Annotated in this window: 44 protein-coding genes and 1 pseudogene (2 of these 45 cut by a window edge); 27 read left to right on the forward strand and 18 right to left on the reverse strand. The window is 68.7% G+C overall.

All coding sequences use genetic code 11. The features are described 5' to 3' along the window. Positions 1–88 carry the start of a tautomerase family protein gene (locus AB0C62_RS09680; RefSeq protein ID WP_164369844.1) on the reverse strand. The gene continues 119 nt to the left of window position 1, outside the view, so the window shows 88 of its 207 coding nt (coding positions 1–88); its start codon is at positions 86–88; its stop codon lies beyond the left edge, outside the window. A gap of 268 nt (positions 89–356) precedes the next feature. Between AB0C62_RS09680 and AB0C62_RS09685 the strand changes: the two genes are divergently transcribed. Both AB0C62_RS09685 and AB0C62_RS09690 read left to right on the forward strand, forming a co-directional pair. Next, positions 357–1,070 (forward strand): TetR/AcrR family transcriptional regulator, encoded by a 714-nt coding sequence (locus tag AB0C62_RS09685; RefSeq protein WP_352202769.1) that lies wholly within the window; start codon positions 357–359, stop codon positions 1,068–1,070. A 179-nt stretch (positions 1,071–1,249) separates the two neighbouring features. Further along, positions 1,250–2,806, forward strand: coding sequence for an FAD-dependent monooxygenase (locus tag AB0C62_RS09690; protein WP_362971276.1), 1,557 nt, complete (start codon positions 1,250–1,252; stop codon positions 2,804–2,806). 78 nt (positions 2,807–2,884) lie between these two features. Here AB0C62_RS09690 and AB0C62_RS09695 read toward each other — a convergent pair whose 3' ends face one another. Then, positions 2,885–3,094 (reverse strand): hypothetical protein, encoded by a 210-nt coding sequence (locus AB0C62_RS09695; RefSeq protein ID WP_164369660.1) that lies wholly within the window; start codon positions 3,092–3,094, stop codon positions 2,885–2,887. Between the two features lie 1,130 nt (positions 3,095–4,224). On the opposite strand from AB0C62_RS09695, the gene AB0C62_RS09700 reads away from it, so the two are divergent. The 7 genes and pseudogenes from AB0C62_RS09700 (at position 4,225) to AB0C62_RS09730 (ending at position 15,586) form a co-directional block, all read left to right on the forward strand. After that, the gene (locus AB0C62_RS09700) at positions 4,225–5,523 is read left to right on the forward strand and encodes a hypothetical protein (RefSeq protein WP_362971278.1); all 1,299 of its coding nucleotides are present in this window, start codon (positions 4,225–4,227) and stop codon (positions 5,521–5,523) included. A gap of 92 nt (positions 5,524–5,615) precedes the next feature. After that, a complete protein-coding gene (locus tag AB0C62_RS09705; protein WP_362971280.1) occupies positions 5,616–7,025 on the forward strand; it encodes a hypothetical protein in 1,410 nt (469 codons plus the stop codon). A 43-nt stretch (positions 7,026–7,068) separates the two neighbouring features. Next, positions 7,069–9,675 (forward strand): hypothetical protein, encoded by a 2,607-nt coding sequence (locus tag AB0C62_RS09710; protein WP_362971282.1) that lies wholly within the window; start codon positions 7,069–7,071, stop codon positions 9,673–9,675. 108 nt (positions 9,676–9,783) lie between these two features. Continuing rightward, entirely contained in the window at positions 9,784–11,379 is a 1,596-nt protein-coding gene (locus AB0C62_RS09715; protein WP_362971284.1) for a VWA domain-containing protein, read from the forward strand. A gap of 110 nt (positions 11,380–11,489) precedes the next feature. Further along, positions 11,490–13,451: a protein kinase gene (locus AB0C62_RS09720; protein ID WP_362971286.1), complete on the forward strand. Its 1,962-nt coding sequence runs from the start codon at positions 11,490–11,492 to the stop codon at positions 13,449–13,451. Between the two features lie 452 nt (positions 13,452–13,903). Beyond that, a pseudogene (locus AB0C62_RS09725) lies at positions 13,904–14,125 on the forward strand (hypothetical protein); the annotation flags it as partial. Positions 14,126–14,383: 258 nt separating this feature from the next. Further along, entirely contained in the window at positions 14,384–15,586 is a 1,203-nt protein-coding gene (locus AB0C62_RS09730; RefSeq protein ID WP_362971288.1) for a helix-turn-helix domain-containing protein, read from the forward strand. Positions 15,587–15,812: 226 nt separating this feature from the next. Here AB0C62_RS09730 and AB0C62_RS09735 read toward each other — a convergent pair whose 3' ends face one another. Genes AB0C62_RS09735 through AB0C62_RS09745 form a run of 3 tightly spaced genes read right to left on the reverse strand, consistent with a single transcriptional unit; the run spans position 15,813 to position 18,987 of the window. Continuing rightward, positions 15,813–16,721, reverse strand: a complete 909-nt coding sequence (locus AB0C62_RS09735) for a carbohydrate ABC transporter permease (protein ID WP_362971290.1) — start codon at positions 16,719–16,721, stop codon at positions 15,813–15,815. Further along, positions 16,718–17,731, reverse strand: coding sequence for a sugar ABC transporter permease (locus tag AB0C62_RS09740; RefSeq protein ID WP_362971292.1), 1,014 nt, complete (start codon positions 17,729–17,731; stop codon positions 16,718–16,720). Before AB0C62_RS09740 ends, AB0C62_RS09735 begins: the two co-directional genes overlap by 4 nt. Continuing rightward, complete coding sequence (locus tag AB0C62_RS09745; protein ID WP_362971513.1) at positions 17,728–18,987, reverse strand: ABC transporter substrate-binding protein; 1,260 nt, start codon at positions 18,985–18,987, stop codon at positions 17,728–17,730. The genes AB0C62_RS09740 and AB0C62_RS09745 overlap by 4 nt, the downstream gene beginning before the upstream one ends. 580 nt (positions 18,988–19,567) lie before the next feature. On the opposite strand from AB0C62_RS09745, the gene AB0C62_RS09750 reads away from it, so the two are divergent. The 6 genes from AB0C62_RS09750 (at position 19,568) to AB0C62_RS09775 (ending at position 31,415) form a co-directional block, all read left to right on the forward strand. After that, positions 19,568–19,789 (forward strand): hypothetical protein, encoded by a 222-nt coding sequence (locus tag AB0C62_RS09750; protein WP_362971294.1) that lies wholly within the window; start codon positions 19,568–19,570, stop codon positions 19,787–19,789. A 157-nt stretch (positions 19,790–19,946) separates the two neighbouring features. Then, entirely contained in the window at positions 19,947–20,069 is a 123-nt protein-coding gene (locus AB0C62_RS09755; protein ID WP_362971296.1) for a hypothetical protein, read from the forward strand. Between the two features lie 702 nt (positions 20,070–20,771). Continuing rightward, positions 20,772–23,978 carry a glycoside hydrolase family 3 C-terminal domain-containing protein gene (locus AB0C62_RS09760; RefSeq protein ID WP_362971298.1) on the forward strand — a complete coding sequence of 1,069 codons (3,207 nt, stop codon included), beginning with the start codon at positions 20,772–20,774 and terminating at the stop codon, positions 23,976–23,978. 146 nt (positions 23,979–24,124) lie between these two features. Further along, the gene (locus AB0C62_RS09765) at positions 24,125–25,876 is read left to right on the forward strand and encodes an RICIN domain-containing protein (RefSeq protein ID WP_362971300.1); all 1,752 of its coding nucleotides are present in this window, start codon (positions 24,125–24,127) and stop codon (positions 25,874–25,876) included. Between the two features lie 267 nt (positions 25,877–26,143). Beyond that, positions 26,144–28,264, forward strand: coding sequence for a glycoside hydrolase family 2 TIM barrel-domain containing protein (locus AB0C62_RS09770; RefSeq protein ID WP_362971302.1), 2,121 nt, complete (start codon positions 26,144–26,146; stop codon positions 28,262–28,264). Positions 28,265–28,379: 115 nt separating this feature from the next. Further along, the gene (locus tag AB0C62_RS09775) at positions 28,380–31,415 is read left to right on the forward strand and encodes a TIM-barrel domain-containing protein (protein ID WP_362971304.1); all 3,036 of its coding nucleotides are present in this window, start codon (positions 28,380–28,382) and stop codon (positions 31,413–31,415) included. A 138-nt stretch (positions 31,416–31,553) separates the two neighbouring features. Here AB0C62_RS09775 and AB0C62_RS09780 read toward each other — a convergent pair whose 3' ends face one another. Continuing rightward, on the reverse strand, positions 31,554–32,549 hold the full coding sequence (locus tag AB0C62_RS09780) for an amidohydrolase family protein (protein ID WP_362971306.1): 996 nt from the start codon (positions 32,547–32,549) through the stop codon (positions 31,554–31,556). 6 nt (positions 32,550–32,555) lie between these two features. Next, positions 32,556–33,155 (reverse strand): nuclear transport factor 2 family protein, encoded by a 600-nt coding sequence (locus tag AB0C62_RS09785; RefSeq protein ID WP_362971308.1) that lies wholly within the window; start codon positions 33,153–33,155, stop codon positions 32,556–32,558. A gap of 83 nt (positions 33,156–33,238) precedes the next feature. Here AB0C62_RS09785 and AB0C62_RS09790 point away from each other — a divergent pair, with 83 nt between their 5' ends. Further along, a complete protein-coding gene (locus AB0C62_RS09790) occupies positions 33,239–34,129 on the forward strand; it encodes a LysR substrate-binding domain-containing protein (protein WP_362971310.1) in 891 nt (296 codons plus the stop codon). On the opposite strand, the gene AB0C62_RS09795 is transcribed toward AB0C62_RS09790, so the two are convergent. Beyond that, on the reverse strand, positions 34,116–35,858 hold the full coding sequence (locus AB0C62_RS09795; protein WP_362971312.1) for a CocE/NonD family hydrolase: 1,743 nt from the start codon (positions 35,856–35,858) through the stop codon (positions 34,116–34,118). The two genes, AB0C62_RS09790 and AB0C62_RS09795, sit on opposite strands and share 14 nt — an antisense overlap. A gap of 116 nt (positions 35,859–35,974) precedes the next feature. On the opposite strand from AB0C62_RS09795, the gene AB0C62_RS09800 reads away from it, so the two are divergent. From AB0C62_RS09800 to AB0C62_RS09830, 7 genes are all read left to right on the forward strand, one after another. Further along, complete coding sequence (locus AB0C62_RS09800) at positions 35,975–36,595, forward strand: TetR family transcriptional regulator (RefSeq protein ID WP_362971314.1); 621 nt, start codon at positions 35,975–35,977, stop codon at positions 36,593–36,595. Between the two features lie 125 nt (positions 36,596–36,720). After that, positions 36,721–37,104, forward strand: coding sequence for a CorA family divalent cation transporter (locus AB0C62_RS09805; protein ID WP_362971316.1), 384 nt, complete (start codon positions 36,721–36,723; stop codon positions 37,102–37,104). Between the two features lie 148 nt (positions 37,105–37,252). Further along, positions 37,253–38,386 (forward strand): GDSL-type esterase/lipase family protein, encoded by a 1,134-nt coding sequence (locus AB0C62_RS09810; protein ID WP_362971318.1) that lies wholly within the window; start codon positions 37,253–37,255, stop codon positions 38,384–38,386. Between the two features lie 53 nt (positions 38,387–38,439). Beyond that, positions 38,440–38,754, forward strand: coding sequence for an antibiotic biosynthesis monooxygenase (locus AB0C62_RS09815; RefSeq protein ID WP_362971320.1), 315 nt, complete (start codon positions 38,440–38,442; stop codon positions 38,752–38,754). 159 nt (positions 38,755–38,913) lie between these two features. Continuing rightward, complete coding sequence (locus AB0C62_RS09820) at positions 38,914–39,738, forward strand: SAM-dependent methyltransferase (protein WP_362971322.1); 825 nt, start codon at positions 38,914–38,916, stop codon at positions 39,736–39,738. Positions 39,739–39,818: 80 nt separating this feature from the next. Beyond that, positions 39,819–40,277 carry a MarR family transcriptional regulator gene (locus tag AB0C62_RS09825; protein WP_362971324.1) on the forward strand — a complete coding sequence of 153 codons (459 nt, stop codon included), beginning with the start codon at positions 39,819–39,821 and terminating at the stop codon, positions 40,275–40,277. A 90-nt stretch (positions 40,278–40,367) separates the two neighbouring features. Beyond that, a complete protein-coding gene (locus AB0C62_RS09830) occupies positions 40,368–41,123 on the forward strand; it encodes an SDR family oxidoreductase (protein ID WP_362971326.1) in 756 nt (251 codons plus the stop codon). A 230-nt stretch (positions 41,124–41,353) separates the two neighbouring features. On the opposite strand, the gene AB0C62_RS09835 is transcribed toward AB0C62_RS09830, so the two are convergent. Next, positions 41,354–42,004, reverse strand: a complete 651-nt coding sequence (locus tag AB0C62_RS09835; protein WP_362971328.1) for a TetR/AcrR family transcriptional regulator — start codon at positions 42,002–42,004, stop codon at positions 41,354–41,356. Between the two features lie 116 nt (positions 42,005–42,120). Between AB0C62_RS09835 and AB0C62_RS09840 the strand changes: the two genes are divergently transcribed. The 3 genes from AB0C62_RS09840 (at position 42,121) to acs (ending at position 46,218) form a co-directional block, all read left to right on the forward strand. Further along, the gene (locus AB0C62_RS09840; protein ID WP_362971330.1) at positions 42,121–42,819 is read left to right on the forward strand and encodes a hypothetical protein; all 699 of its coding nucleotides are present in this window, start codon (positions 42,121–42,123) and stop codon (positions 42,817–42,819) included. Positions 42,820–42,991: 172 nt separating this feature from the next. Next, positions 42,992–44,029, forward strand: a complete 1,038-nt coding sequence (locus AB0C62_RS09845) for a hypothetical protein (RefSeq protein WP_362971332.1) — start codon at positions 42,992–42,994, stop codon at positions 44,027–44,029. A 200-nt stretch (positions 44,030–44,229) separates the two neighbouring features. Continuing rightward, positions 44,230–46,218: an acetate--CoA ligase gene (gene acs / locus AB0C62_RS09850; protein WP_362971334.1), complete on the forward strand. Its 1,989-nt coding sequence runs from the start codon at positions 44,230–44,232 to the stop codon at positions 46,216–46,218. A 121-nt stretch (positions 46,219–46,339) separates the two neighbouring features. On the opposite strand, the gene AB0C62_RS09855 is transcribed toward acs, so the two are convergent. The 9 genes from AB0C62_RS09855 to AB0C62_RS09895 all read right to left on the reverse strand — a co-directional run bounded on the left by AB0C62_RS09855 (position 46,340) and on the right by AB0C62_RS09895 (position 56,733). Next, the gene (locus AB0C62_RS09855; RefSeq protein WP_355882262.1) at positions 46,340–47,092 is read right to left on the reverse strand and encodes a GntR family transcriptional regulator; all 753 of its coding nucleotides are present in this window, start codon (positions 47,090–47,092) and stop codon (positions 46,340–46,342) included. Between the two features lie 309 nt (positions 47,093–47,401). Continuing rightward, positions 47,402–48,316: a fumarylacetoacetate hydrolase family protein gene (locus tag AB0C62_RS09860; protein WP_362971336.1), complete on the reverse strand. Its 915-nt coding sequence runs from the start codon at positions 48,314–48,316 to the stop codon at positions 47,402–47,404. An 89-nt stretch (positions 48,317–48,405) separates the two neighbouring features. Further along, entirely contained in the window at positions 48,406–49,563 is a 1,158-nt protein-coding gene (locus AB0C62_RS09865; RefSeq protein WP_362971338.1) for a DUF3500 domain-containing protein, read from the reverse strand. Beyond that, complete coding sequence (locus AB0C62_RS09870) at positions 49,538–50,884, reverse strand: MFS transporter (RefSeq protein ID WP_362971340.1); 1,347 nt, start codon at positions 50,882–50,884, stop codon at positions 49,538–49,540. The genes AB0C62_RS09865 and AB0C62_RS09870 overlap by 26 nt, the downstream gene beginning before the upstream one ends. Positions 50,885–50,958: 74 nt before the next feature. Beyond that, positions 50,959–52,563, reverse strand: coding sequence for a bifunctional 3-(3-hydroxy-phenyl)propionate/3-hydroxycinnamic acid hydroxylase (locus tag AB0C62_RS09875; RefSeq protein ID WP_362971342.1), 1,605 nt, complete (start codon positions 52,561–52,563; stop codon positions 50,959–50,961). A gap of 37 nt (positions 52,564–52,600) precedes the next feature. Continuing rightward, positions 52,601–53,680, reverse strand: a complete 1,080-nt coding sequence (locus AB0C62_RS09880) for a zinc-binding alcohol dehydrogenase family protein (protein ID WP_362971344.1) — start codon at positions 53,678–53,680, stop codon at positions 52,601–52,603. A gap of 90 nt (positions 53,681–53,770) precedes the next feature. Beyond that, a complete protein-coding gene (locus AB0C62_RS09885) occupies positions 53,771–55,042 on the reverse strand; it encodes an acyl-CoA dehydrogenase family protein (protein ID WP_362971346.1) in 1,272 nt (423 codons plus the stop codon). 69 nt (positions 55,043–55,111) lie between these two features. Then, complete coding sequence (locus tag AB0C62_RS09890) at positions 55,112–56,359, reverse strand: CoA transferase (protein ID WP_362971348.1); 1,248 nt, start codon at positions 56,357–56,359, stop codon at positions 55,112–55,114. Beyond that, the gene (locus tag AB0C62_RS09895; RefSeq protein WP_362971350.1) at positions 56,356–56,733 is read right to left on the reverse strand and encodes a cupin domain-containing protein; all 378 of its coding nucleotides are present in this window, start codon (positions 56,731–56,733) and stop codon (positions 56,356–56,358) included. The genes AB0C62_RS09890 and AB0C62_RS09895 overlap by 4 nt, the downstream gene beginning before the upstream one ends. A 705-nt stretch (positions 56,734–57,438) precedes the next feature. Between AB0C62_RS09895 and AB0C62_RS09900 the strand changes: the two genes are divergently transcribed. Further along, positions 57,439–57,671: the start of a nuclear transport factor 2 family protein gene (locus tag AB0C62_RS09900; protein WP_362971352.1), read on the forward strand. It continues 289 nt past the right edge of the window; 233 of the gene's 522 nt are visible here — the first part of the coding sequence; it begins with the start codon at positions 57,439–57,441; the stop codon falls past the right edge of the window.

A 57,671-nucleotide genomic window follows, 5' to 3' on the forward strand; every position in this document is an offset into this window, starting at 1 on the left:
CGTAGGCGGCGGTGACCGCGTCGATGAGCTTCTTCTTCGACTCCGGGGTCAGGGTGTGGGCGGGCACCTTCAGGTTGGCGAACGGCATGACAACTCCTGCTTTCTGCTTGGCGTTTGGGTGACGTGGACTCTTGGGGCCGGCTTGGATCCCGTCGGCTGTGGAGGTCGGCGCGGGCGGTGCGGTCGACTCCACCTCGTTGGTGGTGAGACCGACGCCGCCGCAACCGGCGCGCAGACGCGGCACCCTCCCTTCCCCAGTCCGTGCGTATCGAAGATTCTGTATATTGAAATCGGCGATACGGCGACGCTACCACGCAGTGCGTAACGTCGTTACTCATCACACGTATCCTTGATTCATGGATACGGACGCGACGATCCGCGCGGCGATGATCGAAGCCGCCCTGCGGCAACTGGCGGGCTCCTCGGACCATGACGTGGCGACTCGTGCCGTCTGCGAGGCCGTCGGCGTGACGCAGCCGGTGCTCTACCGGCTGTTCGGTGACAAGCGCGGGCTGCTCGACGCGGTGGCGGATCACGGCTACGAGCGATACACCGCGCTGAAAACAGCCAAAGAACGGACCGAGGAGCCGGTAGCCGACCTGCTGGCCGGCTGGGACGGGCACATGGCGTTCGCCGAGGAGAATCCGGCGCTCTACCGGCTGATGTTCGCCCCCCGGCCGGGGTCGCACTCCACCGCGCGGAAGCAGGTGTTCGACCTGCTCGTCGCGGAACTCGTGCGCTGTGCGGCGGTGGGCGCGCTCAAGGTCGATCCCCACATCGCGGCCGAGTTGATCCTGTCGGCGAACGTCGGCCTCGCGCTCAACCAGATCGCGACACCGTCATTGTTCGACGATCCGACGGTCTCCCACCTGATGAGGGACGCGGTCTTCGCCAGGGTGCTCGGCCGGTCGAGCACCGCGCACGAGGGTGACGGCCTGCGTTCCGTCGCCCTCCGCCTCCGGGCTCAACTGGACCTGAACGGAACCGAAGCCCTCGAACCCGTGGAGACCGCCCTGCTGGTTCGCTGGCTCGACCGCATCGCGGCGCCAGGCCGTGACGACACGACCTGAGCGGAACCGTCGATGTGAGATCCCGGCCCCTTCGTCAAGCGGTGCTGGAGGCCCGCTGTTCGGAGTTGGCCGGAACAGGCCCCTGCGGAGCCCTGAGAAAACAACCAGGCGACCGGTATATTTTTGTGCGTCCGGTGACGAAGACGTCGGTGTTGTGTGACCGCTGGGGGGCGACGTTGATGGAGTGTGTCCGAACGGATGTCGTGATCGTGGGCGGTGGCCCCGTGGGGCTGCTGCTCGCGACCGAACTGGCCGGCTACGGGGTGCGGACGGTCGTGCTGGAGGAGAGGGCCCAGGTGTCCGGCCGTCCCAGGGCGACCACCCTGCACGCTCGTACGGCCCAGGTCCTGGCGCGCCGGGGGTATCTGCCCGCCCCCGCGCTCCCGTTGACCGAGGGGCCGGTGTCCGCTCTCTTCCACTTCGCGGGCCTCTGGGGTCTGGAGCTGACCGCCCCGGCCGGTGAACCGGAGCCGCTGCTGAAGCGACCCCAGGCCGTCCTTGAGCGGGACTTCGAGGAGCGCGCCCGCGCCGCGGGAGCCGTGGTGCTGCGTGGGTACCGCGTGGTCGGCCTCGAACACGGCGAGCGATCGGTCGTGGTGACGGCCGAACACCCCGGGGGAAGCAGCGAGTTCGAGGCCGCGTACGTCGTCGGGGCCGATGGTGCCCGGAGCACCGTAAGGGCCCTCGGCGGGATCCCCGTCGACGAGTCCGCCCCGACCGTGGCCGCGATGGTGGGGGTCGTGCGGTGCGCGGGGGAGGGAGTCCCCGAGCCGGGATGGCATCGCACCCCGCGCGGCTGGGCCGTCGCCAAGGAGACGAAGGACGGCCGGTGGCATCTGCGGGTCGTCGACTGCCTGACGCCTGCTGCGGATCACAGGCTCCCGTTGGGACTTGAGGAGTTCCAGCGTGAGACGTCGAAGGTCATGGGCCGGAACATCGACATGGACGAACCGCGCTCGCTGAGCCGCTTCAGTGACTTCTCCCGCCTCGCCCGGTCCTACCGCTCGGGCCGGCTCCTGCTGGTCGGGGACGCCGCGCACGTTCATTTCCCCATCGGGGCACAGGGGTTGAGCACAGGCCTGCTCGACGCCCTGAACCTCGGATGGAAGCTCGCGTTCACCGTGCGGGGGGTGGCCGCCGAAGGGCTGCTGGACTCGTATGACGCGGAGCGCAGGCCGGCCGCGGCCCGTCTGCTGGAGCAGGTACGGAAACAGGTGGACCTGATGCGACCGGTCAACACGCCCGCGTCCCTCGCGGAGCTGACCGCAGCCACGGGAACCGCGGCGGACGTCGCCACCGAGGCGGTGCGGCTGGCCCTGATGGTCAGCGGACAGGACACGGTGCTGCCGGCACGATCGAGGTACCCGTCCCTCTGGGAGGGACGGTTCCTCTACAACCTCGAACTGGCCACGGACGACGGGCCCGTCGACGCCATCAGGCTCCTGGCGGACGGGTGTATGGCCTTGGTGCGCTTCGGGGCCACGGCCTCGAACTGGGCTCCGCCGCCGAGGCTGCGCGGTGCGTTGCGCGTGGTGCGGTCGGCACCCGTTCCCGGGCTCCCGTGTGCCGCCCTGCTGCTGCGCCCGGACGGTTACATCGCCTGGGCGGCGGACACGGCCGGGGACCTCGTCGACATCGACGAGGCGGTCGCCGCCTGGCTGACTCCAAGGAGCGGGGCCGCGACGATGGAATCCGCCACTCCGGTCTTGACCGGGAGGGTCTCGGCGGGGGTCTAGGCCGAGAGCGGGCACGGCTTCCCTGATGCGGCTGGATTCAGGGAGACCGGTGTCCGTGGACGAGGTATTCGCAGGCGATCAAGAGGCCGGAGGTGCGGCCTCGCTCCGGGCGCGGCGGGCCAGGAACTCGACCAACTTGGTCTCGCTCCGCCCGACCCGTTCCCGCTCGTCCTCGGGCAGCGAGGCCAGCGCGTCCACGAGGACACGCTTCCTCGGAACGTGCACCATCGAGCCGGAGTAGATCCGGCAGCCCGAACACCAGGCGAGCCCGACGCATCGTTCGAACATCGCGGAGTCGGACGGGTAGGAGCGGTACTGGTACGAGTGGACAGGTGTCCCGCACGCCGCACAGATCCGCTGATCCCCGTCGAAGGTCGTGTCCCACGTCCCGACCTTCGACCAGCCTCGCCGGACGTGGTGCGCTCTTCAAGTGGTCATGCCGAACATTGTCCCCCCCCGCGTCCCTCTGTGGGTCCCGATGCAGGCAACCGACAGTCGACGCCGGTCCTGGGTCGTAAAGGCCGGAGAATTAGAGCGTGTTCGACTGATTAGGAATTCTGTTCGCTTCGAATTCGGGGTATGGAATCGAGCTGGCCGAATGTCGTCGAGATGCTGCCGAAAATGCTGCGATGGCCCTCGCGTGACTATTAGTGTGACGCGTAAGCGGAGTGGGGACTCCGGGGGTTGTGTGATCAGACTCGCGTGCTCTCGGTCAGGGCGCAGTCACGTCCTGACCGCGGTGAACAACGCCTATTCGTAGGGCAGTTGACGCACCGGTGATTGCAGCGGGACGGGGGGAATTCGTGCGGGCGGAATCCGGGAGAGACGACGAGAGCGGGAACCTCCGTGCCGCGTTGCGTGTCGCCGACGTACTGGACGCGGCACGCGTGATGACCGGCTCGCCTCCGCGGGCGCCTGAACAGGGCTTTGTGACAGATCTGTTGGCGGATTCGACACCAGGGCCCCAGGCATGGCGGCGCGCGTGGCACGACGTGCAGGATGCGGAACGGGCTCGCGTCACACGGTCGGGGCTCGGCTGGATTCTCACGTCCCTGGCATCCGGGCGTTGTCCGTCGCTGCGCATTGTGGAGGTCGGCTGCGAGCGGCTCCGCACGACACGTGTCTCCTATGACGACGATCGCTCCGGGCTGGATATCCGGCAACTCGCTGAAACGGATTGGCCCAATGCCCTGTCCGCAGAGGAAGGACTTCCTCCTGCACGGCTCCTCCGCCTCTTCCTTCTCGCCGGGGGAACCGCCGCAGCAGACACGGGACTTCCCACCATGGACGACCGGGCGGCCTCTGCGCACGGCAGGGCGAACCCCGGACCCGGCGCCGAGTCCGTTGACATCGTCGCTTCACTGGGAAGCCGCCTGTGTGCCTTCGCCCGCCGGTCTCCACCTTCGGCCGGGCCTCTCGTGCTCGTCGTACGAGCCGCCGGCTGGCCACTCGTCGAGCAGGCTGCCGAGGTGCTGCGGGCCGCCGAGGAGTCGGTACTGCGTGTGCGCTTGCCCGTCCACTGGCCCGAGACACCGGACGACCTCTTCGCGGGGCTGCCGCTGCGGCACTCCGTCTGGCTCGCGGGCGCCCACGTCGACGGCGCCTCCGGCACGGTCGGGCTGGTGCGACGCATGCTGTTCCCGGCGGGCAGCAGGCCGAGCGATCCCACGGACAGCGACGGCGGCCCCGACGTCAGGGTGTCCGTGGCGGCCCCACCGGGCGGCGCCACCGTCGGCCAGAGCGTCGCCGCGGTCGTCTCGGCCGGACCCGAGGACCCGCCGTCGCGCTGGACTTCCCTCCGGGCCGACCGCCTCGAACTGCCGCCGGGCGCACGGGCCGTCCTCCGCTACCGGCTCACCGCACCGGACCGCGTGGAGCTCCGGTACGACGGTCCCCACGAGCCCGAGACGTCGCCATGGGCCGCACTCGCGCTCCACACTCCGCGCAGGCTGTCCCGGCCCCGCCCCGTCGACCTGGTGCTCGCCGTCGAGATCGCGGGGCCCCAGGCCGACGGAGGTGTGGCCGTGGAGGAGCGGCTCCAGGAAGCGGCGGCCGTCGTCGCGGCCGTACGGGACGCCGTGGGGGACGAGGACACACTCCGCATCGGACTGATCGGGTACCGCGACCACGCTCCCCTCGACCGGCCCCACCACAGCGATCCCCTCGTCCACCGGGTGGCCCTGTCGGATCCGCAGGCCGCCGAACAGGCACTCGGCGGCTGGCACCGAAGCGCGCTGCGGCACGACTTCGCCACCGGCCTCGAACACGTACCGCACGAACTGTCCTACTGGCGCGACGCGTGGCGCCCGGACAGTCACCGGGTCCTCCTCGTCGTAGGTTCCCGGCCTCCGCATCCACGGAACCGGCCACCGCGAGTGCTCCGGCGCGGCGCGGCGGTACGCATCTGCCCGGACCGGCTGGAGTGGGAGGCCGCGCTGCGGTCGGTGCGGCACTACGACGGCGTCGCCTGTGTCGCGGTCGTCGACGAGCCGACGTGGATGGACCGGCTGGCGGGCGAGCCGCATCTCGCGCAGTGGGCGGACCGCGCCTGGGACCTGTTCGGCGCCGAGGGGCGTTTCGCGGCGGGGCACGATCCCCGTTCCATCGCCTCCGCCGTCGCGGCACCCGCCCTCGGCCTGCCCGAGGACGGCACACCGATCCGGTTGGTCGTGTCCGACGGAGCAGGGGGCGACTGGCTGCCGGCGGCGGCCGGCTGACGACTCCACGACGTAGGCGCGCACCGGGGGGTGCGCGGCACAGCAACCGCGCGGCGGGACCGTACCGCCGCCGACACCTGGGGGAGACCACCATGGTCATGAAGGACGAGCGCGCCGAGGGCAACGGCGACGACGGGCCGGAGCGGAAGAGACGCGACAGGGCGGGTGAGGGACCGTTCGCCGTCTTCGACCCCTCCACCCTGGTGGGTGGCCGGGTCGCGCTGCCACCGGCACCCGCACAGGCGCCGGTCGGCGCCCCCCGGAGCGCCCCCGGCTCCGCGCCGGTGAACGGGGGCTCTCCCGCCCCGCCCGTACCCGCGCCCACCTCGCCGTACGACGACAAGGCCAGGGCTCCGGGCCCGCCCACCACCGACCCCGGGCACAGGGCCGAGGCCCCGCCGCCCGTCTTCATGGAGAAGCTGGAGGAGGCCTCCCCGAGCGAGAAACGGGCCAAGTCCGGCGGGAAGACGGCCTCGGAGAAGGCCTCCCGGAAAGAGGCCGCCCAGCAGGGTGCGGAGGACGCCTCCGCACCCGAATCGACGATCACCCTCTGGGGTGGCATGGGAAGCGGCAAATCGACGCTCCTCGCCGCGCTGTCCCGAGCCGTACAGGACCCCATGTACGGAGAGTGGAACATGTGGCCGGAGGACCACGCCTCCCAGAAATTCCTGAGCGACCTGGCACACACCCTCTACCGCGACCGGACGTTCCCGCCCGCCACCCTGACCGAGCAGCGGCCGGTCCGCTTCACACTGGCCGGAAACCTCGGCGGAACACGGTTCGCGCGCGGCGGTGGCAAGCGCTGGCGGCGCGGTGCCGATCGCCGCGACCTGACGGAGTTCAAGGTGACGCTCCGGGACCTGCCGGGCGAAGCGTTCGACCTTCGGTCGCAGACCGGTGCGGCACTGGGGGGCAAGCTCATCAAGGACCTGGGGACGGCCCGGGCCATGGTGTACGTGGTGGACCCCGTCCGCGAGTGGCAGGTCAACGGCGACGAGGGACCCGTGGCCGACGACGCCCGCCAGAACGCGGACTTCTTCACCGACGTCCTCGGGGGAGTGGCCACCGAGATCAACATGCGCGGCGAACGCCACGGCAACAAGCTGCCGCACAGCATCGCCGTCTGCCTGGCCAAGTTCGACGACGACCGGGTGTTCCGCTTCGCCTGCGAGCAGGGCAACGTCCGCCTCAACCCCCGCACCGGACAGCCCGAAGTGATGGACGCCAAGCGCCTGTTCGACGGACTGTGCCACGCGTTCCCGCACGGCAGCCTGCGCGAGATCCAGCAACAGATCGAGCAGTACTTCGCCCCCGAGCGGGTCGGGTACTTCGTGTGCTCGGCCGTCGGGTTCTGGATCGATCCCGAGCGCGGCTTCGACTTCGAGAACCCGTCTCTGGTGAATCCCGTGGAGGACGACGTACGGCTCGTCGCGCCGCCCCGGCCCGTGAACATCCTCGAACCCTTCCTCTTCCTGCGGGGCGTCGGCCCCCAGCAGTCCTGACCCCCCGGCACCGCACCACCGCCACGAGAGGAGACCACACGCCATGCCACCGGGACTGACGGCCCACTGGGCCCTGTGGGGCAAGGAGCCCCGGACCAACAGCGGCTACAAGGTGTTGGCGGCCTATCCGCCCGACCGGAGCGCCGACTACAACGCCTCGATCCTCCACTGGTCGCCGGGCACGCCGGCGCGCGGCGACCAACTCCCCTGGATCACCATCGGACCCGGGCGGACTCCGGACGGGACCGACACCCTCGGCATCTACGTGCTGGACAGCACCGAAAACGTGGACCGGACGAACCGGACGATCCACCGGATCCACCACTTCGCCGTCCCCACCGACCGGATCGGAGAACTCTCCCTCGGCTGGTGCGACATGGCCAGAGCCGCGGTCGAAGCCGTCCCGTTCGTGCCCGCGTCCGGCGTCGCGCCCGTCCACCTGCCCGTCGGAGACGGCGGCGGGCTCCTCGCCCATGTGGGCAGCGCCATCAGCGACCGGGTGACCGCGGGCAGCCACTGGCTCGCGGCAGCCGCGGCCTGCCTCCTCGACGGCCCCGTCGTGGTGACGGGCGCCCGCGACTACAAGCCCCTCGACCTGCTCCAGGTACTGGACTGCGTCGCCGCGATGCTCCCCTTCGGCGTGCGCGCCTCGCTGTCCGCAGCGACCGGCAGCTCCTCGGGATCCCAGGTGCCCATGCGTCTGTACTGGGGCGTCGCCGACGAGTCGCCGGGCGTCACGGGCCTGGTCTGGGACGGCGGCCTCCCCGACCTCGACCGGCTGTCCCCGGGCGCGCGCTCCTACTTCGACCTCCTCATCGAGGCATGGCACACCCACGGAGGCGAGACCGTCGTCGCCCATCTCGCCCGCTCCCGCGAACCCCTCGACCTCGACTCGGCACACGTGCACGCCGACGCCCTGCACATTCTGTCCGGGCTCAACCCGGGGCTGGCTCTCGCGCAGGAGGTGCGCCACGGACGGACGGTGGACGACCAGTTGATCGACGACGCCCTGCGCCACGACGTCTTCGACGCCCAGTCCGTCGCCGTGCTCTCCGCGGCCAAACTGGCCGGGCGGTCCACCGACCTGAGCGCCATGGCCCGCCATCTCCCGCAGGCGGAGGTGTCCCAGGCGTTCTGGGAACAGCTCGTGGACGACCTGCTCGACGGACAACTCGACAACGCCCGGAGCCGGTTCGAGTCGCTGCGCGAAGCGACTCCCGACACGCGCGAGGGCCGCGATCCACTCGACCGCGCGCTGGCCTGTGTGGTCGACGAGGTACGGCGACGCGCCTCGGCGGACGCGCAGGATCCCGTCGTCGACCGGCTGCTGCCCACCATCACCGCCTTCAGCCCCGGCACGATGGCCTTCACCCAGTCGCAACTGCTGGGCATCCCGGGCTTGGCGGGACGGCTCGTACAGGCCGTGTGCGCGCACCAGCACGACCCGGCCCCGCAGGTCCTGGCCTGGCTGCGCTGGCTCTGCGACGAGTCGGTGCCCGACGTGCCGGGCAGCCCCGAACTCGCACCGCTGTACGGCCTGTTGGCGACCGGGAACGCGACGGCCGGTCTCTCGAAGAAGTGGACCGAGGCTCATCCGGGTCCGGCCACACGGCTGTTGGCGGCGGCCGCAGCCTGCGGACTCGCCGACCCCCTCCTCAGGAGCGGCTTCTTCGAAGGACTCGTGGCCTGCGCGTGCCGGAGCACCCCGACCGACCCGGCCGTTGCAACACCGCAGGCGCAGCTCCACCGCGCGTTGGACCGCCCGCCGTACCAGCTGCGCGCCGAGACCGCCGCACGCTGGGACATGCTGTGCTCGCTCACCGACCGGCTGCCGGAGGGCTTCTTCGCCCTGACCCGCACACCGGAGCTGGCCGGCTCGGCCGGCGTCACCACCCGGCTCGCCGGATACGCCTCGACACTGCAGGCGGAACTCGACTCGCCCCTCGTCCGCGAACACGCGGCCAGGGTCGTGAAAGGCCTGCTGGACGAGGTCCTCTCCGTCGACCCGGAGACCGGCGAGGGCCCCGAGGGCACCGGCCGCGAACTCGCCCTGCGGCTGCTGGAGGGGCCCGGCTCCCCCACTCACCTCGTGGTCGTCGACGCCGTGGCGCGGCTGACCCGGAATCCCCTCTGGAACGAGACGGAGCAGGACAGCCGCTGGCTCGACCGGATCGCCCGCCACCGACCGGAACTGGCGCCGGCCCTCTCCCTGCGCACGGTGCACCGGACCGCTCGCGCCGTCGGGAACACCGCGGAGGACCGCCGCGCACTCGCCGCCCGACTGCTCGAAGCGCACCGTGCGGGCGCCGACCCCGACGAACTCTGCGCCCCCCTGCGGTCCTGGGCGGCACGGGGCCCGGTCGGTGAACGGATCCTCGACATCCTCACGGCCTACCGCAACGCCTGGACGTCGCAGGACGGCCCGCACCGGGCGGACCAGGAGACCGGCCGACTCGAACTGGCCCTCCGCCGCGGGCCCGATCCCGCGCTGTGGCAGGCCTACATCCGCCACGCCGTCGACTGCCTGAAGAAGCGGCGGGCCGACAACGCCCGTCAGATACAGGACCTGGCCCACGAACAGAAGCAGATGGACCACGAGATCGACCGGCTGCGCGGGCTCGACGCCGGCGCCTCCCACATCCGCCCGTAAGCACTCGTGCCGCTCCGACGCCGTTCCTCGACCGCCGCTCCGGAGCGCCGGAGCTCGCCAGGACCCCGACTCCGAACCCGTCCACGCACGTCCTTGGGGGGACAACTCATGCACACCATCCAGGCCTCCGCGCGCCTCGCCCTGCTGCTGACCGCGGCCGGCGCCCTCGCGGCCGCGGGCGCCGCACCGGCCGCCGCCACCGACAAGCCCCTGCCCCGCGACGGCATCTACCGGTCGCTCAAGGTCGACGACGTCCCCGCGGCGTACGTCGTCCTCGTCGACACCTCCAGTTCCATGCAGGACAAGGGCCCCGACGGAGAGCCGCTGTACTCCACCGTCAAGAAGCGCCTCGGCTCCTTCCTCAAGACCCTCACTCCGGCCGACGAGGTGGCCGTCGTCACCTTCGGGCGCGCCACCAGCGTCGTCCACCCGATGTCCCCGGCGAACCGGACCGGCAAGCTGCTCAGCAAGGAACTCCCGCGCGCCGCCGAGGAGACGGCCAGTGACCACGGAGCCGCCCTGAACGTCGCCGCCGACCAGCTCGACCGCAGCACGGCACCCGTCGGAGCGGTCCTCATGCTCACCGACGGCGCCGTCAACGCACCCGACAGCCCCTACGCCCGCCTCGGCACACCCGCGTGGAAGCAGCTCAGGGCCCGGTACGACGCCCTCGGCACCAACCGCGACGTCATCGGCTACGGCCTGCCCCTCGCCGACGGCACACAGGTGTCCGAAGTCCTCGGCAGCGCCTTCGGGGCTCCGCGGATCCTGCCCGTCGACCCCGCGGCCCTGGGCTCGCAGCTCAACGACGCCAAGGAACGGGTACGGGCAGAGAAGGCTGAGAGCGTCCTGCGTGCCGACCAGGGCGAACAGGTCGCCGTCTCCGTCCAGGGCGAGGGACTCGAACGGCACGGCACGGGGAAGGTCACACTGCCTGCCGGAGGCGGCACCGGAAAGCGGTCCGAGACCGTCCGCGTCACGCTGACCTCGCACGCCCGGCACGTCCCGCTGAACGTCGACCTCACGGCCGACGCGGCAGCGGGGGACGCGACGGTCCATCTCACCGCTCCGGCCACGCCGGTGACGATCGGTCCCGGACGGAGCCGGACCGTCGAGGCGACGCTGACCTGGTCCCAGGACGCCGAGTTCGGCCTGCTGCCGGGCACGCGCGACTTCCGCGCCGGAGTGAGAATCCGCGCCGAGGTCTCCTCGCCGTGGACGCGAACGGTGCGCAGCTCGATCGGGTACGCCAAATTCACCACGGGCCGGCCCACCGTCACCGACGTGGACCTGGTGGGCACCGTTCCCGCCCGCACCCCCGGCTGGCTGTACCCGTCGATCCTGCTCGTCGCCCTGCTGGGCGCGGCGGCCGCCTGGCGCACGTACAAGCGACGCAACCCGAAGCTGTCCGGGGCGCTGGTCGTGACGGATCTGCGTTCCGGCGAGCGACAGACCATTCTGCTGGGCGGCAGGGAGGTCAGCCAGGAGACCGACGCCGGAAGCGTGCGGGCGCGGATCTCCGTGCGGGGCCGGCACGAAGGAGGCCGGCTCGTCCTCGTCCTGCAGTGCGTTCGTGAGGCACCGAGGCCCGGCGACGACCGGCTGCGCGACAGCGGCACCTGTGAGATCGGCAAGTCGACGGTGCTGTGCGGGATCGGCTTCTCCCACGAGACGCAGAGCCGGCCGGCCGTTGCCCTGCACTGAGTTCCATCCAGCTCCGGCCGAGGCACGGGCCGCGGTTCTGCCGTACCGCCGGCCGCCCGCACGGCTCGTGGCCGCGACGACACCCCGGCCCCCTTCAGAAAGGACCCTCCATGGTGCAGCCGTTGGACCCGGCCGTGGACCCCGCGGAAGCCGGTGGATTCCGCCTCCTGGGCAGGCTGGGCACGGGCGGGTTCGGTACCGTCTACCTCGGCCGGCCCGTCGGGGAGAACCGCGGACTGGACACGCTGGGCGCCGTCAAACTCCTCAAGGCCGAGTTCGCCGACGACACCCAGCACCTGCAGCGCTTCCACCAGGAGAGCAAGGCCCTCGACCGGTGCAAGGGCGCACGCATCCCCGAACTGCTCTCGTTCGACTTCGGGAGCGGACGCCGCCCCACCCTGGCCACGCGCTTCATCCCCGGGCTGTCCTTGCACCAGATCATCGAGTCGCATGGCGGAGCACTGCCCCGCCACACCGTGCACGCCATCGCCGCCGAACTCGTCGACACACTCAACACGGCACACGGCAAAGGCCTGTTGCACCGCGACCTGCATCCGGGCAACGTCCTGCTCACGTCCGACGGTCCCTGGATCATCGACTTCGGGCTGACGCGCATCCGCGGCCAGCGGGTCACCGTCTCCCTCGACACCGTGATCGGCCATCCCCACTTCTGCGCACCCGAGCAGATCCTCGGACTCGCGAAGACGACCGCCGCGACCGACGTCTTCGGCATCGGCGGGATCGTCCTGTACGCACTCACCGGGCACCCGCCCTACACCGGCGAGAGCAACGCGCGCGCGATGCTCATGCGCCGTGTGTCCGGCACGGCACCCGACCTGACAGGCCTGCCCGACGACACGATCGGCGGGATGATCCGGTCCTGTCTCGCGGAGGACCCGGCCGACCGGCCCGCTCTCGACGAGGTCGCCCGATGCCTCGGCCTGCCCGGTACGCTGCGGCTCCCGGACGGCATCGGCCGCACCCTCGCCGGCTACCGGTCCGAACTGGGCCGTTTCCTCGCGGGCGTCGGCAACGCGGCGGACCTGACGGTCCCGTTCCGGCCCGGCCGACGCAGCTGGCGCACCGACGTGGGGGAGTGGCCGCACACGGCGGTGGCCACGGAACAGGGCGGCGTGGTCGTCGCGGACCACAGTGGCGTGCGCTGGCTGGACGGGGCGACAGGGAGGCAGGAGGACCACCTGCGTGACTTCACCGCGCCCGTCCGACTCCACGCGGAAGGAGCCCTGTTGCTGATCAGCGACTCCGGCGGCCGGGTGGAGTCGTGGGACACCCGCTCCCGTACCCGCTGGTGGTCCGTCCCCGCGGGAAGCCTCACCGACGCGCGCGTACTCCTGCGCGGTCAGAGCGTGTTCCTCGGGGACAGCACCGGCTGCCTCCACCACTTCGACGCCGTCACGCGGCGCGTCTGGTGGCGGACCGAACCGCTCACCGACGAGGGAGGCGGCCCGGCCGAACCGGTCGCGGCCGACGCCCGCCAGGTCTACCTCTCGGCCGGGGAAGGACGCGAACTCCTCGCGGTCGACGACGAGAACGGCGGCATCCGCTGGAAGCAGGCCGTACGGCTTCCCGCCGCCCTGCTCGCCTCACCCTTGGCCCTGGAGCAGGCGCTCGTCGTCGCCGACGCGGACGGCGGCCTCCGGTCCTTGGGGGCGGCCGACGGATCCACTCTGTGGGAGGTGGAACTCGGCGCACCGGTCGTGGCTGCGCCGCTCAGCATCGGCGACAGGCTGTTCATCGCAGACACCGCGGGTGTCGTGCACTGCCGCAGCGTCGCCACCGGCGAGGTCCTCTGGTGCGTGGAGCATGTCGAAGGCGAGGAGTTCTTCACGCTGTGCACCGACGGTTCGGCGATCTACGCGGGTGGCTGGAACGGTCGCCTGCATCTCCTGGACGCGCGGGACGGCTCCTCCTTGCAGAGCCTCGATCTCGGCGGCCAGATCCTCGCGGCCACGTACGCGCTCGTCGGCCGCACGATCTACGCCACCGCTTCCCACGGCGCACTCCACGCCCTGCCGACGTCCGGTGCCTCGGAGCCGGCGCCCGGACGGTGAACGCGGACCGCTCTCCGCCCGGCGTGCCCGGGGAGCAGCCCCCTTGAGGGATCAGCTCACCCCGCGGTCTCCAGCTCGACCCGCCCCGAGACGTGCGGGCGCGGGCGGACGATCCCTGCCGAGAGCAGGCGCCATTCCATGAGATCAGCGATCCCACCTTCAGCCCGGTGCCGATGCCCCCAACCGGGCCTACGCGCCGATCCCCGCCGACGACGTCCAGATCCTCGGCAAAGTCGTCGGCGTCCTGCGCATCCTCTGAAAACAATGCCGGCCGGGGCCTGCCCACGCGACGAACGTGTAACAAGGAGTCGTTGTCACGCACTTGTGTGATCACCTCACCGGCATACTGCGCGCTCGGGGGGTGTGCGTACGTGCGTGCGAAAGCTCCTCCGGCCGGGTGATGAGGGGAATGTCTCCCGGTACTTCCACGAGGGGGAGTTTTGCGCAGACAAGTGAAAAAGGCATGCGCGGTCACGATCGGCACGGCGGCCGCCGTGGCCCTGGCGGCGGGCATGACCAGCCCGGCGTCGGCGAAAGCCGAGCAGGCGAGTGCTCCGAAGGCTCAACTCACGTCCAAGCACCGCCTCACCCTGATCACCGGTGACCGCGTCGTGCTCGACTCCAAGGCCCGGGTCGTCGGCCTGGAGCCCGCCAAGGGCCGCGAGCACATACCCGCCCACAGGACGACCCGCCACGAAGGGCCCACGTCGACAGCGTCCTCGCCGACCTTCTCCCTCGGCTGAACGGGCACCGTCGGATGCGGGAGCTTCTCGCGTCCATGGCAGGAGTGTGATCTGGCGACCAGAACAAAGTCGTTGTGAGTATCGGCGTCAGCGGGATCGCCCCATCCGGGGCGAGAGAAGGACAAACGTAAGGAATTTGTCTGTGCAACCTCGTTCCCCAGGACAATGACCCGTACATAGGCTGCGATCATGGAGCCCGAACCCCCGACCGCATGGCCGGTCCTTCGGCGTATGCCCGACCTTGCCACCCTGGAAGAGCAGACGCGCACCGCGGTGGATGCCGCCGTCGCACGTCTGTGTCTCTTGCGCGACGTCTTCGCAGACCGCTTCTTGGTGCTGGCCCGCCGTCATCTGCCGAGCTATGAGGTGCTGCCGGACGACGACGTCAAGGCGTCCGCCCAGCGCTTCTTGGACGTCTTGATCTCGGAGCTGAATTCTCAGCGGGTGCCTGACGACGCGTTGCGCGAGGTGCTTTGGGACCATGCCCACGAGCGTGCGGCTCGGGGAATTCCGCTCGATGATCTCGCCCTCGGCTACAAGCTGGGATCGAGAGCGATGCTCTCCCTTCTGGACGAGGTCGCAGCCGAAGTGGCGATGCCCTCTGCGTTCTTGCTCGCGGCGCACGACAGTACGTGGGAGTTCGCCAATGAGGCATCCGGCATCTTTGCCCGGATCCAGCACGAACTTGCCCTGGAACGGGCACACTTCGACGCGGAACGGCGCGCGACTTTCGCGGCCGGCGTGCTCAGCGGCTCTTTTCCCGCGGAGCAGATCAACTGCGATGCCCAGGCCTTCGGACTTGCCCCCCAGTCGTCCTACGTGGCGTTGGCGGCGCGAGCCGAAACGCCCGACGACGCCGAGACGATCCGCCGCACTGTCGCCTCGGCAGTCCAAGTCTCGGTGGACCGGCTACTGCTCGCACGCATCGGGCCTGCTCTCGGATTCATCGTGCAGCGGGTGCCGGAATCGGTCGGCCGCCACCTTGTCGCGGCCGGCCCGTCGCTTCCGCTCGATCAGCTGGCCAAAGGGTTCGACGAGGCAGTGCTGACGCTGGAGACCGCGCGGCAGTTCGCCATGTCGGGGGTGGTCCACCTTGCTGACCTGGGGCCGAGGCCGCTTGTACTCGGCGATGCACACACCGCCGAGAGGCTCTCCGCCCGTCATCTGACGGCGCTGGAGCGCGCCGGACGATCGAACGGGGAGATCGAAGTGACGGCAAGGATCTACCTCGAATGTGACCAGGACGTGGGCGAGGTGGCCCGTCGACTCGCCGTGCACCCGAACACCGTCAGGTATCGGGTGAACCGATTTCAGCAGCTCACCCAACTGGATCTGCGTCGCACCGAGGACCTGGTGACCACGTGGTGGCTGCTGAATCGGCGACGATCTTGAGGACGAGCGTCGCCACAACCTGTCCTGCGGAGCCTCGGGTCCCGGCCGCACCTCTCACCGTCACACGGCAGCGCAGCTCAGGCCGCCACCGGCCAGTGCCAGTGCGAGGGGGGCAACGGAAGCCTCGAGGCGTTGTCGTAAACGCTTTTGCTCATATCTCGTGTGGGGCTCTCCTTGACGTGGAGGTGAGCGATGTCGGCGCGGCCTCGCTGGACGCTCTCCTGTCTCATCCCTTGCTCGATCCCAGGGAGAGACCGGAGATGAACTGCTTCTGGAGCAGGACGTAGACCACCAGGGTCGGGATCGCGGCGAGCATCGCGCCGGCAGCGATGAGGTTCTGGTTACTGACGAACTGCCCCTGAAGATTGGCCAGGGCAGAGGTCATCGGACGCTTCTCACCGGACGACATCAGCGTGATCGCCCAGAAGAAGTCGTTGTAGATCCAGGTGGTCAGCAGAGTCGCCAGTGCCGCGAGGGCGGGTCGGCACAAAGGGATCGTGAGTCGCCAGAAGCGTGTCCACAGGCCCGCTCCATCCACGAGGGCGGCTTCGTACATCTCTCCCGGTATGGACTTCATGTAGTTGCTCAGCACGAAGATGCAGAATCCCAGTTGGAACGCGACATTGATGGTGATGAGTCCGAAGGCCGAGTTGTACATCAGACCGCTGTCGCCGAGGAACGAGGGAAGCGGGATCTTCAGGTACATCCGGAACAACGGCGTGATGATGACCTGCTGGGGCAGCAGGTTGCCGGCGGTGAACAGGATGAGCAGGGCTACGTTGACCTTGATGTTCACACGTGTGAGGACGAAGGCCGCTCCGCAGGCGAGGCCGAGCACGATGACGACCGCCGGCACGGTGATCAGGATGGAGTTCCAGAAGAAGCGCTCCATGCTCGCCTGCGACCACGCGTCGCCGAAGTTGGCCAGCGTCAGGGAGTGCGGCAGAGACATGTATCCGAGTCGTCGGGTTTCGGCATACGGTCGCAGGGCCACGTAGAGGGCGAACAGGAGAGGCAACAGCCACAGCACGGATGCGCTGACCAGGAAAACCTGGGAGAGGGCCTGGCTGCGTGGGCGCCTTCGGCCGTGGCGCGTCGGCGGGGACGGGACTGCCGTTCGCGTCGTCGTGCTCACGGGGTGTCCTCTCGGCGAAAGGTCTGACGGAGGAAGAGGCAGATCGGGACCAGGGAGATGAGCAGCAGGACGACACCGAGTGCGGAGCCGAAGCCGACCCGTTGGGTCTCTCCCACGATGTTGGCGGTGACCAGGACCGACAGCAGCTCCAGGCCGTTGATGCCCTTGTTGGTGATGTAGACAAGGTCGAAGGCGCGCAACGACTCGATGACAGTGATGACCATGATGACGACATTGATCGGCCTCATGACCGGAAAGACGACGCGCCAGAACGTCTGCCAGGCGTTGGCACCGTCCATGAGCGCCGCCTCCCGCAGGGTCGGGTCGACCGCCTTCAGCCCGGCGAGGTAGAGGACCATCACGTATCCCGCCTGACGCCAGGTCGCTTCCACGAGGACCGCCCACAGGTTCAGGTGCGGGTCGCCGAGCCAGTCGATGGCGTTGTTGTCGCCGTCCCGCCCGATGACCGTGTTGATCACACCGAAGTTCTGCGAGTACATGAACTCCCAGATGATGCCGATGAGGGCCAGTGACAGCATGACCGGCAGGAACAGGATGCTCTGGTACATGCGGCTGCCGCGGACGCCCCGGTCGATGACGACCGCGAAGAGCATGCCGAGCGGTGTGGCGATGACGACGAAGACGGCGAGCCAGATCAGGTTGTGCTGGACAGCGGGCCAGAACTCCGGGTAGTTGGTGGCGGCCTGGTGATAGTTCTGAACGCCGTTCACGCAGCCGTTGTTGAGGATCGGGGGCAGCGCCGGGTCACAGGCCTTGGTGTGGAGGTCGCCGACTCCGTTCCACCGCGTGAACGACAACAAGACGGTGGTGAGCGCGGGGATCCAAACGAAGGTCAGGGCCAGCAGCAGGGGGACGCCGAGCAGCAGGACGGCGACCAGGCGGTCCCGTGTGTTCATGTGCCGCAGGCGCCGGCTTCTGCGGGCGGTCCGATGGTGCGGTGGAGGCTCGGGTGGCGCGGGCGTGCGACGGGCCTGGGCGAGGGCGCTCATCCGGTGTAGATCGCCTTCGCCTGGGACTCGGCGCTCTTCTGGAGGGCCGCGATGCCGCCGGTGGAGGGGTCGCCGACGAACTTCTGGATCAGGGAGATCATCGCGGTGGCCATGGCCGGATCGGCGTCGCGGTCCATGAACTGGGCGACGGCCTTGCACTTGCCGATCTCGACGACCGACTTCTTCTGGATCGCGTTGTAGGTCGGCACCTGCAGTCCCTTGGCCAGCCCGACATCCCACTGGTCGGACTTGAGGTACTCGGCCTCGGCTGCCGCGGTGCCGATGTACTCCAGCAAGGCTTTCGCGGCGGTGGGGTTCTTTGCCTTCTTGGACAGCATGAAGCCATCGGTGGGCGCGTCCATGTAGTCCTGGCCCCACTTGGGATTGATCGCGGGGAAGGGGAAGAAGTCGAGGTCGTCGAGATCCGCCTTGTCGCTGACGAACTGCGCCGCGACCTGGTTGGTGCCCTGGAACATCATTCCGGCCTTCTTGGACTCCAGCGTCTTGGCGGCGTCCTGCCAGACGCGGCCGTTGGCACCGCTCTGGACGTACGGCATGATCTCGGCCCAGTGCTGGAAGACGGTGTGGACACCTTGGTCGGTCCACGGAATCTCGTGCTTCATCAATTTGACGTGGTAGTCGTAGCCGTTGATCCGCATGTTGAGGATGTCGAACGTGCCGAGAGCGGGCCATCCGTCCTTGTCACCGAAGGCGATGGGGATGAGCCCGTCGCTCTTCATCTTCTTACACAGGGCGACATAGGCGTCCCAGTCGGTGGGTACGGTGTAACCCTTCTCCTTGAACAGGCTCTTTCGGTAGAAGACGACCCAGGGATAGTTGTAGAGGGGCACGAGGTACTGGTGGCCGTCCAGGCCGGTTGACAGCTTCTTGGCGACGGGACCGAAGTTGCCGCCGATCTTCTCCCAGACGTCGTCGAGCGGCTCTGCCAGCCCTTGGGCAGCGAAGTACTGCATGCGGTAGCCGGCGAACCAGGTGAACAGGTCGTCCGGAGTGCCTTGCAGATAGCTGGTGATGTTCTGCTGGAAGGTGTTGTGGTCGACCGTGTTGATCTTCACCTTGGCTTTCGTCTTCGCCGTTCCTGCGGACGTCAGTGCCTTGAAAGCCGAACGGGTCGCCGGATCCGAGTAGTTCGACCCGAAGGTGACCGTGCTGCCTGCTACGGGCCCCGACGGCTTGTTCGATGCCGCGGAGTTTCCGTCGTCGCTGCAGGACGCGATCAGTCCGCCTGCGGTCACCGTAAGGCCGGCCGCTCCCGCGCCCTTGAGCAATCCCCTGCGTGAGTACGACGAACGGGTGCGGGCCTGGCTCGAGTTGTCGAGCGACATTGTGCCTCCTGGCGTGATGTGCGGAGCTGGGGTCGAGGGTGGTCGCGTCGGCGACCGAAGCGGTTCCGTTGGTGCCGCTCCAGCGCGATTCCAACAGAAGTCACCAAGTTGCAACGAGAGTGACCGCAGGCCAGTTCTACGCCCGCCCTGCATTCCCGTCTATGTCCACGGTGACAAACAAGCTTGGAATTCTAACTCCTCGCTGCTTGTGGGCGTGATCAATCGCTCCCGATCAACGGGGCCCGCGTGCAGTCCTGATCATCTATGCGCGGAGCGTTGACGAGGAAACGCACACAACTGCACACTGTGCGGCACCGTTTCCCTCGGCGAAGGGTTGAGATGTCCAGAAGAAGAAGGACCGTGCTCTTGGTCCTCTAGGGGATGGTCCTTTCCGTGGCCGCCCGGTCCTCGGGAGCCGCCTCTCCCGAGGCCGCCGCTCCCAGCCCTCCCTGGGTGACTTCGGGGCCAACTCTCGCCGGCGACCGCTCTGGTGTTCGAGTCGGGCCGGCAGGACTACGCGGAGAGTCCCGAGAGCTACCAGTCGCGGCCGGGCGCGCTGCGCATCCTTGATCAGCTCCCGACGGCCTGGGGCGAGACGAAGTTCCTTGGCGGCGACCCCGGACAGGAGGCGTCCTTGGTCCGCCGAGCGGGTGGCCGACGGTTCGTCGGCGGTATCTCAGCCGTCGGCGCCAAGACCTTCAGTCGCCGCTGAACTTCCTTGGCGGCGGGCAGTGGCTCCTGGAGGCCGTCCGGGAGGCCCCGGGCCGCTCGTCCGGGAGACCAAGGGGGTTACGGCCTCTGACGTCTCGTCCGTACCCATGCCGCGTAACGGCGGGTTCGCCTCGGCCCTTTGCCCGTACACCGCGGGGATGACGACCTGTGGCTCCGCCGACGTCGACGGTGTGCTCATGAGCCAGGAATTCGGACCGTGCGTCGACATGCCCGACAACACGTATGCCAACGCTACGGGCGCGCAGCTCTTCAGCGGGTGACCGGCTCACGTGCAGTTCCAACAGAAAGCACCACGTTGAACGGGGGATTCCGCAAGCGTAGTTCTACGCTCGGCTTGCTCATGCGTCTATGTCCACACCGACAACGGACTTTGGAGGCGCGCTCTCCGGATGGTGATGAAAGACAGGCGCCATGGAGCCGCTGACGGGGAGTGAGGCTCGCGATCAAGTGACGCCGCTGGTGGTGACGTTGAAGAGGGAGTCCTCGCTGTGAGGTGGTGCGGGCGCGCACGGTATGCCGCGGGTCCGAAAGTCCCTCGTATCCGTACCGGTTGAACAGCGTCGAGAGCGGCCACGCTATTTGGTTTTCTGTTCATTCTTGTGTGAAGCGTTGACACTCAATCGAACACGACATAACACTGTCCGCCATGCCCTCGGTGGGTGCACCGAGTCTCCCCCAACGAACCAGCGCCGTGGGCACGCTGGGACACGGCAATCCTTGCCGGTCCCACACACCGCAGCCGCCCGCTCTCACCCCTCGGCCAACCGCGCACCTCGGGACGGGGAGGCTGCCGGTGGATCCGGCTCGCCGGCCGTTACGACGCTTTCCCCGGGCCGCTCGGGAAGGCGCCGCCCCGGCAGCCCGTCGCCATCACCACGCCTCGACCACGAGGACCCATGCACGTCTCCGGTCGTCCCAAGCCGCGGGCGGCCTCCTCAGCAGTGACTGAACGGAGAGGTCTCATGTCACGGAAACGTTGGCTCAGCGCCGCGATGGGCGGTGCTCTCGTCGCGGCGGGCATCGCCGGACAGGTGGGCGCTGCCGCCCCGGCCCGGGCGAGCACCCTGTGCCCGTGGGTCGGGTCGACCGCAACGGTGCCCGACCGGGTCTCGCAGCTGCTCGGGGCGATGTCCCAGGATCAGAAGCTGTCGATGGTGGCAGGGAACGGCGACGCCTACGCGGGAGTCGTCCCGGCCATTCCGTCCCTGTGCGTGCCCGAACTCGACTTATCCGACGGCCCTTCCGGCGTCGGCCAGCATCTGACCGGGGTGACCCAGCTCCCTTCGGCGGTCAGCGCGGCGGCCACCTGGGACATCGCGGCGATGCAGAAGTACGGAGCAGTGGTCGGCAAGGAGCAGGCGGGCAAGGGCTCGGAGGTCGATCTGGGTCCGACGGTCAACCTGGTGCGTGACCCCCGATTCGGGAGGGCCTTCGAGACGCTGGGTGAAGACCCCTATCTGGCCGGCGCCATGGGTACCTCGCACATTCGCGGAGTTCAGAGCCAGGGCGTCATGGCGCAGCTCAAACACATGGCGGTCTACAACCAGGAGACCTACCGCAACTCGTCCGACGACAACGCGATCGTCGATGAGCGGACGTTGCAGGAGCAGTACCTCCCCGCCTTCGAGACCGCCGTCAAGGACGGCGCTCCCTCGTCGGTGATGTGCTCGTACAGCACGGTCAACGGGACCTACGCCTGCCAGAACAAGGAACTGCTCACCAACGTTCTGCGGGACCAGTTCGACTTCAAGGGGTACGTCACCTCCGACTGGGGAGGCACCCACGCGGGGGCGGACTCCGCCAACGCCGGTATGGACATGGAGATGGGAAGCCGGAACTACTACGGCACCCCGCTCAGGAACGCGCTGGCAGACGGCACCGTCAAGCAGGCCACGCTGAACACGATGGCGAGCCGCATCCTCACGGAGATGTTCACCTTCGGGCTGTTCGACAAGGCACCGACCGGATCGAAGGCGACCCAGGTGAGCACGGCGGACCATGTCGCCACCGGGCTCCAGGTCGCCGAACAGGGATCCGTCCTGCTGAAGAACTCCGACAAGATCCTGCCGCTCACCCCCGCCAAGGGTTCCTCTGTCGCCGTCCTGGGGAGCTGGCAGAACTCTGGTGGTGGCAGCGCCTCGGTCCACGCGGACTCCGTGGTCAGCCCGCAGCAGGGCATTGCCTCCCGAGCCGGGTCCGATGTGAATGTCCAGTATGTGCAGGGATCGGCATCCGCCTCGGCCCTCGCTACGGTGCCGGCCAGCGTGGTGACCCCGTCCTCAGGCGGCGGCAGCGGGTTGACCGGCAGGTTCTACAACAACACCACGCTGTCCGGTGACCCTGTGCTCACCAAGAACATCTCGACGCTCGACGAGGACTGGGACGGCGGTTCCCCGGGCTCCGGGGTGAACTCCACCAACTGGTCGGCGAAGTGGACCGGCACCCTGAAAGCCCCCGCGACCGGCGTGTACACCTTCGCCACCAACAGCGACGACGGCAGCCGCGTCATCGTCGAGGGCAAGAAGATCGTCGACCAGTGGGGCGACCAGCAGGCGACCACCGCGGCGGCGAGCGTCAAGCTCACCGCGGGCCAGTCGGTCCCGGTCGAGATCGACTACTACAACAAGAGCGGAGGCAGCGGCCTCACCTTCTCCTGGACACCCGCCGACTACACGACCAGTGCGATCCGTTCTGCCGTGGACCTGGCCAGGAGGTCCTCCGTCGCCGTCGTCTTCGCCAAGGCCGACACGTCGGAGGGTTCCGACCTCAAGGACATCGAACTGCCCGGCGATCAGAACCAGCTGATCGCCCAGGTGGCCGCTGCCAATCCGCACACCGTCGTCGTCCTCAACACCGGATCCGCCGTCACGATGCCCTGGCTCGACGGCGTCGACGGCGTACTGGAGAGCTGGTACGCGGGCCAGAGCGAAGGCACCGCCATCGCCTCGCTGCTGTTCGGTGATGTCAATCCGTCGGGCAAGCTCCCGGTGACGTTCCCCAAATCGCTGACAGACGTCCCCGCGCGGACCGCCGCGCAGTGGCCGGGCCAGGGCGGCACAGTCCAGTACTCCGAGGGCCTCGCCATGGGCTACCGCTGGTACCAGTCCAAGGGCATCGCGCCTCTCTTCCCGTTCGGATACGGCCTCTCGTACACGTCGTTCGCGTACAGCGACCTGCACGTCACCGGCCCGGACACACATGGCAACTCCACGGTGACCGCCACCGTGAAGAACACCGGCAGCCGCGCCGGCGCCGACGTCCCGCAGCTCTACGTCACAGCCCCCGCCGCGACCGGAGAGCCGGGCAAGCAGCTCAGGGGCTTCCAGCGTGTCGACCTCCAGCCCGGCGCGAGCAAGGAGATCACCTTCTCCGTGCCGATGCGGGCCCTGTCCACCTGGAACACCTCCGCCGTCAAGTGGACCGCCACCACCGGCACGTACGGCATCGCCGTCGGGAACACGTCGGACAGCCCCCAGCTGAACGGCAGCGTGAAGGTGGACTCCACGGCTACCGGCAACTCGGTCGAGGTCGACAACCCGGTCGGTATGAGCAGTGCCGTCGGTACCGGCGCGAGTCTGACTCTGCGAGCCATCGACTCCGCGTCGGGCCAGACTCTGCGCTGGAGCGCGACAGGCCTCCCGTCGGGCCTCACCATCAGTTCCACGACCGGCAAGATCTCCGGCAGCGCCGCTTCCGCCGGGACAAGCACCGTCACGGTGACGGCCACCGACGGTACCGGCGCGGCCGGGAAGGCGACGTTCGTGTGGACCACCACGCCGACGGCCAGGACGGGCCCGATCGTCTCCGGCCTCTTGTCGTCCTTGTGTCTGGACGACAAGGCGGCCGACACCACGGACGGCAACCCGATCACCCTCTACCCCTGCAACGGCAGCGCCGCCCAGGAGTGGACCGTGTCCGGCGACACTCTCCAGGTCCTGGGCAAATGCCTGGACGTCGCCGCGGCCGGCACCGCCAACAAGACGCTGGTCCAGCTCTACGCCTGCAACGGCACGGGCGCCCAGGTCTGGCAGGCACGCCCCGACGGCACCCTGCGCAACCCCGCCTCCGGCCGCTGTCTTGACGTCCCCGCCGCCTCCACCACCCCAGGTACCCGGCTGCAGATCTTCGACTGCAACGCCACCGGTGCCCAGAAGTGGAAGCTGCCCTGATCCCCGAGGCACCGGAGCAACAAGGACCGTCCCCGTGCACGGCTGAAGCACCGCGCGCGGCGGCGGCACGCACCAGCAGCGGACCCACAAGTAGGCGACCCCAGCAATCCGACGACGACAAGCACACCCGCGCGGTGGGAGGAACATTGAAATCTCGATGGAAGGTGCTGGCCCTGACGGCCGTCATCAGCATGGGCCTGGCGGCGCCGCAGGCAACGGCTCCGAGAGCCGAGGCTTCGGACAACGGACTGGCCGTCAAGGCCCCGCTGATGGGGTGGAGCGGGTGGGGGTTCCTGCAACGGGACCCCACAGCCGCCAAGTTCAAGGACCAGGTCGACGCCCTCGTCTCGACCGGCCTCAAGGACCTCGGCTACAACTACGCCAACATGGACGACTTCTGGTACAAGTGCCCGGGCAGCCAGGGGCCCGATGTCGACGCCAACGGCCGGTGGGTGACGGACGGATCACTGTTCCCGGGCAGCGGCTCCAAGGACGGCATGGAGGTTCTCGCGGACTACGTGCACGGCAAGGGACTGAAGTTCGGACTGTACGTGACGCCGGGCATCTCCGCGCAGGCCGTGGCCAGGAAGACGAAGATCGAGGGCACGCCCTACACCGCGGACCAGATCGCTACGACGAGCAGCGCGAGCAACTTCAACTGCAAGGGCATGCGCAACATCGACTTCAGCAAGCCCGGCGCGCAGGAGTTCATCGACTCCTGGGCGCAGCAGTTCGCCGACTGGGGGGTGGACTACCTGAAGCTGGACGGGGTCGGCCCGTCGAAGACGGCCGACGTCACGGCCTGGTCCAGGGCGTTGGACAAGACCGGCCGGCCGATCGCGCTGAACCTGTCCGCCAGCCTGTCCGCGGACAACGGCCCCACCTGGTCGAAGCTGGCCTACTCCTGGCGCATCGACGGTGACATCGGCGCCAGCCCGAAAGGCTACAGCTTCCCGCTCACCAGCTGGACGAACGTCTCCAAGCGATTCGACGACGCCGCCAAGTACCAGCCCTACGCGGGCAGAGGCGGATGGAACGACCTGGACTCGTTCGGTGTCGGGAACGGCGACAACGACGGCATCACCCCGCCACAGCGGCAGACGAACATGGCGCTGTGGGCCCTGGCAAGTTCGCAGTACATGCTGGGCGCCGACCTGACGGACCTCGACCCGGCCGACAAGAAGCTGCTGGGCAACAAGAGGCTCATCGCGATCGACCAGGACGGCATCCCCGCCTCCCGAGTGATCAAGGACGGTGACCAGCAAGTCTTCGCCAAGCGTGAGAAGAACGGCACCTGGTACATCGGTGTGTTCAACACCGACACCAGCTCCAGCCACACCTTCAGCGTCCCGTTGGCCCGGCTCGGACTCGCCGGCTCGGCGAAGATCACCGACATGATCAACGACGACAAGCCGCTCGGCACGGTGAGTACCTACACCACCAGCGTGGCCCCCGGCGGGGTCGCCCTCATCTCGGCGGTCCCCACGTCGGGTACCGGCGGTACCGGCGCGCTGGTCAGCGCCGCCTCCGGCAAGTGCCTCGACACCGACGGCGGCAACGTGTACATGCCGGGCACCAAGGAGCAGATCTGGGACTGCAACGGCGGGCTCAACCAGCAGATCACACCGACTTCCGCCGGTGAGCTGCGCACCATGGGCGCCACGGAATGCCTCGACATCTACGAGGGCGGGACCGCGCCCGGGACCAAGGTGTCGCAGTGGAACTGCCATGGCGGAACGTCCCAGAAGTGGACCGTGAAGAGCGACGGCACCATCGTCGCCCAGAAGTCCGGCCTGTGCCTCGACGTGGTGGGCAACAAGACCGCCAACGGCACCGGACTACAGCTGTGGACCTGCAACGGCGGCGCCAACCAGAAATGGTCCTGGTCCTACACCTAGCACCTGACAGGCGCCGGTCGGCGTCTCCCGTATGGCCGCGTCTGCCGGTCGGCGAAACTCCGGCAGACGCGGCTCTTCGGCTTGCCCGAACACGTACGTGGACGGGTGGGCGGACTGCATTCTCGTGCGGTGCATGAGACGAGAACTCCGGTGCCGCAGGGGTTGTCACGGTGAACTCGCTGACCTAGGTTCCCCACGAGTGGTTCACACTGAAGCTCGATGTTCATATACATGACCCGCGATCCCCCATCATCGGGAAGGCACGTCATGAACGAACTCCCCAGCCGCCGCAGAGTGCTCGGTACCTTCGCGGGCAGTGCGCTCGCCACACTGGCGGTCGGCGGCACCGCCACCGCCACCACGCCGGCCGCGGCACAGACGTACAGCCCGCCTGCTCCACGCACCCGGCTCGACCTCAACTCCGGCTGGCGTTTCCACCGGGGCGATGTGGCCGGGGCCCAGGCCCCCGCGTTCGACGACAGCGCGTGGAACGCGCTCAGCGTCCCGCACACCTGGAACGCCCAGGACGGCGCGGACGGCGGCGCGAACTATTACCGCGGTGTCGGGTGGTATCGCAGACGCGTCACCGTTCCGGCAGCCCTGGCGGGGAAAATGCTCTTCCTCCAGTTCGCGGGCGCCAACCAGGTCGCCGACGTCTGGATCGACGGCACCCATCTCGGACAGCATCAGGGCGGCTACGCGCGCTTCCGCTTCGCAGCCACCGCCCAGCTCACGCCGGGCCGGGAGAGCGTCCTCGCGGTCAAGGTGAGCAACGCGCACAACGCCGACATCGCGCCGCTGGGTGCCGACTACACCTTCCAGGGAGGCATCTACCGCAACGTCAGCCTGCACGCGGTCGACAAGCTCGCGGTACGGATGCTCGACTACGCGGGACCCGGCGTCTACCTGCGCCAGCGCAGCGTGAGCGCGACCTCCGCGACCGTCGACGTCAAGGCGACTCTCTTCAACAACAACAGCACCAGTCGCTCCTCGGTGGTGCGCGTCGTCATCACCGACGCGGCCGGCACGATCGTGGCCGACCGGAGCAGCACGTCGCAGCGGATCGGCCCAAACTCCGGGCTGGACGTCGACCAGACGCTCACCATCGCCAACCCTCGCCGGTGGAACGGCCTGGCCGATCCCTACCTGTACAGCGCGCATGTCGAGATCCGCGACGCGACGGCCGGGACGGTCACGGACGTGGTCACCGAGCCGCTCGGCCTGCGCAGCTTCGGCCTCGACAGCACCTCAGGATTCACACTCAACGGCAAGCACCTGAGCCTGCACGGCGTCAACCTGCACCAGGACCGTGCCGACCGCGGCTGGGCGGAGAGCGACGCCGACCACACGCAGGACTTCGCCCTCATCAAAGAGATCGGCGCCACCGCGGTACGGATGGCGCACTATCAGCACGACCAGAAGGACTACAGCCTCGCGGATGCCGCGGGCGTCGTGGTGTGGGCGGAGATTCCGCTGGTGGACGCCATCACCGACTCGAACGCGTTCACCGACAGCACCACTTACCAGTTGCGTGAGCTGATCCGCCAGAACTACAACCATCCGTCGATCGTCTTCTGGGGCATCGGCAACGAACAGCGCACGGACAACGCCGCCACCAACGAACTACTCGAAGGACTCGCGGCGATCGTGAGGAGCGAGGACCCCGACCGCATCAGCACGTACGCGAACAACCTCGGCGACGACGCCGAGGTGGGAGGTCACGCGGACACCACCGCGTACAACAAGTACTTCGGCTGGTACGGCGGCTCGTACAACGATCTTGGTGGCTGGGCCGACAATCTGCACAGGACCGAGCCCGAACGCACCTTCGCCGTCTCGGAGTTCGGTGCCGGGGCCAATCCGTCACAGCACGCGCTCAATCCGGCGCAACCCAGCTCGGGCGGCTCTTTCCACCCCGAGGAGTACCAGGCGCTGCTGCACGAGGCGTCCTGGAAGCAGCTCGCCGCCCGCCCCTTCGTCTGGGGCTCGTTCGTCTGGAACATGTTCGACTTCGCCTCCGACGGGCGGAACGAAGGCAGCCGGCCCGGCATCAACGACAAGGGTTTGGTCACCCGCGACCGGGCGATCCGCAAGGACGCCTTCTACTGGTACAAGGCCAACTGGTCCACAGCGCCGACCTTGTACATCACCAGCAGACGCTGGACTGCGCGCACCGACGCCGCCACCGAACTGAAGGTCTACTCGAACGCGTCCGAGGTCACCGCCACCCTCAACGGCACCTCCATCGGCAAGCGGAGCAGTACGGACCGCATCTTCCACTGGGACGGCGTGACACTCCGCCCGGGTCCCAACACCCTTACCGTCTCTGCCTCCATCGCCGGCGTCCCCCACACCGACACCGTCACCTGGACCCTCACCGCGTCCTGAAGAGCCTTCGGCCCTGAGGTCAACCCGCGCAGTCGCAGCACAGCCGCCCGCAGGATCTCGCGGGTGCCACCGGCCCGCCCGAGAACATCCCGAGAACATCACGCAGGGGAGAGACATGACGCGCGAAGAGATCAAACGAAGGACGGTGCTCTCGACAGCAGCCGGAGTACTGGCGGGAGGTGCCCTCGGCGCCCTGCCGCAACAACTCGCTCGCGCGGCCGCCGCGGAGCGGGAACAACTGACGGACTACGCGAAGCACACCACCGACAACGGCCGGAGCGTCACCGTCACCAGTGCGACCGGCCAACGGCTGCGACTCACGGCATACGGAGACCACATGGTCAGAGTGCGCGCGACCCGTGCGGGGGAGGACTTCCTGGCCGACACCCGCTACGAGATGGTGCAACCGTCGAGCCACGCCTCCCTGGGTGGCAGCCTGAGCGTCAGCGCCACCCAGGACACCCTCGAGATCCGCACCGGAGCCACCGACGGCCTGCGCGTCGTCCTGCGCAAGAAGCCCCTGCGCCTGGAGTTCCACTCACTGACCACGGGCGCCCTGCTGGCGAAGGAGGACGCGGCGCACGGCATCTCCTGGGACGGCACGAACCTCGGCGTCGCGAGGGCGACCTTCGTCCCACCGCCCGCAGATGAACGCTTCCTCAAGGGTGGGCACGGCGTGCTCGGCCGAACACCACGACTCGACCGCACCGGCGACACGGTCTCCCACAACTACTCCGGCGCGGTGGAGAACCCCAACAACCAGGCACCCGCGATCGTGCCGCTGTACCTGTCCAGCAAGGGGTACGGGGTCTTCTTCAACACGACGTTCGACACCACCTTCAGCTTCGGCGGAAGCGACGGGTACGCGTTCTTCGCCGACGGCCACGGCGCCGGGGCGGTGCGCCCCCAGATGGACTACTTCCTTATCAACGGCCCGCGGTTCGCACAGCTCCTCGACCGTTATACCCAGCTCACCGGGCGCCCGCGGCTGCCTCAGCGATCCGTCTTCGGACTCCACCTGTCCGACAAGAACTTCGCCGACGTGAGTGACCAGAACTGGTGGCGCCAGAAGGTCGCTCAGCACCGCGCTGCGGGTTTCCCGTTCGACCACCAGGTCAACGACAACCGCTGGCGCGAAGGTTCCGGCTCATGGTCCGGATCGTGGTTCGAGTTCAGCCGCGAGCGCTGGCCCGACCCTGCCGGATACCAGAAGTGGGCGGCCGCGAACGGCGTCACCGTGACCCTGGACTACAACCGCAACAACACGAACGAGATGGCGGGATGGAAGGGCGGACCGCCCCCCGGCTACAGCTTCGCGGCGGACGACCTCAAGAACGTCAAGGAGAACAACGCCGTCCCCGACTGGAGCAACCCCGACACCCGCGCCTGGATCTGGAAGGTCTTCTGGGACAAGGCACTCAACCCGGCCCTCACATACCCGGGCGACGCGCTGTGGATCGATGAGGTCGACGACCTCGGAGCCATACCGTACACGGCGAAGACGGCCGCCGGCCGCACGTGGTCGGAGGAGCGCAACGCCTACTTCCTGAACGTGCACAAGGCCATCGGCGAAGAAGGCTGGGACCCTTCGGGAACCGGGCACATCGGAGCCGCGAAGCGGCCCTGGACCTGGAGCCGCGGAGCCACCGCGGGCCAGCAGCGCTACGGACACTACTGGTCGGGCGACATCGACTCCACCTACGACGAGATGCGCAACCAGATCCGCGGCATGCAGACGGCCGGCCTCGGCGGATTCCCCTACGCCAACATCGACGGCGGAGGGTTCGGCCACGGCGAGCTGATTTCCGACGCGTTCTACCGCAACTGGCCCGTGGGCTGGTCGAGTCTCGCCCCCATCTGGCGCCCGCACGGCACCGCCTCGACCAAGGACCAGGGCAAACGCGCCTCGCGCTGGCCACTGGACCAAAGCGCCGCGGCGCAGGCCGACTTCGCGAAGTACGGACACCTGCGCTACAGCCTGATGCCCTACATCTACACACTCGCCCACCAGGCCGCCGCCACCGGCATGCCCATGGCCAGGGCCATGGTGATCGACTACCAGGACCGGCCGCAGGCCTACACCCACGACCTGCAGTACCTGTGGGGCCCCTCACTGCTCGTCGCTCCCATCACCTCCGACGGTGGGGACGTCCAGAAGATCTGGCTGCCGGCCGGAAGCGATTGGTACAACTTCTGGTGGGACGGGCGCCACGCGGGCTCCGACACGGAGGACGTCGCCTACACCACCCGCACCGGAGAGGTACCGCTCTTCGTACGGGCGGGGGCGATCCTGCCCAGGTATCCGTACGCGCAGAGCGCCGCCTACCTCACCGAGCGACAGCTCGAAATGGACGTCTACGCAGGGGCGGACGGTGTCTTCGAGGTCGTCGAGGACGACGGGGTGACCGAGGAGTACCGGACCGCCAAGAAGACGGCCACCACACGCCTCACCTTAACCGACAGCTCCACGCGCGTCGTCATCGCGCATCCGGAGGGGACATACGAGGGCGCGCCGGAGAAGCGCCGGTACGTCGTGCGCTTCCATGGCCTGGCGTCGCCGGTGGGCATGCGGGTCAACGGGGGCGCCACCCTCCCCGCCTTCACCAGCGAGGCCGCCGCCCTCATCAGTGGGAAGGCGGGCGGCAGCGTGTGGGACGCCAGGGCGAAAGTTCTGAGCGTCGTCACAACGGAGATCTCGGTGAGCACGAGCGGCGGTGACGCGGCTGTCGTCGAACCCAGCGGAGCCGCGTTCCCCTCTGTCGGCGGGGGCATGGTGTACCAGGCCGAGGATGCGCGGCTCGACAGCACCTTCGCCCTCGACACCAGTCATCCCGGCTACACCGGGACGGGATACGCCGACTTCGTCGGGACCTCAGCCGGAGCCGCAGCGGCTTGGACGATCTCCGTGGCGACCGCCGGAAAGAGGCAGCTCGCTCTTCGGTACGCCAACGGCGGCACCGGTGATCGCCCCGTCACCGTTGACGTCAACGGCAAGAAGGCCGGCACCCTCGACCTTCCACCCACGGGTAGCTGGGACACCTGGGCGACGGCCTCCGTCACCACCGACCTTCCGCAGGGAGACGCCGTCACCGTCCGCGCGATCCTCACGCGGTCCCAGGGCGCGAACATCGACAGCTTGATCGTCCAGTAACGGAGGCTGCGCTGAAAGCTCCGGGTCCGAACGGTCGCACAGAAGCGACAGCTGCATATGGCATCAGGCTTCAGCCTCCACCGTGGCGGTACACGATCTCGCCGTCCGCGCCGAGGCCACCCGGCAATCCGTCCGTGTTCAGATGCCGAGCAGCAGCTCGGCGTTGCGGTGCGCGATGTCGCGCTTGGCGTCCGCGGTCAGCTCACAGTTCTCCAGGAAGCTGCGGGCGCCCGCGTTGCCGACGAAGGGGTAGTCGACCGAGTAGATCATCCGGTCGGTGCCCAGGACATCGGTGCAGAAGCGCAGGTGCGGTGTGGTGAACATGCCGCTGGGGGTGTAGTAGACGCTCTGGCGGACGTACTCGCCGATGGTGCGATCGAGTCCGGTCGCGTGCCGGGGGAGTGCCTCGTCGAGCCGGTCCAGGAACCAGGGGATCATCTCGCCCCAGTGCCCGAGGACGAACTGCAGGTCCGGGTAGCGGTCGAGTACTCCGCTGAGGACGAGGTGGAGGAAATGGATGCCGGATTCGTTGTGCCATCCCCAGGCGGCGGTGGCGAAGCGGGTGGCGACCACGGGGGCGAGGCCCGCCTCGTAGTTGGCGGCGCTGGTGCCGCGGGTGGGCGGCGCCGGGTGGAGGTAGATCGGGACCCTCAGCTCGGCGGCCGCGCGCAGGATGGGGTCGAAGCGTTCGGCCGACAGGTACTCGTCGTCGGTGCGGCCGTGGATGAGCGTGCCGACGTGGCCGAGTTCCTCGACGGCACGCTTGAGTTCGGCCGGTGCCTGGTCCGGTGCGGAGGTGGGCAGTGAGGCGAAGGCGGCGAAGCGGTCGGGATGGCGTCGGCAGGCTGCCGCCAGCCGGTCGTTGACACCTCGTACCAGTTCAGGTGCCACGTCTGCCGGCAGGAACTGCGTGGTCAGATTCGACAGCACCTGCATGTCGATGCCGTGCGCGTCCATGTCGGCGATGCGCCCGGCGTCGAGGTCCTCCAACTCCTCGGGGGTGGGACAGTAGGGCAGTCCGCTCGCGGGAGAGTACGCCGTCCCGAAATGCGGGCTCACGTACGCCGCGCGCCCGGCCGATGCCTGCGCGACCACGGGGTCGAACGTGTGCTCCTCGATGGTGATCAGCTTCATGCGGCGTTACGCTCCAGCTTCCGCGGAGAGCCAGGCGAAGGCCGACTCCTTGATCCGACGTTCCAGTGCGCTGCCCCGAGTCGCGAAGGTCCGCTCGACGGGGAACCCGCTCTGGTCGAGCAGGTAGGCCAACGCGCCATACTCGCTGGGGTACTTGGCCACCATATTGTCGTCGACATCGGTGACACCGGCGGGGAAGGTGAAGGTCGCGAAGTCGTACACGCTCTTGCGGTCGGCGATGCGCCAGACACCGTCCCGGCGCTCCACCCGGTCGATGAAACGATTGTGGCCGTTGCAGCCGAGGCCGAGGCTGCCGTTCTCGACGACGATCACCGCGTTGGTCTCGGCGACTGCCCGGCTTCCGTCGGCGGAGAACGTCACGTACGGGGCGGTGATGAGGTGCTTGGTCCGCAGATCGGTGGAGGCCATGCGCGCGGACGCGTCGACGAAGTCGGCGGCCGGACCCTCGAACCAGGTGATCTCGATCCGGGCGCCGGGGTGGAAGAGGTCCCGCAGGCGGTCCCATCGTCCCTGATCACGGTGGATCCAGCCGGTCATGAGGTCGGCGATGTCCTGGCGGTCCTGAAGCGTCGGTGTTGTAGGCATATCTGAAGTCTGCGCCCGCAGCATCGATAGATCCAATTGATAGATCTGATCTATTGTTCGTTAGGAACGATCGGAGAGGCCGCGTGGAACTTCGACACCTGCGCTACTTCGTGGCGGTCGCCGAGGACCGCCACTTCGGACGGGCGGCCGCGCGGCTGCACGTCACCCAGTCGACGCTGAGCACCCAGGTGAAGGCACTGGAGCACGAGGTGGGAGGCCCGGTCTTCGTCCGCACCAGCCGCCGGGTCGAGCTGACGGAGGCGGGAGAGTTGCTCCTCGTCGAGGCCCGACGCACGCTGAGGCAGGCCGATCGGGCCTTGGACGTCGCCCGCCAGTCGGTCAGAGGTGAGACCGGCGCGGTACGCATCGGATTCTCCGGTATCGCGGTGCTCGAAGGCGGCCTGGCCACGGACCTGCGCCGCTTCCACCTGGCGCACCCGCGTGTCGAACTGCATGTGAGCGAACTACCGCCCGCCGCCCAGGTGCAGGGCCTGCGCGAGAGCAGCCTCGACATCGGATACAGCCCCGACAACGGACTCGGCGACGTGGCCGATCTCCTCGTACGGCGAGGACCGCGCACGACCCTGTCGATCGCCGTACGCCACGACCACCCGCTGGCTGCCGCCGCCTCGATCTCGCCCGCCGACCTGGCCGGCGAGAACGTCGTCGTGTACGCGGCCGACGAGGACGACGACAGCGTGCTCGACCGGCTGGGGACAGAGCAGTGGGCAGCCGTCCATCGGGTGACGGGTACCCTCGGCGCGCTCGTGCTGGCCTCGGCCGGTGTGGGAGTGGCCGTCGTCCCCACCGCCACGGAGCGCATCGGACTGCCGGACCTCGTCTACCGGCCCCTGCGTGACATGGCGGCCGAGGTCGAGGTGGTGACGCTCAGCCGCCCCGACGAACTCGCCGGCGCGGTGCGCGCATTCGTCAGCTCCTGGGACCGGACCGTCGTCCAGGTCAGGCGGTCTTGAGCGGAAGCTGCAGGTACGAGGCGCGGTCACCACCGGTGTGGATGATGTGCCGGCCGCTGTTGGCGGGCTCGTACTCGCGAATCCCGGGCATCATCGTGCCGAGCAGCGACCGCCCGCTGATGACGAGCCGAAGCTGTTCGCCGGGTCGGAAGGTGAGGCCGACCGGCAGGAGGTCGATCTCGACGTCGACGACCTCGCCGGGGGAGAGCTTCTCGACCCGGTCGAAACTGTGAGCAGGAACGTCGTCGGTCGCCAACTCCTTGTCCAGGTGGCGCATCGAGACGCGCAGCCGTCCGTCGGAGCCCTTGTACCGCAGGATGGAGGCGCCTCGCTCGGTGACGTCCTGGGCGAGCGCGCCCCGGTTGAGCGCGGTGAACGCTTGAAGCGGTGTGCCCTGGGCGTCGAGCTTCTGCACCAGGACGAACAGATCCATGTCGTCCGAGCCGTCCCCCTCGACCCACAGGTGTGCTTTCGGATACCCGACCAGAGTCGTCTCCTCGTCGAAGCGGGTCACGAAGGACACCAGGTCCGGGTTGGACACGACGGCGTACCCTGCCGTCGCCTCGACGGTGGGCATGGCCGTCGACAGGGTCCGGGTGCGTCCGTCGAGGTAGTACTTCGTCGACGTGGTGCCGGCCGGCGGGAACTGATCGGCCGGGACGTTGGTCTGGTCCCCGCCCTGCAGGTCGAGGAGGGAGTAGCGCACGCGGGGCGTCCGCTCCCAGCCGTTGTCCACTCCCTTGAGGGTGTGGTCGAAGAAGCGGCGCAGGTCCTCGACGTTGGCTTCGTCGTAGTAGTCGGGCCATTCCTGGCTGTTGTGGACGCGCAGCCACTTGTCCTCGGACGCCATCCGGCGCCAGGCACGGAACGTACCGGCCGTGTGCAGGGTGTTGGAGTAGCTGGCGACGACGTACGCCGGAACGTTGATCTTCTCGAACTGCGGGATCTTGTTCTCCCACAGGTCGTCCATCAGCGGGTGGTGCTCGGCCTCGGTGAGGATGTCTTCCTTGCGGGCCTTGCCGAAGTAGCTGTTGTCCTGGAGTTGCCGGGCGAAGCCGGTGTCGGGCATGCCGCCGCGGAGCACCAGGTCACGGTAGACGTCGCTGACGCCCTCCCACGGGTTGATCGCGGCCAGGTGCGGCGGCTGCTCGGCCGCGGTGAACCACTGGGAGACCGCGAGGTACGACGTGCCGCTCATCGCGACCTTGCCGGTGCACCAGTCCTGGACGCCCAGCCACTCGATCAGGTCGTAGCAGTCCCGGCCCTCCTGGCGGTCCCAGATGACACTGTCGCCCTCGGAGTTGGCCACGCCCCGGATGTCCGGGTTGCAGATCGCGTAGCCGTGCGCGCACCAGTAGGCCGGGTCGGGACCCTCGAACTTCTCCAGGCCGGAGACGATGCCGTTGTCGAGGCCGACCATGCCGAAGATGCCCATCACGCTGGCGGACGTGCCCTGGCCCTTGCCGTACGGGCTCCAGGCGACGATGACCGGTACGCGTTCGGCCCCGGCGGGGCGGAAGACGTCCACGTAGATCGTGACGCCGTCACGGAGCGTCACCGGGACGTCTTTGTCGAGGACGATGTCGACAGGCAAGGGCTTGAACGGTGGAGCGATCTGGGAGCCCGCCTTCAGGGTCCGCGTTCCGGGTTCGAAGTCGCTCAGGATCCCGTACCGGGCGCCCGGCTCCAAGGGCTGGGAGGGCGTGAATACCTGCTGGCCGTCGCTCATGGTGCGCTCCTCGCATCTCTCCGTCCGAGGACGGGCTCTGCCGACATTTCGAGCGTAAGCCTGCGGCCAGCGAAACTCAACGCTGTTGAGTTCTTTGACCTGGGTAACTTGGGAGCATGACTGCGCCTACCAGCTCCGCCTCCGCCACCCGACGCGGGCGTCGGCCGGGAGCGAACACGACCCGGCAGGCGATCCTTAGCGCCGCCCGCGCCCGTTTCACCGCCGACGGATTCGCCCGGACCACCGTTCGGCAGGTCGCGGCTGACGCCGGCGTCGACGCGTCATTGGTGATGCAGTTCTTCCGGTCGAAGAGCGAGCTGTTCGCCGAGGTCATGTCCGTCCCCGCTGAGGCGTTGACCCACTTCAGCGAAGCGTTCGCGGGGACGGACGACGGGCTGGGGGAGCGGGTGGTCCGAGCCTTCCTCGATGTGTGGGAAGTGGATTCCCGGACGTCCGAGCCGCTCATGGCGATGCTCCGCGGCGCCGTCGTGAACGACCAGGTGAACGAGCAGCTGCGCGAGTTCATCCAGGCTCGGTTCTTCGCCGCCGCTGTCGCCTCACGGGGCGCCGACGGCGACGACGTGATGCTTCGTGCGGGGATCGTCTCGTCGATGCTCGTCGGCCTGGTGGTGGGACGAGGCGTGGTCGGCGTCCCCACGCTCGCCGAGGCGGAGCGTGAAAAGCTGATCATGCTCGTCGGGCCCGCCGTGCAGAGCGTGCTGGTCCCGATGCCGTAGCCCGGGGGCGAGGAGGGGACGGCTGCATGACGGCGATCGACGGCCGCATGTGTGTCGAAGGGCGACGCGAAGTTCTTCCATCCGAATGGAAAGAGGCCGCCGATCGGCTGTAACGCTCCGGAGTTGTGCCCGGGATCGGACTGATGGACCCCGATCCGGAGGGGCTCGCGAGCGCCGCGGCCCGGTTCGATCTGCACCTCCTTGAGGTCGAGGACGCGTACAAGGGGTATCAGCCTGCGAAGCTCGAGCGCTACGGCGACACCATGTTCGTCGTGCCGCGCCCCGCCTCGCACGATGACCGGCGCGAGAGCGTCCACTTCGGCGAGGTCCACCTGTCCGTCGGGCCTCAGATCGTCATCACCGTCCGGCATGACGCCGTGCCGGACCTGTCCGCTGGCCGTGACGCCCTCGAAGCGGAGCCGCTGGGCCTCGGCAGCCCTGATCCTCATCCCCAGGTGCTCATCCCGTCACCCTCGCCTGTCCGACACGGGGCACGCGTCTCCGGTTGATAGTTAGAGGACTATGTGTTTGACTTCTAACTGTTGCAAGGTGAGGGATTCCCCGCGCGAATCCGGTGGCAATTCCACCTGGGCCGGTGGCCCGGCATCGCAGGTGGCTCCCGCGTGCGTGCGGTCGAATCACAGGAAAGGAGGCATCTTGGGTCGCTGGCAGACAGGCTGGATGCAAGCGGTCGCGGACTTTCGTGACCTTGACAGGGCCGGTGCCGATGAGACGCTGCGCGTGCATGTGGTGTCGGCGGTCGCCGGCGAGCGCGCACGGGTGAAACTGAGCAATCGCTTCGGTTCCGGGCCCTTGAACGTGGGGGCGCTTTCCGTCTCGGGAGGAGGTCAGGCGGTATCCGCCCGGTTCACGGGGCGGACAGACGTCACGGTGCCGGCAGGCCAGGAGTGCTGGAGCGACCCGCTCGATGTCGCGGTCCAGCGTGGCGGCAAGGTGACGGTCGACCTGTACCTCCCGACGGTGTCGGCCCACGCGACGGGCAACTACTCGCGGATGTTCATGGAAGTCTCGGAGGCGGGCGACCACGTCGGCTCGTCCGACTTCCCTGCGGTCGAGCTCCCTACCATCGAGGCCCCCGACGGCAGTCGCCTCCCCCTGCCGGTGCCCTTCGTCTGCGGCTTGGAGGTGTTCGGGCCCGAGGTTCCGGTGACGGCTGTGTGCCTGGGTGACTCGATCACAGCCGGCGGCTGGCCCGAGGGCGCCCAGGAACTGCTCGCGCCGCGGCTCGATGTGGTCATGTTGAATGCGGGCATCGCCGGGAACCGGCTGCGGACCGATCCGGCCGCGTCCATCGCCTCGTTCGGTCCGTCCGGGGTATCGCGCTTCGAACGCGATGTCTTGTCCGTCGCAGGGACGAGCGACGTCGTCATCGCGCTGGGGACCAACGACCTGGGACTTCCTGGCGCCGCCGCGCCCCTCGCGGACCTGCCCTCGGCCCAGCAGATGATCGATTCGTACCGGCGTCTTTCCGCCCGGGCCGTGGAGGCGGGACTCGACGTGACGATCGCGACGATCACGCCGTTCCTGGGATCGGAAGGGTACGACGACAGCCGGGAAGAGATCCGGAGCGTCGTGAACGACTGGATCCGTACGGCGGCGCCTCACCACGTCGACTTCGACGCGGTACTCCGGGACGCGCAGAACCCCCGGCGACTCGCGGAGGCGTACGACTCTGGCGACCATCTGCACCCCAACACCGCGGGTACTGCTCGGCTGGCGCACGCCATGGCGGCACATTTGGCGCGCCGTCACGGCTTCGCCGTCGACTGAGCCCACGGGCAGGCACCTGAACCATCCGAACCACAAGAGATCAGGAGATCGACATGCACGAAAAGCAGCCGGGATTGGTCATGCGACTCAAGGCCAAGCCTGGAAAGGCGGACGAACTGTTCGAGCTGTGCCACGTGATGCACTTCAACGACGACCCGGACGGGCCCGTCGACTGGGTGCTCAGCCGCTCGGACGAAGACCCGGACATCATGTGGGCCTTCGAGTTCTACCGGGACGACGAGTCGATGAACCGCCACTACACGAACCCCGAACTGGACGCCGGGCACCAGCGGGTCATGGACCTTCTCGCCGAGGGCGTCGAAGAGTGGGGGGTGCGGGTGCCCGTCCACATCGTCACTTCCAGCTGAGCGCGCGGGTGATCCGGTGCTGACTCCGGGGACCGGAGGTGTGTCACCTCGCCGGTCGGCAGGGTTGACAGCCCTGGCCGCCGGCGGGGCCGGCGCCGGCCGCGACAGGATCAACCGAGATCCACGGATCGTGAACGTAACGAGAAAGGCCGTCAGGGCATGCAGCAGGAAAATCCCACTCTGACCATGATCCGAGAGTTCGTGGCACTCGGCCGAGCGGAATTCGAGCGCCCGCGCTCGCCGTCAGGCGACGACCACGGCCAGCGGAAGCTGACGGAAGGCATGACGGCGGCAGGCCCGGACGGCGAGCCCGTCCAGATGAGCGAGCCGCTGCTTCAGCTTTTGGCACCCCGGGCGCCCTACTTCGACCAGCTGGTCGAAGGCGCCCTGGAGTCCGGTGTCACGCAGATCGTCAACGTCGGCGCGGGCTATGACGACCGGGCGCTGCGCTTCCGCTCGCCCGACGCGCACTTCTACGAGATCGATCTTCCTCACGTCGTCGCAGACAAGAAGCGACGGCTGGACGCATCCGGCCTCGACACCCGCAGAATCACGCTCATCGAAGCCGATCTGGCGACAGACGATGCTGCTGCTGTGCTGGCCGCTGCCGGGCATGACCGCAGGGAGCGCTCCCTGTTCCTGCTGGAACACATCGTGCTGTTCCTGGAGAACAGTGCTGTCGACCGCCTTGCCAGGTCACTGGCCGGCCGAGCGGCCCCCGGCAGCACGCTGGCCCTGACCGCTGAAGCCCACCCGCGGGGCCTCGACTCGGCGCAGGTGCTCGCAGTGACGGATCAGGTCATGTTCGGCGGGACCAGCCCCCTGCGCACCATCCTGAGCCGCGACGCCTGGCTCGCCCTGCTGAAGAACGCCGGCTGGACCGTTCTCGACCCCGGCCACGTCACCGCCGTCGAGCACTTTCAGGTCCCCCTCGACGGCAGCACGGCTCAGATCCAGACCCAGTTCCTGACCGCTACGGCATAGAGACGGCACCCACAGGGAGGCGACCGCCGACTAGCGCTTCTGATTTTGACTGTTAGAGCCCTAATTATTAGACTGGAGGTATGGACGAACCGGGGGCTGTACCGAAGCGCGCGTTGCACGGCACCTTCGAGATGATGCGCTGGATCGTATGGGTCCAGCGCAAGGGGGGCGAGGAATGGTTCCGGGAGCGCGACCTCAGTTCCGAGCAAGCCTTCGTACTCGGATACCTGATCCAGAACCCCGGCTCGATCCAGCGTGACATCGCACGAGTGAGCCGGACGAGCGCCGCCAGCGTCTCGTCCCTGTTGAAGGGCATGGAAAGGCGCGGCTTGATCGAACGTCGCATGGAAGAGGGTGACGACCGCAGCAAGCGGGTCTTCGTGACGGCGTACGCCAGAGAGCTCATCGACGGCCTCGAACCGGTCATGACCGAGGTGGAGCAGGGAATTCTTGCGCCGCTGGACGACGCTGAGCGCGCGTCTCTGCTCGCTCTGCTCACCAAGGTCACCGCTGAACTCGGCGAGCCCACGCTCCCGTGACCCGCACCCGTTCCCATCGGCCGCCGTGGATCCAGTCGGCTTCCCGTTCCGCGAGTCGGCCTTGACCGTCTGGACACATCAGGACCCGTGATGAACGAGCAGCGCAAACTCGACAACAAGGTCACGGTCATCACCATCGGCAGCGGCGGCATCGGATTCGCCGCGGCCCGCCTCTTCCATCAGCACGGTGCCCAACTGGTCCTGGCGGCGCAGGACGAGTCCACGCTCGGCGCCGCAGCCGAGTTGCTCGGCGCCCCCGTGCGCCTGGTGGCGTGCGACCTGTCCACGTCCGCGGGCGTCGACTGCTTGATCGACGCGGTGGAAGACTACTTCGGGTTCATCGACGTTCTGCTCGTCGACGCCGGAACCGCCCGCACGCCCGATCCGCGCGATGTGGACGGCGCCGCCTTCGACCAGTACATCAATGCGCACCTCAAGAGTGCCTTCCTCACCGTGACGCGGTTCCGGGACATGCTCAACGACAATGCATCCGTCGTGCTGACGGCAGCCGCCCACCAGTGCGGTGGTCACGGCGCCCCTCTGCACATGCTCACCAGGGCGGCGCTGACCGGTCTTGCCCGCAGTCTCGCCGCCGACACCCAGCTGCTGGCCCGTGGCATTCGGGTGAATTCCCTCAGTCCCGGTTCTCTGCGCAACCCATCGATCATGTGTGAGGATCCCGCCGCCCGGCAGGCCATTGATGCCCACGTCACCGTCACCGTGCCCCTGCGTCGCCTCGGTACGACCGAAGAAGTCGCTCGCGCCGCCCTGTACCTGGCCGGTCCCGATTCGGCCTACACCACCGGTTCCGATCTTCCCGTCGACGGCGGCCTCGCCCGGCTCTGAGGCCCAGCGTTCCGCCCCTGGAGCCCTGGCGGGTGCTCTCCACGACCGAACGAGCCGGCGCACTCCACCCGGCACCTCTTCCTGCTCACGCGATACGGACGTCACGCTGCCCCCCTGCTCGACACCGAGCGCGGGGCCGGAGGCTGTCATGGAGGTGCCGCCGATCGCCGACATCGGCGTGGCAGGCAGAACATGTCCGCCTGAAGCAGCAGCAAGGTTGATGATCAAGCTCAGCTGAGGCCGGTGTGCCGCCTGTCGGAAGTGAGGAGGTAAGCGACCGCCATGTCGCTCAGTTCTTCCGCGTACCGTCGCTGGGCTGCCTCGCCCGCGGCCGGGTCCGGGCGTACGGAGTTGTGGAAGCAAGCGCCGAGCAGGGCACGGGCCGCGGTGTCCAGGGCCCGCTGCGGGTCGGAGCGGCGGATCTGGTCGGCGAAGGGGGCAGCCGCTTCGAGCAGGAGGCGGTGGACCTCGGCGATGGTGCGGAAGCCGCGGTCCGAGGGATTGGCGCCTCGTGCGCGCAGTAGCTCGGGGAAGAGATTGCTGCTGTCGGCGAAGGACTGCAGCAACGCCTGCGCGTAGGCCTCCATGATGCCGGGCAGCGACGGATCGGCCTTGCGGAGCTGCTCCGCGACGTACTCCTCACGCCGGTCGAGCATGCGCTCGGTGAGCGCGTTGATCAGCTGCTCCTTGTCCTCGAAGCGGCGGTAGATCGTGCCGACCGAGACACCGGCGCGCTCCGCGACGCCGGTCATCGTCATGTCCTCCAGGCCGGCGGAGGAGGCGATCTCCTCAGCCGCGCGCAGAACGCGGGCCAGGGTCGCGGCGCTGCGCGCCTGCTGGGGCTCCTTGTACGGCGCGGGACGGTCGTGCCGGTCAGTCATGTCCCGCATCGTATCCGCGGGGTCCCTGTGGACGTGGTTGACAAGGAGTGGGCCTCTCTGCGTAACCTCGTAACGTGAATGTGAATCTACATTCGCATCCTACTGGAGGTTCGACCATGACCGACAAGCAGACTTCCCCGGCTGTGTCCGTGACGCTCGAGTCGGGGCCCGCCGGGACCGGCAGCATCGACGACTTCGAGCTGTTCTACGCACGCCGCGCCCTGGACCGCTTCAGGGCGCGACTGGGCCGCCAGGGACTGCTGGACCTGCTGGCCGCCGACATCGAGGAGGGCAACGCGTTCCTGCGGGAGTGCGCGCGCACCTCCGACGGGGAGTTCAACGCGGGCACGACCGTGCTCCAGGCCCGCGGGATGACGTCGGCCGAGTTCCTCGCCTGGATGGACGCGGCCTTCGCGGGCGAGGACGAGCGGCCGCTCCTGGCGGCGCACCCCGAGCACTACGCGATGGGCACCGACCACATCGGGGCGCGCGTGGTGGAGAACATCGGCCCCCACGTCTGCTCGTTCTACATGGGCGGCTGGGGCACGGCCGCGATGGCGTGGGCCGAGGACGCGGACGAGCTCCTTCCGGAGTCGGAGTATCCGCGCAAGATGTCCTCGAACCTGTTCCTGGAGGACGGCACCGTCGTCGGGCGGGCGCTGATCCAGTTCGGCGACACCGCCGAAGGGTTCACCGCGAACCTGACGGTCTACTTCCCCACGTCCTGCCCGAAGGGCGTCCTGGATCACCACCTGCGGCACTACGCCGTCGAGTTCAGGAACTGGATCGTCGCCGCGGCCGAAGCCCGCGCCTGAGAGCCCGAGGGCGAGGCGCGCTGCCGGTCTCGCGGCACCGCCCACCGCGTGGACCGGCACGGTACGGCGTTCCCGGTCGCACGCCGCGGAACGCGCTACCCGACCGATCTTCGGCACGCGGCCGGTCGGCAGTGGGCCCGCGCTCGATACACCGATGAAGGAAACATCCACCATGACCCGCTCCTCCGCCTCGCTCGGCACCGGACGCAAGCTGGCCCTCGTCGTCCTCGGCCTGGCGGCCCTCATCACCGCGATGCTGTGTGCTTTCGCGCTGCCCTCGCTCCACAGTGGACCGCACCAGGTGCCCGTGGGGGTGACCGGGCCCGCGCCGGCGACGGAGGCCCTGCGGAAGAACCTCGACGGTCCGAACTGGAACGTCCGCCTCTACGAGACGTCCGCCGGCATCGAGTCGGCCGTCAAGGACGGTGACCTGGCGGGTGGACTGGCCATCACCGCCCGCGGCGTCGAGGTCTACACCGCCACAGCCGGTGGCCCGTCCGCCACCAGCGCGCTCACCGCCCTGGGCGACCGTGTGGCGGCGCAATACGAAACCAGGGCCACGCTCCATGACCTTGTGCCCTTCACCGAGGACGATCCGCGAGGGGCCGGGCTGACCGCGGCTCTGATGCCCATGATCTTCGGTGGGATCTTCCCGGCCCTGATTCTCAGCAGCGTCTTCCCGGGCCACGGTGGGCTGCGGATCCGGCTGGCCGGGGCCCTGCTGTTCTCCGTCGTGGCGGGGACGGCCCTCGCCGCCGTCCTGCAATTCGGTACGCACTCCGTCGACGGTGCCTTCGGCCTTACGGCTCTCGGGGTCATTCTCGGCATGGCGGCCATGTCCACGCTGCTCCTGGGCCTCCAGGCCCGCCTCGGCGTGGCCGGGTTCGCCTTCGGAGGCGCCCTCATGATGCTGCTGGGCAACCCCCTTTCGGGGCTGGCCACGGGCCCGCACTGGCTGCCCGACGGATGGGCGACTGTCGGTCAGCTGCTTCCACCCGGCGCCTCCGGCAGCCTGCTGCGGGCCAACGGCTTCTTCGACGGGGCGGGTGGTGGGTCCGCCGCCCTGGTGCTGATGGTCTGGGTCGTCATCGGCGTCGGCCTCGCCCTGAATGCGGACAGGCGTGGCGGGCGGACCACGCCGGCCGGCTCCACGGTGGTCGCCCGGTCGGGAAGGGCCGACGCGGCGCGTGCCGAACTCGGCGCGGCCTGAGAGCCCAGGACTCCGCCGCCGAAAGGCCAGTGGAGGCGGCCTTGGCGTCGTCGGTACTGCCGCCCGGGCCCTTCCCAATGAGTGATTCGACCGACTGAAGAGCAAAACGACCAGAGTGTCACGTGCGGGGACCGTGACGGGGGCCAGGTGCCCCGCGCGCCCAGGTGCCCGTGCGCCACGGCTCAAGGAAGAGAGTGGACATGTCTGCAGCACGTGAGAGTGGAGCCGTTGACGTCCGTGCCGCGTTCGCCGGTCTGTTGCAGGAGGAGCGCAGGTTCGCGCCGCCCGCCGACCTGGCGGCGAACGCCAATGTCACCGCGGAGGCGTATGAGCAGGCCAAGGCTGACAGGCTCGGCTTCTGGGCCGAGCAGGCCCGCCGGCTGACCTGGGCCACCGAGCCGACCGAGACGCTGGACTGGTCGAACCCGCCGTTCGCGAAGTGGTTCGCCGACGGCAAGCTGAACGTCGCGTACAACTGCGTGGACCGGCACGTCGAGGCCGGCAACGGCGACCGCGTCGCCATCCACTTCGAGGGCGAGCCCGGCGACAGCCGCGCGATCACCTACGCCGAGCTGAAGTACGAGGTCAGCCGCGCCGCGAACGCGCTGACCGAACTCGGCGTCGGCAAGGGCGACCGGGTCGCCGTCTACCTGCCGATGATCCCCGAGGCCGTCGTCGCGATGCTGGCCTGCGCCCGCATCGGCGCCGCGCACTCGGTGGTCTTCGGCGGCTTCTCCGCCGACGCGATCGCCGCCCGCATCAAGGACGCCGACGCGAAGCTGGTCATCACCGCGGACGGCGGTTACCGCCGCGGCAAGCCCTCCGCGCTCAAGCCCGCCGTCGACGACGCCGTCAGCCGGGCCGACGGGGTCGACAAGGTGCTGGTGGTGCGCCGCACCGGCCAGGACGTCGCCTGGACCGAGGGCCGCGACGTGTGGTGGCACGACATCGTCGCCGGGCAGTCGGTGGAGCACACGCCGGAAGCCTTCGACGCCGAGCACCCCCTGTTCATCCTCTACACCTCGGGGACGACGGGTAAGCCCAAGGGCATCCTGCACACCTCCGGCGGCTACCTCACCCAGGCCAGCTACACCCACCACGCGGTCTTCGACCTGAAGCCCGAGACGGACGTGTACTGGTGCACGGCCGACATCGGCTGGGTCACCGGACACTCGTACATCACCTACGGGCCGCTCTCCAACGGCGCGACGCAGGTCATCTACGAGGGCACCCCGGACACCCCGCACCAGGGCCGGTTCTGGGAGATCGTGCAGAAGTACGGCGTCACCATCCTCTACACCGCGCCCACCGCGATCCGCACGTTCATGAAGTGGGGCGACGACATCCCCGCGAAGTTCGACCTGTCCTCGCTGCGGGTCCTCGGCTCGGTCGGTGAACCGATCAACCCCGAGGCCTGGATGTGGTACCGAAAGCACATCGGCGCCGACACCACGCCCATCGTCGACACCTGGTGGCAGACCGAGACCGGCGCCATGATGATCTCCCCGCTGCCCGGCGTCACCGACACCAAGCCCGGCTCCGCACAGCGCGCGCTGCCCGGCATCGCCGCCACCGTCGTGGACGACGAGGCCAACGAGGTACCCGACGGCGGTGGCGGCTACCTGGTCCTGACCGAGCCGTGGCCCTCCATGCTGCGCACCATCTGGGGAGACGACCAGCGCTTCCTCGACACCTACTGGTCGCGCTTCGAGGGCAAGTACTTCGCCGGTGACGGCGCCAAGAAGGACGACGACGGCGACATCTGGCTGCTGGGCCGCGTCGACGACGTGATGCTGGTGTCCGGACACAACATCTCGACCACCGAGGTCGAATCCGCCCTCGTCTCCCACCCCTCGGTCGCCGAGGCCGCCGTCGTGGGCGCCGCGGACGAGACCACCGGACAGGCCATCGTCGCCTTCGTCATCCTGCGCGGCACCGCGACCGCCGAGGACGAAGGACTCGTCGCCGACCTGCGCAACCACGTCGGCACCACCCTCGGCGCCATCGCCAAGCCCAAGCGGGTCCTCCCGGTCGCCGAACTCCCCAAGACCCGCTCCGGGAAGATCATGCGCCGCCTGCTCCGCGACGTCGCCGAGAACCGGGCCGTGGGCGATGTCACCACACTCGCCGACTCCACGGTGATGGACCTCATCCAGGCCAAGCTGCCCGCCGCGCCCAGCGAGGACTGACGCCCTTCACCACGTGGCGATCTGGCTGGTCACGGAGCGGCCGGCCGGATCGCTGGGCTTGCTTGAGACTCGGGACAGCCGCGGAAGGCTCCAAGAGGACGAACGAGCGGAACCGGCGTCGCTACTCGGCGCACGCGGCGGAGAGCGCCTTGCGTGTGCGCACAGGTTCGAACTCGGGCGAGGCGATGGAGAGGACCACGAGTGCGGTTCGGGCCAGGTGGGTCGCCAGCGCACGGGAGGCCGCCTTCGCGTCACGCGCGTACACCGCCTCCGCGATGGTGTGGTGCTGCGTACTCGTGTCCGCCTGCCATTCGAGCGGATTCCACGAGACGAACGCCATGCGGTAGCGCGTGGCGTGGTCCGACAGCAGCGCGAGTTCCCGTTCCAGGCGTGGGCCGGACGGGTGTACCAGCGCGCGATGGAACTTCTCGTGCGGGCACTCCCACTTTTCGACGTCGCCCGTGCGAGCCTTCTCGTCCATCTCCTGCAGCAATTCGTCGAGGTGCCGCAGATGAGCCTCGGTCATGCGCGGGACGGCGATCCCGATGGCCAGCGACTCCAGGCTGACGCGCATTGCGTACAACTCGTCCAGGTCGTCATCGCTGAATGCTGCCACGCGGGCCCGGTGCTGCGACTCCTGCTCGACGAAGCCCTCGCGTTGCAGAATCCTGAGTGCTTCACGCAGCGGGCCGCGGCTCACGCCGAGTTGGCGCGCCAGCTCGACCTGGGACAGGGGATCGCCGGCGCGCAGGTCACCGTGCATGATCGCGCGTCGGAGCGCGTAATGGGCTCTGCTCATCTCGTCGGGATGGGTCCGGCTCGCGTCGTCGGGGCGGGCGAACTTGTTCGCCGCCTCGGCTGACGGTGCTGTCATCGGCTGCAGGCCTTTCACGCGTCTCCATGTGGCGTTCGGATGTTCCTCGGAACCCGCCGGACTGGTAGTCAGCACAACGGTAGCCGACGCTCGGCGCAAGCCTGCCGACATTTGACAGCACGGCTGGACGAGAGGGGCGCGACGGCCCAGGGGCCGGTCAGGGTGCACAAGCGGTGTAGCTCCTAGGCTCCGCGACCCGTCGGCAAGATGTCAACATTATCGGTCCCCGGTGCCGGAACGTGAGCAAGCCGGACTGCACGTCGGCTGTCCGGCCGCCCTATCGCTCCTGGGTTCTCCCGAGCGCTCTGTCTACGAGGTCAGTGCCCCGGTCCGGTCGGAAGGTGTCCTGCGGCCCTCGGGCAGCGCGTCCCGGGCGGACCGGTGATCGTTGCCCACCACCGTGTTGCGGACCGCGCCCAGTCTCTCCACCTCGACCTCGACGGTGTCTCCCACCTGCAGCAGCCGGGGAGGCGTGCGGCTGTAGCCGACACCCGCGGGCGTGCCGGTCGCGAGCAGGTCGCCGGGGCGCAGGGTCAGGGTGTGCGAGATCAGGGACAGCGTGTCTCCGACCGAGTAGATCATGTCGTCGGTGGTGGCGTCCTGCATGGTCTCGCCGTTGACCCTGGTCCGCAGCCGTAGCCCCTGCTTCAGGTCGCCGACCTCTGCGGCGGGCACCAGTGGGCCGAGCGGGCCGGACCGGTCCCCGTTCTTGCCGAGGATCCACTGGGAGGTCAGCTTCTGTGCCCGGCGCGAGGTCAGATCGTTGAACGTGGAGTAGCCGACGACGGAAGACAGTGCCTCCTCGGGGGAGGCGTCGACGAGCGGTGCTCCGACCCAGGCGACGACCTCGCCCTCCCAGTCCAGCCCCTCCTCGTTGGAGGGCACGGGGACTTCCGCCCCGTCCACGGTCAGTGACTGCGGCCATCGAGCGAACAGGGTGGGGTACGGCGGCAACTCCTGGTCGCGGAAGCTGCCTTCGGCCGCGTGCGCGTGGTAGTTGAGGCCGATGCAGAAGACGCGCGCGCCGGGGAGGACGGGGGGGACCTGCTCGACCGAGGCGGTGGCGACCGTCGGCCCGGTGGGCGGCCTGGACAGATGTCCCGCCGGGTCGGCCCAGAAGTCCGCGAGTGAGGCGATGACGGTGACCGTGTCGCCCTCTTCGTCCAGGGCCGCGACCTCCACGTCGAACCCGCCGTGCGGGCGCCTGACACCCACGATTCTCATGAGATTCCCTTTCCGGTCTCCGCGGAGGGGCCCACGGAGCTCTTCTTTCGTCGTTGCCGATGTGCCGTGGGCGGCGGCGCCGCCCACGGTCAGGCCGAGTCGTGCGGGGACGGGCCGGTGTGGTCATGTGCGAGGTGGTGCTGAATCAGGAGGTCGGCGCCGAAGTCGTTGGACGGATCGCGCCAGACGCTGTGCACGTGATTGGCGTCGTCCTCGGCGTTGTCGAACTCGACCAGGGTGACGGGGCCCTGGATACGGAAGTAGTGCGGCTGCTCCATGGAGGTGCCGCCGGCCCAGGCGAAGTGCAGTTCGTCGACGCCACCGGCCGCAGCGATGCGGTCCATCTCACGGCCGACCAGCCCGGGGCGTGCTCGCTCGACGAAGTGGGCGAGCAGGTCGTCGAAGTGCGCGCGCTGCGCGGGGGAGAGGTCCCCGGCCCGGATACCGCGGGGGTGGGCGCGGAAGTACGCGAGGGCCTTGCGGTCGTCGTCGGTGATCATCGCGTCGCGGCGACCGACACCGTGGTAGGCGGGGTACTCGACGTCGCCGATGGTGGAGACGGTGCGGGTGACGAAGTCCGCCGGCGGCCGGGAGTTGATGACCGTCCGTTCCTTCTGCGTGCCGGTGAGGCCTTCCAGGAGGACGAAGGCGGCGTCCTCCTCCTCGCCGAGGATGCGGAAGGGGCCGAACCGGGCGGGCTCGGCACCGAGCAGGAACGGCGTGGCGCTGACCAGGTCGCCGTCGACGACGGTGACGTTGACCGACAGGTGGTGACCCACCAGCCGCCAGCCCCACGTGGTGTCGGGCTGCGGCTGACCGAAGAACGTGAGGAAGTAGCCGCGTGCGTCCCGGAAGGTGGCCGCGACGTGACCGAAGACGGGCAGGTTCAGTTCGCGGAGCACGTGCTCGTTCGACATCACCTGGACCACGCGGGCGTAGGCGGGGATCGACATCGACTCGGCGATCAGGCGGTGCGCCAGTCCCTCTTGATGGCGGTCGAGTTCACTCAGCGGTAGACCGCACCGACCGGATTCGGGCAGGAAGTTCCAGTGCGTTCGGCCGGAGTCCTCGTGAGGAAGCAGCACCCGCGCGCGCTGATCGCCGGTCAGGCCGTCGAAGAGGCCCATCGCCGCGAAGGTGATCGCCGTCGCGTCGAAGGAACCGCCCGGACGGGGCCGGTGTGCCGCCGGGAGTTCACCGTGCGGAGGCGGGTGTTGCGCGTCATGCCGATGTGGTGTCGCCGTCATGAAGGTCCATGCCTTTCTTCGTGGGGTGGTCCCCGACCATGACCAGAGGCGGCGTGTGCCCGGGGGGCGGCTCAGGCAGCTTTCCCTGAGAGCCTGCGTCGTACCGGTACGGGCCGAGGCACAGGAACAACACGGCGCAGACCGCGCAGGCGACGGCCAGCAGAAGCATCGCCGGCGTGTACGAGCCGTAGGTGTCGCGGCTCACGCTCACCAGCGTGGTCGCGGCGGCCCCGCCGATCTGGAACATCGAGAACGCGACACCGTAGATCTTGCCGAAGGCCCGGCGCCCGAAGTAGCGGGGGATCAGGTAGCTGAGGACGTCGAACTCGGCGCCGATCAGCAGTCCCGCGAGAGCCGCCGCGAGAAGCGCCATCGGTACGTTCGGTCCCGCCGCGAACAGCAGCACAGAGGCGATGCCACCGACGAGATACACCGCCATGACCTGCGACACCGTGAAGCGGTCCAGGAGCCACCCGGTCACGAGCCGCGCCACGATGAGCGCGACACCGAGCGCGACCGGCACCAGGTTCGCGATGCGCGCGGGGATCCCGGCGTCCAGCAGCAGCGAGATCTGATGGACGAGGACCGCGGAGCCGACGGTACCGAGGAGGACGAAAGCGGCAAGGACGAGCCAGAACGGCCTTGTTCCGGCCGCGGTGCGGAGCGTGTCGCCGCTGACCGGCCGCCCGGCGGTGCGCGCACGGGGTTCGGCGAGCAGGAAGTACGCCACCGGGAACGCGATGAGCGCGACCACTCCCAGCCCGACGTATCCCGCTCGCCACCCCCACGTCCCGATCAGCACCGTGGTCAGGATCGGGGCCAGCACCGTGCCGACGCCGATGCCGGAGTTGGCGACGCCCAGCGCGAGGCCGAGCCTGCGCTCGAACCAGCCCGCGGTGAGCCGCAGGTACGACACCGGCCACAGGCCCAGACCGCAGAGTGGGATCAGCACCCAGCCCAGATAGAAGACAGGCAGGCTGTCGGGCAGCAGAGCCATCGCCATCAGGGACAGCGCGAAGAACGGCGAGCTGCACAGGATCACCCGGCGACCGCCGAACCGGTCGACCAGTAAACCCTGCACGGGTGAGAGGAGCACCAGTGTGATGCTGAGGATCGAGGAGGCCAGGCCGATGGCGGACACGCTCCACCCGAACTCGCGGTGCAGCGGCGCGATGAACGCGCCGAACGTGGTGACCGCCAGGACGCTGGGACCGCACGCGAGACCGAGCGTGGACGCCATCGCCGTACGCCACCCCGACCTCGACTCGTCGGGCGGCTCCGTGGTCGTCTCGGCCTCCGGGGCGGGTCTTTCCGCTGTCATGTGAATCCTCCTTGATTCGTCGTGGAAGAACCCCGCCTCGCACGGGCGAGCCGAGTCGTGTTTGCGGTCGCCCGCTAGCGGACGGGCGATCCGAGCGCCTGTCGCAGGAGGTGGACGAAGCGCGGTATGTCGCGGTGCCGGCCGGCCGCGAACACGTAGAAGTCAGGGCGGGCCAGGAACGCCTCGCATTCGTTCTCGGCGAACCAGCGCTTGTAGGTGCCGTCGAGGTCGTCGATCACGCGTACGCCCGACACGTCGGCGACCACGCCTCCGATCTGCCAGAACCAGGATGCGTCCTCGTCATCGAGGGCTTCCGTGGGGTCCGTGACCCGGCTGATCAGCTGCCATTCGCCGCCGACGACATCGTCGAAAAGTCCGATTCGGTCGGCGAGTCGTACACGCCCCTGAGGCGCCAGGCGCCCCTCGGTGCCGGCGCCGTCGACGGTCAACGACGGCTTGCCCAGACGAGGGTGCGGGGGCTCCCGCGTGGCGGTATCAGGGTCGAACGAGCGTCTTCTCATCTCGGCGTCCCTGGCGGCGGCCCGGTCGACGTCGAGTTCACAGATGACCCGCCCTGCGGCCACCGCCTCGTCGATGATCTTCCTCACGTGACCCGTGCGCTCAGGGCCGTACGTGTCGAGGACGCCCGGTGCTGCGAGGCCGTGATGAACCATGCAGAGACGCCACGACAGCGCTCTCGCGTCCCGCAGTCCCGCGCAGAGCCCTTGGCCGAGGAAGGGCGGCATGAGATGGGCCGCGTCCCCGGCGAGGAACACGTTCTGCTTGCGCCATGTGCGCGCCCACCGGCCTCGGAACGTGTACACGGCTTGCCGTTCGAGCCGGGCGGTCTCCGGCGTCACACCCCAGGGCTCCATCAGCCGCCAGGCGGTGCTCTCCCGTCCCAGTTCCTCCACGCTCATGTCCGCGCGGCGCATGAACTCGAACCGTCGCCGCCCAGGGCCGCTGTTGACCGCGGTCGCGGGCTGCGCCGGGTCGCAGTACTGGGTGACGAAGGCACTCCACGATTCCTCGGCCAGCGGCTGGTAGTCCACCACCAGCCAGTCGGCCTCGAACCCCGAGTCGTCGACGCCGATGCCGAGCTCGGAGCGGACGGCGCTGTTGGCCCCGTCGGCGCCGATCAGCCAGCGAGCGCGGACGCGTACGATTTCGCCGGGCCGCTCCGTGGACGTCACCTGGACGAAGACCTGTTCGTTGCAGTCGTCCTGCTCCAGGGATTGGAAGGTCCATCCGCGGTGGACGGTGACGCCGGGGGTGGCGTGAGCCAGCTCTTCGAGGGCCGCTTCGAGTTCGGGTTGGTGGAAACCGTTCGTGTTGGCCCACCCCGACTCGGCACGCCTGTTCCAGTCGATGGCCTGGAGCAGTTCGCCCGCACCGTTACGGAACTCGTATCCGCCCCGCTCACCTTGGGAAGGCTCGAACAGGTCGGCATGGTCCGCCATGAGCCCCGCGGCCTGAAGGATGCGCAGCGCCTCGTGGTCGATGGTGCACGCCCGCGGCAGCTCATAGCGCTCGGGCCAGCGTTCCACGACGCTGACCTGCAACCCGGCCTGGCCGAGGAAGACAGCGGTCAGCAGACCGACGGGCCCGCCACCGACGACTATGCAGTCGACGGCCGGCCGTAGCGCGCCGTCGGCGTGCGGCGCAGGTGGCGTCGTCATGCGTGCGTCTCCCGGGTGCGGGTCTGGGTGCGGTGCGTCACGGATGTGTGCTCCGATCTCGTGGGGTCCGGGTGGTGCCGGTGTGTTTGTGGAGGCCGCTGTCCTGAGGCACGACAACGCATTTGGCATGGGGCGAGACCGCCTGCGCCTGCCACGCCGACGGCAGGTCGTCGAGAGGGAAGGTGCGCACGTCGACCCGCAGTTCGCCGCGTCCGAGGGAGGTCCACAGCCAGGTGAGCGCCGCCTCCTTGGCCCGCAGCGGGGTGTGCAGACCGGCGAAGCCGGAGAGGGTGAGCTGCTTTCCGCGCAGCAGCCCGGCGGGTAGGAGCGCGGTCGCGCCGGCCGGATTGCCGACGTTGACGATCCGCGCCCGTGGCGCGCACACCTGCAACGCCGCTTCCAGCGGCATCCCGTAGACGCCGTCGAGGACGACATCCACCGGGCCCGCCGCCGCCCGCAACCGCTCCGCCAGAGCCTCGGCACTCTCCTCCGCGCGCAGATCGACGATCGCGTCGGCGCCGAGCGCCGGCAGACTTTCCAGCGCACTGCGGTCACGCGCGACGCCGACGACCCGGCCCGCTCCGCGCCGATGCGCCACCTGAATCGCGAGCTGTCCGACCGCTCCCGTGGCGCCCAGTACCAGTACGGTCTCCCCGGAGCGGAGCCCGGCCTCCTCGACCAGCGGCATGAACGCCGCGGTGCCGGAGTTTCCGACGGCCGCGGCCTGGACCGGATCGATTCCCTCGGGCAGCGCCAGCACATTCTTGTCGTCGACGAGTACCTGGGTGGCGAGGGAGCCGGGAGTGTCGGGTGAGGCGTGGCACTCGGCGTAGACCCAGGAGCCCGGCTGGTACCGGTCGGAGGCGAGTACGACCCCCACGCACTCGCTGCCCGGCACGTACGGGGCTTCGTGACGCGCGGAATGGAACGTCCCCGACGCGATGACCAGGTCCAAGGGGTTCACCGGCGCGGCGACGACCGCCATGAGTGTGCTGCCGGGGGTGCGCGGCGGCAGGGTCACCGAGCTCACTCGCGGTGAGGCGCCCGGCGCGTCCACGACTGCGGCTCGGATCTCGCCATGCGCGTCGGTGGCGTCGTGCGAGCGTGTGCTGCTCATCGTCCGGCTTCCCTTTCTGCGAACGTCATGGGTGGCACGGGAGAGGGGTGTCGCCGGTGGCGAGGCCCGTCGATGCCTGGACCAGGGGACTCAGGAGCTCTTGCCAGGGGCGGGCGGGGCGAAGCGGTCCAAGGTGGTGATCCCCGCGAACTTGTGCGGCTGGGATCCGGCCATCAGCCGTCCGTAGTTCTCGGAGAGGGCTTCGAGGTTGAGAGCGCCGTGCAGGGTGATGACCCGTGCGTCGCGCCACGCTCGCTGGATGGGTTCGCTCTCCATGATCGCGGTCGAGCCGGAGTTCCTCTGGAGCAACTCGATCGCCTCCGCACACCACTTGGCGGCGTAGGCCGTCTCGACGAGGACGCGGGCGCTGAAGCGCTGCATGTACGCGCCGTCGGCCGGGGTGCCGGCGGCGGCGAGCGCCCCGAGCCGGTCGGTCTCCTCCGCGTTGGCACGGGTGATGGCCGTAGCCGACTGGATCTTGGAATGGACTTCGGCGAGCATCAGGTGCGTCATGGGCGCGTCCAGCTGGTTCTTGTACGTGGTGCCGCGCACGGGCCGCCCGGCGGAGCGATCGAGGAATCGCTCCAGCGCGCCCTGGGCGATGCCGATCGACATGCCGGCCATGAGGCTGAATGCCCAGCCCAGAGTGGGTGCCTTCCACAGGGACCCCGCGAGACCGTTGTCGAGGGTTCCGCCGGTGACGTCGCGGAAGTCGACTACGCGGTGCTCGGGTACGAAGAGTTCTTCTTGCACCAGCGTCGAGGAGACACTGCCCGTGCCCCGCATGCCGGCGACCTGCCAGTCATCGAGGAAGCGGAGTTCGTCGCGCGGAACCTGGACGCCCACCAGGTACGAGCCGTCACTGTCGTGGGCGATACAGCCGAGGTTGGTGTAGGGAGCCCAGAGAGAGTCGCTCCCGAACGTCCAGGGGCCGCCGGATATGATCCAGCCGCCGTCGGTCCGCCTCGCGCGTCCCCGTGAGGCCGGGAAGTGACTGGATGCGGCGACGCGGGGGCCGACCCATTCCGGCGCGTAGACCTCCTTGACGACGCGCGCGCCCGAACCCGCGGGGATCCAGTTCGTGGAGGCACCGACCCACACGATCCATCCGGCCGAGCCGTCCCACTTGGCCACCTCGGACACCACGTCGAGCTGCTGGCGCACGGTGAGTTCGTGGCCGCCGTACTCGGCCGGGCTGCCGATGGCGAAGGCCCCGGTGGCATCGAGCTCGGCGATGGTCTCGTCCGAGTGGCGCCCGGCGCGTTCCGCGTCCACGGCGCGTTCGCGCAAAGTCGGGCCGAGCGCTCGGACCTTGTCGAGGATCGATGCGAGCCTGTCGGGCGTGCCGGAAGACGCACTCATCGACGTCAACTCCTTTGTCGTTCGTCGTTCATGGGGCTTGTTGCGGGGAAAGGACATGAAGGAGCGCGGTCACGCGCCCTGCGGCGTAGGGCTGTTCAGTGCTGCCGAATCCGCAGCGGGCTTGTCCTTCAGGACCGGCAGGCTCTCGAGCCACTCCCGTACGGTGTCGGCGTCGGCGCCGAGGACAGGTGGTGGGCGGTGGTCGAGGCGAGTCGTCTCGGTCTCGGATCCCGCGGCATCGACGGCGAACATCCGCAGGGCCGAGCCCGGCAGGGTCACCTTTCCGACGCTCTGATGCTCGACGTCGATGAGGAGCCGTTGCGAGCGGGTCTGCTCCCACTCGTAGACCTCGTCGAGGGAGCGCACTCGGCCGGCCGGGACTCCGGCATCGGAGAGCCGCAGCAGCAGCTCATCCGGACCCAGTTCGGCGAACACGCCTTCCAGGAGTTCGGTGACGCTGTCACGATGGGCGACCCGGTCACGGTTCGTGGCATGATGGGGGTCATCGGCGCGGATGCCGAAGGCCTCACAGAGGCGCTGCCACATGGCGTCGTTCCCGCAGGCGATCTGTACGCTGCCGCCCGCACACCTGAACAGGCCGTAGGGCGCGATGGTCGGGTGGTGGTTGCCCTGAGCGGAGCCCACCTCGCCGCCCACGGTCCAACGCGTTCCCTGAAAGGCGTGGGCCGCGACGACCGAGGCGAGCAGCGAGGTGCGCACGATCTGTCCCCGCCCGGTGCGATCGCGTTCCCTGAGCGCGGCGAGCACGCCGAACGCGCCGTTCATGCCGGCCAGCATGTCGGCGATCGGCACTCCGATGCGCTGGGGGTGGTCCGCGTCCGGCCCGGTGAGTGACATCAGTCCCGCCTCGCCCTGTGCGATCTGGTCGTACCCGGCGCGATCGGCCTCGGGGCCGTCGTGTCCGAACCCGCTGATCGACAGCAGGACCAGACGCGCGTTGAGTTCCATGAGCCGTTCGCCGCCGAATCCGAGGCGACGCATCCCCCCGGGCTTGAAGTTCTCCAGCAGCACGTCCGCCCGCTGAATCAGCCCGGCCAGTACCTGCGCATCCTCGGCACGCTTCAGATCGAGCGTGATCGACTCCTTGTTCCTGTTGCAGGACATGAAGTACGTCGATTCCGTGGAGCCGTCGTCGGTGTCCACGAACGGAGGTCCCCACGACCTGCTGTCGTCCCCGGAAGGACTCTCGACCTTGATGACACGTGCACCGAGGTCCCCGAGCATCATCGCTGCCTGGGGTCCGGCGAGCGCACGGGACAGGTCGACGACGAGCAGTCCGTCCAGAGGCCCGTTCATGACCGGGTCCCAGCAGTTCCGTTCGCCGACGCGGCCGTGGGGTTGGGCCGGATCACCAGCATGCTCGCGGGCAGTTTCGTACGGTTCTCGACGCTGCGCGGCGTCGAGGCCGTGAGCCGCACCGCGTCCAACGGGTGCAGATCGTGGGTGTCGCCCTCGGCATCGACCGTGAGCGTTCCGGTCAGGACGATGTACAGCGTCTCCGCGGGGACGGGGGACATGTCGGCGCGACCGCCGGGGAGGTAGTGGGACAGGACCGCCGTCACGGCGCCGTCGTAGTCCTCGCCGCCGAAGAGCTGGACGGGGCCGACGCCGTGGTGGCCGGCTGGCTGGAAGGGCTGGGTCTGAGAAAGCCGGGTGATATCGATCGGCACGGGCGTGAACTCGATTCTGGCGGGGCTGTCCGTCGGGGATGCGCGCCGGCCGAGATCGCCGGATGCGCGTGAGGCAGCAGGGCGGAAGCCACGGTGCCTGCGACGCACCGTAAGAGCGATGCTCGCAAAGTGTCAACATTTAGAGCGCGAAACCTCGTCGCCGCCCTGTCGCGCACCAGCGTGCCCGTGATGACGCTTCCCAATATAGGCCGCGCAAGTGCACCTATGCCTCGAGAAGAGTGGGGTCGTCGGTGCTGACGCCTGCCGTCGGGCGCGCTTGACGGAAGCGACCGATCATTACCCTCGTCCAAAGTGTTGACAGAAAATGTGGCAGCTCTCAATGATGGTTCTCAGGCCGCCAGTCCGTCCGACCGCGCCGAGCCGCTTGAACGGCGGGAGTCCGACGGCTGCTTCACCCTCACGACGACAGGCACACGGTCGGCCGCGGGGATCCGCCGCTACTCGACGGCTTCTGCGGCATAGGGCGACTTCCAGGACGAGGAGCTCAACCATGTTCGATCTGCCCGGCAGCCAATTCTTCGTCTCCTGCGCGCCCGAAGCCTCGGTGATCACCCCACGTCAGCGGCTTCACCCGCTCGGCCACGACTGACGCGCGAGCACGCCGCACGCGTCATAGGCCCTCTGTCTGGACCGACCGCGTCGGTCGCCCTGGCTTCCGACATCCCACAAGAAGAGGACACACGCATGATCAACGAAGACAAGGCCGCCATCATCGAGGCGCTGAACATGTACGCCTTCGCGCTCGATGCGCGGCAGTGGGACCTGTTCGATCGTGTCTTCACCGAAGACGTGGAAGCTGTCTTCGGTCCTGCCGGAGCCGCCTGGATCGGCCGCGCCGAGTTCAAGGCCTCTTTTGCCGCGTTCCACGACAGCCTGGACAGCCACGTCCACACGATGATGGGTCAGCTGGTCGACGT

Origin of the sequence: Streptomyces sp. NPDC048643 (assembly GCF_040650615.1) — a bacterium.
GTDB lineage: Bacteria > Actinomycetota > Actinomycetes > Streptomycetales > Streptomycetaceae > Streptomyces.

Coding starts and splice junctions, on each gene's coding strand:
- AB0C62_RS09755 (WP_362971296.1), top strand. CDS start 19,947: ATGACGACCTGTGGCTCCGCCGACGTCGACGGTGTGCTCATGAGCCAG.
- AB0C62_RS09870 (WP_362971340.1), bottom strand. CDS start 50,884: ATGACAGCGGAAAGACCCGCCCCGGAGGCCGAGACGACCACGGAGCCG.
- AB0C62_RS09860 (WP_362971336.1), bottom strand. CDS start 48,316: ATGAGAATCGTGGGTGTCAGGCGCCCGCACGGCGGGTTCGACGTGGAG.
- AB0C62_RS09835 (WP_362971328.1), bottom strand. CDS start 42,004: ATGACTGACCGGCACGACCGTCCCGCGCCGTACAAGGAGCCCCAGCAG.
- AB0C62_RS09880 (WP_362971344.1), bottom strand. CDS start 53,680: ATGAGCAGCACACGCTCGCACGACGCCACCGACGCGCATGGCGAGATC.
- acs (WP_362971334.1), top strand. CDS start 44,230: ATGTCTGCAGCACGTGAGAGTGGAGCCGTTGACGTCCGTGCCGCGTTC.
- AB0C62_RS09775 (WP_362971304.1), top strand. CDS start 28,380: ATGACGCGCGAAGAGATCAAACGAAGGACGGTGCTCTCGACAGCAGCC.
- AB0C62_RS09800 (WP_362971314.1), top strand. CDS start 35,975: ATGACTGCGCCTACCAGCTCCGCCTCCGCCACCCGACGCGGGCGTCGG.
- AB0C62_RS09685 (WP_352202769.1), top strand. CDS start 357: ATGGATACGGACGCGACGATCCGCGCGGCGATGATCGAAGCCGCCCTG.
- AB0C62_RS09875 (WP_362971342.1), bottom strand. CDS start 52,563: ATGACGACGCCACCTGCGCCGCACGCCGACGGCGCGCTACGGCCGGCC.
- AB0C62_RS09795 (WP_362971312.1), bottom strand. CDS start 35,858: ATGAGCGACGGCCAGCAGGTATTCACGCCCTCCCAGCCCTTGGAGCCG.
- AB0C62_RS09780 (WP_362971306.1), bottom strand. CDS start 32,549: ATGAAGCTGATCACCATCGAGGAGCACACGTTCGACCCCGTGGTCGCG.
- AB0C62_RS09690 (WP_362971276.1), top strand. CDS start 1,250: ATGGAGTGTGTCCGAACGGATGTCGTGATCGTGGGCGGTGGCCCCGTG.
- AB0C62_RS09695 (WP_164369660.1), bottom strand. CDS start 3,094: ATGTTCGAACGATGCGTCGGGCTCGCCTGGTGTTCGGGCTGCCGGATC.
- AB0C62_RS09715 (WP_362971284.1), top strand. CDS start 9,784: ATGCACACCATCCAGGCCTCCGCGCGCCTCGCCCTGCTGCTGACCGCG.
- AB0C62_RS09825 (WP_362971324.1), top strand. CDS start 39,819: ATGGACGAACCGGGGGCTGTACCGAAGCGCGCGTTGCACGGCACCTTC.
- AB0C62_RS09785 (WP_362971308.1), bottom strand. CDS start 33,155: ATGCCTACAACACCGACGCTTCAGGACCGCCAGGACATCGCCGACCTC.
- AB0C62_RS09815 (WP_362971320.1), top strand. CDS start 38,440: ATGCACGAAAAGCAGCCGGGATTGGTCATGCGACTCAAGGCCAAGCCT.
- AB0C62_RS09840 (WP_362971330.1), top strand. CDS start 42,121: ATGACCGACAAGCAGACTTCCCCGGCTGTGTCCGTGACGCTCGAGTCG.
- AB0C62_RS09855 (WP_355882262.1), bottom strand. CDS start 47,092: ATGACAGCACCGTCAGCCGAGGCGGCGAACAAGTTCGCCCGCCCCGAC.
- AB0C62_RS09845 (WP_362971332.1), top strand. CDS start 42,992: ATGACCCGCTCCTCCGCCTCGCTCGGCACCGGACGCAAGCTGGCCCTC.
- AB0C62_RS09885 (WP_362971346.1), bottom strand. CDS start 55,042: ATGAGTGCGTCTTCCGGCACGCCCGACAGGCTCGCATCGATCCTCGAC.
- AB0C62_RS09705 (WP_362971280.1), top strand. CDS start 5,616: ATGGTCATGAAGGACGAGCGCGCCGAGGGCAACGGCGACGACGGGCCG.
- AB0C62_RS09720 (WP_362971286.1), top strand. CDS start 11,490: ATGGTGCAGCCGTTGGACCCGGCCGTGGACCCCGCGGAAGCCGGTGGA.
- AB0C62_RS09710 (WP_362971282.1), top strand. CDS start 7,069: ATGCCACCGGGACTGACGGCCCACTGGGCCCTGTGGGGCAAGGAGCCC.
- AB0C62_RS09865 (WP_362971338.1), bottom strand. CDS start 49,563: ATGACGGCGACACCACATCGGCATGACGCGCAACACCCGCCTCCGCAC.
- AB0C62_RS09830 (WP_362971326.1), top strand. CDS start 40,368: ATGAACGAGCAGCGCAAACTCGACAACAAGGTCACGGTCATCACCATC.
- AB0C62_RS09730 (WP_362971288.1), top strand. CDS start 14,384: ATGGAGCCCGAACCCCCGACCGCATGGCCGGTCCTTCGGCGTATGCCC.
- AB0C62_RS09890 (WP_362971348.1), bottom strand. CDS start 56,359: ATGAACGGGCCTCTGGACGGACTGCTCGTCGTCGACCTGTCCCGTGCG.
- AB0C62_RS09740 (WP_362971292.1), bottom strand. CDS start 17,731: ATGAGCGCCCTCGCCCAGGCCCGTCGCACGCCCGCGCCACCCGAGCCT.
- AB0C62_RS09770 (WP_362971302.1), top strand. CDS start 26,144: ATGAACGAACTCCCCAGCCGCCGCAGAGTGCTCGGTACCTTCGCGGGC.
- AB0C62_RS09760 (WP_362971298.1), top strand. CDS start 20,772: ATGTCACGGAAACGTTGGCTCAGCGCCGCGATGGGCGGTGCTCTCGTC.
- AB0C62_RS09820 (WP_362971322.1), top strand. CDS start 38,914: ATGCAGCAGGAAAATCCCACTCTGACCATGATCCGAGAGTTCGTGGCA.